We start from the raw sequence: 43,568 nt of genomic DNA, 5'->3' as shown, positions 1-43,568 counted from the left end.
ATCGTATTCTACGTGTGAAGTATTAATTGTAATACCACGTGCTTTTTCTTCTGGTGCAGAGTCAATTGCTGCGTAGTCTTTCGCTTCACCGCCGTAAGTTTTTGCACAAATTGTTGCAATTGCAGCAGTTAAAGTTGTTTTACCATGGTCAACGTGACCAATTGTACCCACGTTTACGTGTGGCTTATTACGTTCAAACTTAGCCTTAGCCATGAGAGCTTCCTTTTTAAATTACTCATGCAGGATCGCTACATGAGCATTTGGTTTTTAACTATGAATTAGTTTGGGCTTATAGTAATCGAAAGATTACTCGTCGTCACCTTTTTTACCGCCAGACTGGAATTTAGAAATGATGCCTTCAGCCACGTTACGTGGAGTTTCAGCATATTTAGCAAATTCCATAGAGTATGTCGCACGACCTTGAGACATAGAACGCATTTGAGTCGCGTAACCAAACATCTCAGCAAGTGGAACTTCAGCACGAATGGCTTTAGTACCGCCAGGAAGATCATCCATACCTTGAACCATACCACGACGACGGTTTAAGTCACCCATGATATCGCCCATGTAGTCTTCTGGAGTTTCTACTTCAACTTTCATGATCGGTTCAAGCAAGATAGGATCTGCTTTCATGAAACCATCACGGAATGCGTAAGAACCTGCCATTTTGAACGATAATTCGTCAGAGTCGACATCATGGTAAGAACCATCGAATAATGTCGCTTTGATACCCACAACAGGGTAACCAGCCAATACACCATTCTTCATACGTTCTTGAATACCTTTGTCAACCGCACCAAAGAATTCTTTAGGTACAACACCACCAACAACTTCTTCAGCGAACTCGTATTCTTTACCAGCTTCAGGATCAAGCGGTTCTAAACGTACGTATACGTGACCGAATTTACCTTTACCACCAGTTTGACGAACGAATTTACCTTCTTGTTCAACAGACTTTTTGATCGTCTCACGGTAAGCAACCATTGGTTTACCAATGTTCGCTTCAACACCGAATTCACGCTTCATACGGTCAACGATGATGTCAAGGTGAAGCTCACCCATACCTGCAATAATGGTTTGGCCAGATTCTTCGTCTGTGCGAACACGGAACGATGGATCTTCTTTCGCCAAACGACCTAAAGCGATTGACATTTTTTCTTGGTCAGCTTTAGTTTTTGGCTCAACAGCAAGTGCAATTACTGGCTCTGGGAATTCCATACGCTCTAATGTAATGATATTTTTCTCATCACATAAAGTATCACCAGTTGTTACGTCTTTAAGACCTACACATGCAGCGATATCGCCTGCACGGATTTCTTCAACGTCTTGACGGTCATTTGCATGCATTTGCACGATACGACCAATACGCTCACGTTTAGATTTAACAGGGTTATAAACAGAATCACCTTGTTTAAGAACACCCGAGTAAACACGTACGAAAGTCAAGTTACCTACGAATTTGTCGTTCATGATTTTGAACGCCAACGCAGAGAACGGCGCTTCGTCAGATGCTTCACGAATCGCTTTAGTTTCAGCTTTATCGTCAAGTACACCTTCGATCGCTTTAACTTCTGTAGGCGATGGTAAGAATTCAATTACAGCATCCAACATACGTTGAACACCTTTGTTTTTGAACGCTGTACCACAAAGCATTGGTTGAATTTGACAAGCCAAAGTTTGAACACGAAGACCATTTACGATTTGCTCTTTCGTCAAATCGCCATTGTTCAAGTATTCATCCATTAACTCTTCAGAAGCTTCAGCAGCAGCTTCAACCATGTTAGTACGCCATTCTTCAGCAGAAGCTAAAAGTTCAGCAGGAATCTCACCGTATTCGAACTTCATACCTTGTGAAGCTTCATCCCAAATGATCGCTTTCATTTCGATCAAGTCGATTACGCCTTGGAAGTCTTCTTCAGCACCAATTGGAATAACGACTGGTACAGGATGCGCACCAAGACGAGTCTTCATTTGTTCAACAACACGGAAGAAGTTTGCACCAGTACGGTCCATCTTGTTCACGAATGCTAAACGAGGTACTTGGTATTTGTTCGCTTGACGCCATACAGTTTCAGACTGAGGTTGAACACCACCTACAGCACAGTAAACCATACATGCACCATCAAGAACACGCATAGAACGTTCAACTTCGATTGTGAAGTCTACGTGTCCCGGAGTATCAATTACGTTGATACGGTGTTCAGGGAACTGCTTACTCATACCTGACCAGAATGTAGTTGTCGCAGCAGAAGTGATTGTAATACCACGTTCTTGCTCTTGCTCCATCCAGTCCATTGTTGCTGCACCATCATGTACTTCACCAATTTTGTGAGATACACCTGTGTAGAACAAGATACGTTCAGTCGTTGTAGTTTTACCCGCATCAATATGTGCAGAAATACCAATGTTACGATAACGAGAAATTGGGGTTTGACGAGCCATGATTTCTTGCATTCCTAAATTTTGTTGTTTAAAACAGGACGCATCAATAACTTATTGATGCGTACGGATACTCAATACGAATTTAAGGACAACTTAAATTCCCGCAAATCCCCCACTAGAGTAGAGGGCGATGTTAAATCGTGCTGCAATACGCATGAGTATTCTCCTGATTAGGGACTGTTTTAGCCGCTTAGAAGCGGTAGTGAGAGAAGGCTTTGTTGGCTTCAGCCATACGATGCACATCTTCACGTTTTTTGATCGCTGCGCCTTTACCTTCAGCTGCATCAAGCAACTCACCAGCAAGACGTAAAGCCATAGTTTTTTCAGAACGCTTAGCAGCAGCATCTACTAACCAACGCATAGCTAAGGCAGTACGACGGGATGGGCGCACTTCCATAGGTACTTGATAAGTAGCACCACCAACACGGCGTGCTTTTACTTCAACCATAGGACGAACTTTTTCAAGAGTAGTCTCGAAAAATTCAACTGGGTCTACTTTGTTTTTTTCTTGAACGCGATCTAAAGCACCGTAAACGATACTTTCTGCAATCGATTTTTTACCATCTTGCATTACGTGGTTCATGAATTTAGCGATTGTTTGGCTACTGAACTTCGGATCCGGAAGGATTTCACGAGCAGCGACTACGCGACGTCTTGGCATTTTAAACTACCTATAAATATGACACTTCAGGTTTATCCAGCATGAGCACAAAGTGTCGTGTGCTATTCACTGGCCTTACTACACGTCGCTTGAATTTCACAAAATAAATGCAGAAATCAGACAAGCGAGACGATAAAGGATTGCGGTCTACAGTCTAAAAACTAATTCTTAACGAATTATTTCTTAGGACGTTTAGTACCGTATTTTGAACGAGACTGGTTACGATCTTTAACACCAGCACAGTCCAAAGAACCACGAACGGTATGGTAACGTACACCCGGTAAGTCTTTAACACGACCACCACGGATAAGAACAACACTGTGCTCTTGTAGGTTATGACCTTCACCACCGATATAGCTTGAAACTTCAAAGCCTGAAGTTAAGCGAACACGGCAAACTTTACGCATTGCTGAGTTAGGTTTTTTAGGTGTAGTTGTATAAACACGTGTACAAACACCACGGCGTTGTGGACAAGCCTTTAACGCAGGAACTTTTGATTTTTCAACCAAAGTCGTACGACCCTTACGGATCAACTGATTTGTTGTTGCCATATGGCAATTCTCCCGTTAATAAAAAGCCTCAAAAAAGTACCACTTTTTGAGGGCATGCAATTGTAAGCCAAGAAGTAAAAATGGTCAACATTCAACATGGCGTCAAATATTGACCACTCCAATTTTCAACTCAAGTTTTTAATCACTCTAGTCCGTATTATTTCCTGATTTATCAATCGCTTCATCATTTGGTTTTTCTGTTTTTGCTGTCGCCGCCTTAGGTTTTGCAGGTGTACGCTTTTTTGTTACAGTTTTTGCTGTAACTTGATTTTTCGCTTCAGGCTGTGTTGCTGTCGGCGCCGTCTTTTTGGGAGCAGTACGACGAGGCTTGGCTGGTATTGGTTTCACGTCGGCCTTTTCTTGCACATGCGTATCTGCAAGTGACTGAATACCTTGCTGAACTTCTTGTTCAATTTCTAACTTTTGTTCAGTTGCTGGTGCTTTTACTTTCACTTCGACTTGTTTAATGCTGTCATTCTCAGTCGCTGTTTGTACTGATTCACCCATTGAACTCAGCTCTGCATGAGGCTTTTGATGATGCCCTTGCTCAAGAGTTTCATTTAACAATAAAGGGCTGGCTTGAGATAACAATTCTACAGACTTCTCATAAGCTTCTAATGCGCTTATTTGTGCATTCGAATGTTGTAATAAATAATTTTGTGCACCTGAAAAAACAACTTCAGCTTGATCAGTTGCATCTTCAACCAACTTCCAACTGTAAACTGCACTTATTCCCATGGTTGCCAATGGCGTTAAACGAGAAAGTAAACCCAAGTGTGGTAGGTTATTCATCCAATTTAATTTAAATGAACCATCATCATTGGCGATCCACTTTTTAAGTAACTCAGTATCATTACTAGAACCTAAAAGTTGTTGTAACTGAGTCACATTGTGGGTTTCCATCACGCTCGTCAATGTACGAATTGCCGCCATCAAAGCTTGTTTTTCTGCAACTGAGCCTAAATCAATTTGCTTGAAAATATATTCAACGACTGCTTGATCTTGAATATTTAACTCAAAACCATGTGCTCGACCTGTTTGATAAATACTTCTTAAAGCGAGTGCAAGAGAAGTTGGAACATCAATCAGAGCCCCTACCCCTCCCACAGCACCTGTTAATGTGCCTTGGATCGCAGCAATAATTTTATTTTGATTGGCAATTGCGGTGCTAATTCGTTTTGACCGAGCAGGATCTTTGGCCAATTCAGCTAAATTCTTTGCACCAACTTCTTTTAATAAGGCTTCTGCTGAACTCCACTCGGAAACAAAATCATTCAATTTATCAAAAAGATAATCTGATAATTTATCGTTCAAATCGGGAGAAATAAAGGCAGCAACATTGTTAATCTTTTTATAATGCCTCCCTAACAACTTACCTGTGACATTGGGTAAATGCTCACGCATCATTTGTTGAGGATTCTCATATTTTTTCGATTCAAATGCAGTTTTCTCTTTGGCAAAGCCTTGAATCACTTTTTCATCTTGAGGATTTTGCACCAACTTGCTTACCGAACCTGGTGCAACATGATTGATCATTTCAAAACCTGTTTCACCGAGCTTTTTCGCCATACCTAAAGCGTTAGAGATCAAACCACCACGTTGTTTATTATTCGTATCAGACATAATCTTTTGCTCACCCATTTATATTTCTTTACAAGATAATCGGTATTGTTGCACTGGTTATCCACTGTAATCTGTTTTGATTCGTTAAAGAAGTAAAAATTTAAACCATTTACTGTAGTTCTTTGTGACACAATTTGTCGCAGCAGCGTAAATACTCACTTTGCATTTGTATTTTTATTCACTAAGATAAATTTAGATTTTAGTTTTTTGAATTTATTTAAAATGATAGAAAATATTCGTACACAGATAAAACAAACTTCTGAACAAAAATATCAAGCAGAACTTTCACGCTTAAAAGCACAAGATAAGCATAAGAAACCTGCTGGATGGCAGCTTTCTGCTTATGCAGTACGTACCTTTATTTTAGGTGATGCTCAATTAGAAATCCAAAAGAAATTTTATGGTGATGATGCACTGGTTGATCGTGCATTGGTGACGTTGATGGGAAATCAAGGCCTGATGCTTGTAGGTGAGCCAGGTACTGCAAAATCAATGTTATCCGAGTTATTTAGTGCTGCAATTTCAGCAAACTCTCAACTCACCATCCAAGGTACAGCTGGTACAACAGAAGACCATATTAAATACTCATGGAATTATGCTTTGCTTTTATCGGAAGGCCCGACAGATAAATCCTTAATCCCCTCGCCTTTATTCCACGCCATGAAGAATGGACAACTGGCACGCTTTGAAGAAATCACCCGTTGTCCACCTGAAATTCAAGATGTACTGGTCTCTTTACTTTCTGAAAAGCAAATGATGATTCCTGAAATGGGACAAGACTTTAGTTTGCAGGCAATGCAAGGCTTTAACATTATTGCCACAGCCAACTTAAGAGATCGTGGCGTACATGAAATGTCTGCAGCCCTCAAACGTCGTTTTAACTTTGAAACAGTCAAGCCAATCCGTGATCGTCAGTTTGAGGTTGAATTGGTCGGATTACAGCTAAAACAACAACTTGCTGACTTATATAGTGAAGTCCAAGTTCGCCCTGAGGTGATCGAACTTTTAGTCACGGTATTTAATGAATTCAGAACGGGGCAAAGCTTACAAGGTGCAAGCTTAAAAACACCTGATGCAGTCATGTCTACAGCCGAAGCTGTCAATATTGCACATGCAGCGAGTCTACAAGCGATTTATTTAAGTGATGGCAAATTAAAAGCAGATCATATTGCGCAACAGTTGATTGGCGTGGTTTTTAAAGATAATCCTGATGACGCCAAACGCATGCGATATTATCTTGACACAGTCGCCAAAGAACGCGCACGAAAAGATGCTGATTGGAAAGCTTTTTTTGATGCAAGTCGTGAGTTCTGATCATGCAACAACAGGCTGAAAATGATGTATTTGATGAAATGCCCGCACGATTAAAGCAGGCATTTCAACTTAAACAAAAGTTAGCAGAACAAAATATTTATTTTGCACCGATTCGCCACCACAGCCCTGTTTGCGCCTATGCTTTAAAAAAATATATTGAGGAAATACAACCCACCCATATTTTGATTGAAGCACCAACCAGCTTTGAATTTTTAATCGAAAGCCTACAAGATATAGAAACGCAACCACCTATTGCGATCTTTGCGCAAGCCCAACCTCTACATCAATCATCAAGTACCAAAACATCTTCAAAACAAAAAACCAAGCAAGATGATGAGGATGAAACCGAAACACTACCCGAACTATTTTCAGCTTATTTTCCATTTTGTGAATATTCCCCAGAATGGGTTGCGATTCAACAGGCTAAGAACATTCAAGCAAATGTTAAATTTATTGACTTAGCTTGGGCAAAACAAAGCGCATTGAAAACTGAACAAGCTGATTTGGATTGGCAACAAAAAAGCCTCTTGTCTGAGCGTTATTTTGCACATAGTCAGTATATTCAAGAACTGGCGTTGAAAATGCATTGTCGAAATCATGATGAACTTTGGGATCATTTGTTCGAACTGCAACAGACTGAATCTTTAGCTAAAGCTGATATTTTTTTTGATGAGGTTTTTGCTTGGTGTTCTTTAGCACGATTAGACTATGAAAAAGATGTACTGTTGCAAGAAGCGTCATTACACCGTGAAGATGTCATGTGGAATTGTATTCAGGATACGATTCACCCTGACCATACAGTTTTAGTGGTTACTGGCGGTTTTCACACCCTTGCATTGGTTGAAAACTTAGCTAACCCTCAAACAGCTGAACGTTTTATTGTCAAAGATCAAAAACAAAACTGGCAAGAACAGGCATGGTTGATTCGTTATAGCTTTGATCGTTTGGATGCTTTAAATGGTTATGCATCTGGTATGCCTTCACCTGCTTATTATCAACAAATTTGGCAGAATTTAAATCAAAACAACACTCAAACATCTGAACAAATTCAGCTCAATTTTTTCCAATATTTAAACGAGCTTTGTCATTTTCTTGCGCAAGAACAAGCCTTGGAAGTCACTCCTTATATTGCCTTAAAAAATACGGCTGAGTTGGCTTGGCAATTGGCAATGCTTCGAGGACATTATCAACCAAGTCGTTATGACCTATTAGATGCCTTGCAAACAGCTTTAATTAAAGGCGAGATTGAAGATGGTCAGCATCATTTGTTGAGCTGTATTTTCAAATTTTTAAGTGGTCAACAACTAGGGAAAGTCGCAAGCCACCAACATAGCCCTGCACTTCTACAGAATACCTATCAACAAGTTAAAGATTTTCGTTTTAATCTGAATGATACAATTCTACGCAATCGTAAACTGGATATTTACCGTAAGCCATTACATCAAAACATCAGCCAATATCTACATTTACTGGCGTTTGTTGATTGTCACTTTGCACAGCGTCTTTCAGGACCCGATTTTGTGCATGGCGCAAGTTTAGACTTGTTGTTTGAAGAATGGCGTTATGCATGGACACCAAGTGTCGAAGCTCGTTTGATTGAACTGGCTGAAATGGGCAATCAGCTGGAACAGATTGCACTGCTCAAAATCATTAAATTACAACAAGACAATGAACAAAATGGTCTTGGTCAATCTGCATATGAAACAGCAAAGTTGTTGGCTTTAGCCTGTCGTTTGGGCTTAAAACAGCATATACAATTACTCAATCAACAACTGGATGGTTATCTTGAAACAGATCAAAATCTGGCTTCTGTGATTGGTGCTGCTCAACAACTTTATTATTTATGGCATGCTCGGAAGTTATTGAATCTACCCGAACATGCTGTCGCACATCGTTTAAATTTTGCTGTTTATCAAGCCTGCTTTCTATTGGATCAATTGTATGATACGCATGAAGAAAAAATTGAAAGCAATTTAAAAAACCTCAAAACCTTACATGAATTGATTTTAAATCTAAAACAGCATGCAATTCCGTTCAATCATCCAACACTCGATACACAATATTTAGATTTATTAGATTTGATGTACGCACAGATTGATCTCAACCAAATCAATCTGTTTCATCTCAATCAGCTTAAAGGTGCAATTCATGTTTTACAATTTTTAGATCATCGAATTGAACAAAATCAATTACAACAGCAGCTTAAACTTGCCTTTGCAATCGGCAGTGAATCTGAAGAATCAGTGCAATATTTACATGGAATGTTCTTCATCGCACCTGAAATTTTTGTGCAATCAAAAGTTGCAATTGATGCGTTATACCAACTGGTTACCCATTGGTCAGAAGAGACTTTTATCCAAATCCTCCCTGATATGCGTTATATCTTCAGTCAACTTACCCCCAAACAAAGTAGCAAAGTGTCTAAAATCATTGCTCAAATGACAGGATTGGGGGATGACGCGATTTTAGATCAAGTGCTCAGCCATATGGGTGAAAAAGATCTATTACAAGGCGTTCAGCTTAATCAACAATTACGTAGATTATTTGAATATGACCATTTAGATCAATGGCTACTAGCAAGCTCACACGATAGCTATTCTAAATTTCAAACAAATCAACATATTCAAGATGCTCAGATTCTAAGCCCCCATTCTACCTCTCAAGGAGCAGATAATGAGTAAATTGCTTCCTGATCAAAACAATATTGAAAATAAAGATAGAGACAATGCCCCATCAACAGCACTTGATCAAATGGATCAAGCTCGGCGTTGGCGTTTAATGTTAGGTCGTTATGCCGATCAAAGCTTATCCGCAGCAACTTTGTCTGCTGACCAATTAAAGCTTGAACGCAATCTAGATTATTTATATCAAAATGAATATAAGCGCCGTGGTGTCGAACAAGCGAAAAATAGACATGGCGGCTTAGAGGCTTCGCAATTGAATGCGATCAATTGGCTCAATCAGAGTCGAAAGCTTTTTCCAAAATCGACATTTGAACGCATGCAAAAACAAGCGATTGAACGTTATCAATTGACAGAATTACTCAAAAACCCAGAGCATGTACGACAACTTGAACCGAATCCTGCAATCGCAAAGGCATTACTGAGTATGCGAGGTCGTTTAAGCAATGAGATGAAAGATGCAATTCGAGAGTTGATTCAAAAAGTCGTAGAAGAGTTGCTACAAAAAGTCCGTTCGCAATTTTTACAAGCCTTACAAGGTCGTCGAAATCGTTTTAAACGTTCACATATCAAACAAGCACAGAATTTTGACTGGAAAAAAACCATTCAAGCCAACCTCAAAAACTATCAGCCTGAATTACAAAAACTGATTATTCAAACCCCTTATTTTAATGCACGTGTCCAGAAACATTTGCCTTGGGAAATTGTGTTATGTGTTGACCAAAGTGGCTCAATGCTTGATTCAGTCATGTATGCCGCTGTTTGTGCGAGTATTTTGGCAGCACTGCCTGCGGTCCAGATCAGCCTTGTGTTATTTGATACGCAAATTGTGGATTTGAGTCATTTAGCACACGACCCTGTCGAAGTTTTATTGACCATACAATTGGGCGGTGGAACCAATATCGGACAAGCCTTGCAATATTGTCAAAGCAAAATCAAACAACCGAATCGTAGTATTTTGGTTTTAATCAGTGACTTTGAAGAAGGTGCATCCGTTCAACACATGTTGAATATAACCAGTCAGCTCAACCAACAAGGCTGCAAACTTTTAGGTCTTGCTGCACTGGATCAAACTGCAAATCCTGTCTATGACATGAATATGGCACAAAAACTTCAACAACGTGGCATGCAAATCGCTGCCATGACACCAGAACATTTGGCGACATGGTTTGCAGAGGTGATGCAATGAGTTGGCAAATTTATACGCAATATGATGAAGATAGCCTCACCATGCACAGCAATGCAGGCTTATTAAGACGAGCACGCAAAGCGTTGGCAGAAGTTGAATTGCTATCACAAAGTACGACTGAGTTATTGTTTAAAGTTGAAGAATGCGAAGTTAAATTGCCCAGTGAAGGGATTACAAAAGCCTCTTGTAACTGTTCTGCACAAGGTAGCTGTAAGCATATTTTAAGCAGTATTTTATGGATTCAGGACAATACAGCTGTTTTTAGTGAATCCGTCAAACAAACTGAAAATATCGAGCAAACAACGACTCAACACAAACCCGAAGATCAAAATTCAAATATTTCAGCACCACAAGTTATTGAAAATACAAAAAATGCTTTAGATGTTGTTTTAGAATTTGATCATCTCAAAATACAAAAAAAAGCGGGAAAAGCTAATGTTCGTCTTGCTTATGAACTGGTGCAAAATTGGCAAACCAATCAAACGCTTTGTACAGTTGATATTCAAGCTGAAAAAATTAGTTTTCAAACGGATTTAAGTCCCAATAAAGTCCTACTCTACCCTACAACCGGTTTTGAAGGCATGCTTTCGGACATTCCTGATAAACAAAAAATAGCGGGGCATTTGGCTTGTATTGCTTATTTATGGCTTAAACATCGTCCTGAAACATGGCAATGGGCAATTGATACAACACAACACGAACAGCGTTCAGAACATCAACTTTCTTCTGATGATTTTGAATTTATTGAAGAATTAAAAGTCATTTGTCAAAACTTTATTCAACAAGGACTTTCGCACCTTGCTAAAGAATCTGTGATGGCATTACACATTTATAATATGCAAGCACGTGCGCAAAGTTTGCCACGACTTGGAAGTGTATTACGTACTTTACATGGCACGATGAAGCAGTTTTTAGAAAATAACGTCCAAGTTGAAGAACAACAAATCTTTAATCAAATTGCATATTTATACGCGTATTTAGTGGCATTGTCTGAAGTTCAACGCCTAGCCCCTGAACTGCAAACCAAAGCACTGACAAAATTACGTGGTTCAGTTCAGCGTGATTATCAACAGGAAACCGTTGAGCATTTGATTCCGCTAGGTTGTGAATGGTGGAGTACCGAAAGTGGTGCACATGGGTTAACCGTATGTTTTTGGGATAGCCAGCAAAATCAGCTCAAAGAAGTCACCCAAGCACGTGCCAATCATTTAGATCGTACTTTTGATATGCATAGCGCAGCTGCCACAGGAATTTGGGGAAGTTCTCTAAGTTATGTGTTACAACATCAACTTGAATTGATCGATGCGAAAGCCAGTTCTGAGACCTCATTCAGTGCAACTAGTGAGACTCGTTTTATACAGAAAGGTTTAGTCAGTGATCTTAAAAAAGCTGATCTCGATCAATTAAATATCGGCGTTTCTAAATGGCACGACTTACAAACGTTGATTACACCGCACTCTAGTTTAGAGCCACCCAAATCTCGTTATGTATTACTACGTCATAAAAGTATTTCAGCGCCTGATTTAAATGAATTTGAGCAAAGTTTTGAATATCGTGTGGTTGATGAGCAAGGTATCGCTGTTAAATTATCCTTACCCATTGAACCCGAGTATCGTGCACGTATCAAACATTTAACTCAGTTGATTCAAAACGATCAAATTGTCGCAAGTTTAGTCCGAATTGATACCACAACCAAAGCGATTCAATTGATTCCATGCAGTGTGTTTTTAGACACAGCAAAAGGCCTAAAAATATTTAGTTTGGACTATGATTATCCAATACAAAAGAAAAGTAGCTTAGCTGAATTAATCACAGGTCGTTTTGAAAAACTTTTAGCCGAAAAGAAACAGTGGAAAAACCATCAAAACTATTCCGCAATTGATGTTTTGGTCATCGAAATTCAGACACTTTTAGAGTTTTATGCCAATACAGGTCGCGCTGTGCTTGATCAGGTGGATTTAGATAAAATCCAAAATATTGCACAACAGTTTTCAGATTTAGGTCTTGATTTTGTTGCCCATAGTTTAAGGTTCAATCTTACTCAAAATAACCTAGCAATTCATTTACTCAAATGGCGACACGTTTTATTACAACTACAACGTTTAAATCAACGGATAATTTTAGAAGGTCAAACTATGTCGTGATAGATTATTTTCGACATTTAAATCTGTTTAAGTTTCTCTATAATTTTGATGAATAACCAAGTGAAATTTCAAATCTAATATTTAAGTCATGGCATTTTGTCACTTTAGGAAATCATTATGTTCAATCAATTATTTTCAAAAATTGAATCTCTATTTTCCAAATCAGAGAATAAAGAAACATCTAAAACAATAGAAACAAAAACGCAAGCAGGCGCTAACCAATATAATGAAGACTTTCAAAAAAAAGTCGAAGCACTCTATAAAATATTTTTACCCTTGACCGAAATTGAACAAGACTTACACAAGGAGGTTTTGGCGTTTATTGTTGAAGGTGACAACCCGAATGTGTTACTTAAATTAAATAACTTACCCGATGAAAAAGCACTCCTTCTTTTAGGAAAACCAGGTACATATGGCTGGTATTGGGGCAACATCCAACTCGATAAAAAGCAAAATAAGCTTGCGAATAACTCAGTACAAGCGCGCCGCCAATTTTATGGAAAATTATTTGAATATTTAGATGCTGCACAAATCATTCGCTTTGCAAAAGTTTTGGAAGCGGCAACACAACAAAGAAACTTTAAAAATGTGTATGAAAAAATTCCTGCATGGTTTATTTATCTGACGATCGATATTTACATTGTCATGTTTGAAAATAGAAAATTTAGTGAAGCAGATCCAGCCAAAGAGATTAAAAATAATTTATCACTTGAACAGTTTAGACAATTACTTGAATACGACCAAGAAGGATTGGGTGAAGAGTTATTAGCATATTTATTTGAGCGTAAACAGATAGATAGTTATCACCGTGCTGACTTCCATCGCATTTTGGAAATCAAAGATTGTCAGGAATATATAAGGGGTCGCCTTGACCAATTAAGGGAAGTCATTCCTACACTTTCAGTCGCTGGACAAGAAACTTTCTTGGAATATATTGCTGAAAAGAAAGATTTATTGATTCGAATCCCCGATTTAATCGTAAAACTGGCTGTGGGTAAATCTAAAACGATTCGTACATTAGCCACCAGCTTACTTGCTCAATTAGATCTCAATGATAATCAAAAATATTTAGGTGAATTCTTACGTGATGGGTCAAGTCAAGAGCGTGGGTTTTCAGCAGATTTATTGGCGCGTTTAGGTGCAGAGAATTTAACGATTTTAGAGCAGGCTTTAGCTCAAGAAAAACAAAAGTCTGTACAACAAAATCTACTCATGGCGATTCAAAGACTTCAATCCGTTGATTCAGCAGATCAAATACAACACTTTGATATTCCTGAAAGAGCCCCACTGATTGTAAGCAAAATTCCACAAAGCTTCACACAAGATGTTTTAGACAATTATAAAGAGTTGCTTGAAAAAGCAGAACAAGCCGTTGTAGATGAAATTGAATATAACAAAAACGAACCTCAGTACAAACGTAACTGGGCAAAAGATGGATTAAAACAACTGAAAGAAATCAAAGAAAGTACCCTTTTAGCGACTGTCGATGCGCTGAATGACGATAAACCGATGATCAAGTATCATCGTTATGAAAATATTATTACCTATAAAAATAAATATAAAAAATATCCTGAATTTTCCATCGTACATGCAGCACGTCTACTCAGTTACCAAAATCGAGATTGGATATATTGGGCCAATTTATTTGACATGCTCAACCCTGCGGAATATAGCAAATATGAATTACGAGATTTGGTTCAAGCCTTAGAAATTGCGAAATTTACTGAGCCAAAACGTAAAGTTGCTAAAGGCGTTTTAATGGGTTCTTCTTATTATTCAAGTCTAACTGAATATATCAATGATCCTGAAAAGATTTGGCCGTTCTTTGCTGAAAATACGGACTTTCTGACGGAAGCACTTGGGCTTTCGCCATCTTTGGAGAAAAATCAATATCAAGCATTTAATGCCTCAGATGCGATCTATGTTTTAAAGTGCTTCCCTACTATTCCAAGTCAATTTATTCCACGTTTACTCGAATTTGCTTTGGGTGAAAATAAACGTCTGCGTTTTGATGCACAGCAAGCATTGCAAAACATTCCAAATATTCAGCAACGGGCGATCGAAGCCCTTGAATCAGGCAAACAAGAAATTCGAATTACAGCAATCGAATGGCTTGCTCGTTTGCAACATCCAGAAGCCATTAAACCACTGAATGCACTATTGAAAAAAGAGAAAAAAGAAGTGGTTCGCGCAGCATTACTCACTGCACTGGAAAAATTAGGTGAAGATATTAGTGCTTATCTCAAACCTGCTGTTTTACTCAAAGAGGCAGAGCAAGGGTTAAAAGGTAAACTTTCTGCAAGCTTTACATGGTTCGATTTTAAAACCTTACCGAAAGCAACATGGCAAGATGGCAGCAATGTCGATCCTGACATTATTCAATGGTGGGTTGTTTTAGCCGAAAAACTTAAAGAACCCAAAGCCAATGAATTGTTACAACGTTACATCGGCTTGCTTGATGCAAAAAGTCAACAGCTCATCGCTAACCATCTATTACAAAGCTTTATTCACCAAGACACTTTAAGCCCAAGTTTAGATGAAGCGGCGGCTTATGCCACTAAAGAAGCACCCGCTCGATTTAACAATTATCGTGATATGTATAAACGTTATGGTGAAAAATACCCTGAATATTACGGAAGATATGGCACGATTAGTTTAGAAGAAGTCATTGAAGAAATTAAACGTGAACAATTGGCAATTTACTTAGGTTCTGCAATTAAGAGCAAAGGTATGCTGGCTTTGACTGTCCATGCACAAGGAGGTTTTGCCGTCAAACTCCTGCAAAACTACATGAAACAGCACTACACCCGCCGTTCACAAATTGAAGCCATGATCAGCGCATTATCACTCAGCAATGATCCGCTAATTATTCAGCTTTTGCTGTCTTTATCACGCCGTTACAGAACTGCATCCGTTCAAACTTTGGCAAATATTTTAGTTTCTGAAATTGCAGAACGGAATCAATGGAGTAGTGATGAACTGGCAGATCGTACTATTCCGACCGCAGGTTTGGATGAAAATGCTGTCCTGAATTTGCAATATGGTTCTCGCCAATTTACAGCAATTGTAGATGACAAAGATAAATTTATTCTGAGAAATGAAGAAGGTAAGGAAATCAAAGCGCTGCCTGCTGCACGTCAAAATGATGACGAAAGCTTAATTAAAGAAGCCAAAGCCTTATTCAGCACCAGTAAAAAAGAGTTTAAACAAGTTATTGATATGCAAACAGGTCGCTTATACGAAGCGATGTGTAGTGAACGCCAATGGAATGTTGCTGAATGGCAAGAATATATTTTTGAACATCCCATTATGAAACGTTTAATTCAGCGTTTGGTTTGGTTAGAAATCAAAACCAATGGTGAGAAAGTCAGCTTTAGACCGAGTGACGATGGTGCTTTACTCAATCTTGAAGATGATGAAATTGAACTGAGTGTTGATAGTAAAATTCAAATTTCACATGCCGTATTAGTTGGTGAAGATGAAGCCAAAGCTTGGATTACACATTTTAAAGACTATAAGCTGAAATTCTTGTTTGAACAGATGACACATCATGTGCCTAAGCTGGAAAATGACAATATCACTGAAATTAACGATCGCAAAGGCTGGTTAACCGATACCTTCACCTTACGTGGTGTAATGACCAAACTTGGTTACCAACGTGCCAGTATTGAAGATGGTGGATCATTTGATCGCTATACCAAGCCCTTTAAACAATTGGGAATTGATGTAGAAATCACTTTTAGTGGTAGCTATGTACCAGAGGAAAATATCCCTGCTGTACTCTATGAATTGGCATTTTCCAAAAAAGGCAGCCGCTCTTGGAACAGTCATGACCTGCCTTTAAAAGAAATTCCACCTATTTTACTGGCTGAAAGTTATGCCGATTATTTAAAAATAGCTGACTCAACCCATGGTTTTGACCCTGACTGGGAAAAGAAAACACCTTGGTAAAATCTTGTAAAGTGTCCGTCCTTTTTAGCCGTTGACTTGCAATAACCATCTATAATGCATAAGCGTTATGGATGGTTTTGCCTAATTTTAGCTAAAAAAATAGCTCAAATATGCGTTTTAAAATAAGCAATAAAACTAAGTATGACCATGCTTTACACTCAGTTTGATACAAATTTCAGTTGAATGAAAGTTGAGTGACGAATCAGTATCTTTCGCCATTGCGATAGAAAACTAAAAACGTTTAAATGACTCCATTGTATCCCTATTTATAAATAAAGGACTTTGCATGAACCGTCGTGTTGTAATTACGGGTATGGGTATTAATTCGTGTATCGGTAATTCCCTAGCAGATGTAACACATTCTTTGCAAAATGGTATTTCTGGAACTCGCCATAATCCTACTTATGAAGAATTGAATTTCAAAAGCCATGTCAGTGCGGCAGCTGAACAAGATTTTGATGGCATCGACCGTAAATTAAAACGCTTCATGGGCGTTTGTGCCATGTATGCCTACAATGCTGCCTTGGCTGCAGTTGAAAATGCAGGTTTAACACCTGAGCAAATCGGTGGCAATCCTCGTTATGGTATTGCAGGTGGTTCAGGTGGTAACTCAACAGCCTCTGTTGCTGAAATGGTCAAATTACTAGAAGAAAAAGGCGCACGTAAAATTGGTCCTTTCTTCGTCCCACGTAATATGTCAAATACGATTACGGCAAACGTTGGTGTTGCATTCAAAATGCAAGGTATCGCACATTCAATTACCAGTGCGTGTGCTACCTCTGCCGATGCGATTGGTTATGCATATAACCTGATTCAATTGGGTAAACAAGATTTAATGCTTGCGGGTGGTGGTGAAGAAGATCACTGGTCACAAAGCTTATTGTTTGATGCAATGGGTGCATTATGTTCAAAATACAATGACACACCTGAAACGGCATCACGTCCTTATTCAGCAGACCGTGATGGTTTTGTCATCGCTGGTGGTGGTGGTTTTGTGGTTCTTGAATCACTTGAACATGCTCAAGCACGTGGTGCAAATATCCTTGCTGAAGTTGTTGCATATGCAGCTAACTCTGACGGCGCAGACATGGTTGCACCATCAGGTGAAGGGGCAACACGCTGTATCTTGATGGCTTTAGAAGAAGCAAAACAACATGGTGTAGAGACGATCGATTATGTCAACACACATGGCACCTCAACTCCTGCGGGTGACATCACAGAGCTTAAAGCAATGGAACGTGCTTTCGGTGAAGGTAACGTCCCTGCGTTCAGCTCAACCAAGTCAATGACAGGTCACAGCTTAGGTGCAGCAGGCGTTCAAGAAGCAATCTATTCTGTATTAATGATGCAAAATGACTTTATTGCACCGAACATCAACGTCACTGAATTGGACGAAGGCGCAAAAGGTTTTGATATTGTACTTGAAAAACGTGACGCAAAATTGAATACTGTGATGAGTAACAGTTTCGGTTTTGGCGGTGTAAATGCTTGTCTTATTTTCAAAAAATGGGAAGGCTAAGCTGAGAAATATTGATCATTCAAAGATCATTTTGAATGATCAATTTCAAACACACTGCCCTTAAAAGGGTAAATTGATGGATGCTCCTTCTGAAGCTTTCCTTTGGGTAAAAGCTTTACATATTATCGCCGTAGTGTGTTGGTTCGCTGCTTTATTTTATTTACCACGTTTATATGTTTACCATGCAATGAGTGATGATGCGATTAGTCATCAACGCTTTGAAATTATGGAACGTAAGTTATATCGTGGGATTATGTGGCCTGCAATGATCGCAACGCTGATTACGGCACACTTCTTGGTCGATTGGGGCGATGCAAAGTATCATTACCATGAAGCTGTATGGTTTTATCTAAAAGTAGGTTTAGTTGGACTATTGGTGATTTATCACTTTGTTTGTGGCTATTATCGCAAAAAGCTGATTGGCAATGCCCATTATAAATCACATAAATTTTGGCGTGTTTTTAATGAAATGCCGACCTTAATTTTACTTGCTGTGATTATTTTAGTTGTGGTTAAACCAACCTTCTAATCCATGCATTAAAAAAACCTCCTAGATGGAGGTTTTTTTATGTCTTCAACTTTTTGAATAAAGATAAATACAACTATCCTGCTGTGACCGTTTATTGAGTTGTTGGCGGTTCTTAAATGGATTTTCTACACAAAGCTGATTTCTATTTCGAATAAAAACATAGCCCGCTTTACTTTTATTAGCGATTGCTACATCTAAATTTTGCTTTGAATTAATGATATTAAACACCTGAATTTTATTATCTAAAAGTCTTGGTTGTAAAATCTCTTGCGCCCAATCATAACCACCAACCTGATTCAGAATATTACCAATATTATTACGCAGCGCCCATTTCTTTTGTTTAGGTAATTCAATCTGATTAATTTTCACACTAAATTTTGAATACGGTAATTTTGAAACTTCGATATAAGGCTGATAATTTAAATAAGCTTGATTCATCGACTGATTAAAATCAAAGGCAAAAGGGGTATAAATTTTTCCCCATAATTTAGCCAAGCCTGCAGTCTGATCACTTGCTCGTTTTAGGCGATCATCTATATTTTTAAAAACATAATAATTATTACGCATTTCATAAGCAGCTTGTTTCTCAGAGCTTAACTGTTCAGCATTCAATTGAGGCAATTGAATTTGTTTAGATTGGTGCTGTGCCAAAATATTGAGCACATCAATCGCTTGATTGACCTGAACAATAATCAAAGCTTTATCCACACTATTTAAATTATGATTTAAGCGATCAAGTTTTAGATGAATATATGCCAATACATTATCCGTACTTCCCTTCAAATATAGATTGGCAAGAAATAATATATGCGTATCGAAATATAAAGTATAAGGTGAATTTGCTGTTGGTGTTTGAATCAATGCCTGATAATTCGGTTGATGAATCAATTGTTGATAACGATCTAATAAAAATTGTTTTTGACCAAGCAAAGCATTTATAGCTGTTTTATTTTCATTCCAGAAAGATGTTTCAGTATAATCTGCCGAATTCAAATGATCTTGAATTTCAGCAATCAGCTTTTTATCTTCTTTACTCCAGAAAATTTTATAATCAATTTGTTGGGCTGTTATTGCTGAGAAATTTTGACTATTTTTCTGCGCATCTGGATTGGCTAAATACAACTTCCAATCTAAATCATAGCGCTCTTTTCCTAATACTGACGGATTAACATCTGCTAATGCATCAAATCCATTGGCATAAAAAAATGCCGTTTGTTGTATATTGGGATCATATGCTGGAACAAGTTTTAAAATATTTACAACTTCTTGATTTAACTTAACCTCTTTTTGTAACCATACAACATAAGCGCCGCCAAAAATAAAACAAAAGACCAGCATTCCCAAAACAATTTTTTTTAACACATTGTCATCCTAATCATTTTATATTTTTCAATTTTGTATAAAGCACACAATATAGCACAATTGAAAGCGTTGCTTTAATCGCTCTAGCCGGTAAAACGATTGCGAATCTTCTTATTCAACGGTGTTGAATAATACCTCTCAATCGCCCAACTCAGAATAAAAACACCAATAAAATAAATAGGTAATAACATTAATTTTTCGATGGGCAAGCTTGCTTTAGGCAAATAAACAACCTTAAACAAACCTAAAATAATCAAATGAAATAAGTACATTTCATAACTACGCTGACCAATCCATAGCATAGCTTTTGAGAAAATAGAGGCTGATTCAGTGCGTGGATTCTGTGCAAAACAGAAAATCAAAATCGCAGATAATATTGCAAAAAGACTAATCCCCCAAATGCTCACTTCTTTAATTGGTGCATACAAATACAATGTAATCATTAAAATAGAAACTATGGGAATGACCAATTTAGGGAACTGGATTTTCTCATGCAGATTCTGAGCAATCAAAGCGGTTAAGCAACCGATTGCAATTCCATCAAAACTGGAAAAATAATGGTATAGATAAGCGCCACTTGCTTCCCCAAAGTGTAAGGCACGAAAATACGGTGCATAAACAATGATAGCGAGCAGAAATGCAATCAAACCTTTGCCTCGACCAAGTGTTAAACACAGAATCGGAAAGGCCAAATAGAAGACTTCCTCAACAGACAATGACCATAAAACCCCAAGTGCATAATTAACCCAGCCATTTTCAATGATCAATATATTCATCCAAAATGTAAAAGCAGAAAAAACAGTTAATCCATAAGAGACTTCAATACCATTCGGTGCTTGATTCATAAATGGTTTAAGCCCGATTGCACCTAGTATTGTGACCATAGCAATCAGTAATACTAAGCACGGCATAATTCGAGCAACACGGCGAATATAAAAATCTTTGAGATTGATTTGAGCTAGAGAATGACTGCGTTGTAATGTATGTTGTGTGATTAAGAAACCTGAAATAACAAAGAACATGGTCACACCATAATTGCCATTGCGAGCAATTAAACTACTTAGACTTTCACCAAAGATTGATATACCCAAAACGGTGTCATGTAATTGATAAGGAATATTAAAATGATGGATCAAAACCAAAAGGATCAAAATTCCACGCAGTACATCAATTTTATTATTTCTCATAGCACGCTTATTCATTTTGGATGCTGCTATTAAAATAGATTTTTATATTTATTTCACTATGAATTCAGTATTTTAATTTGATCATATTGTTAAATCGTATTCAGGAGATGCCCTAAAGTTCATCTCCTGATTATTGGAATCATTACAGCTTTTGATTACGTTTTTTCATACGAGGTTTATATAAAACTTGATAGGTAATCGCTAAAATAATCAACCATAACGGACTAATCATTAACGCTTTTAAAGTATCAGGCTCTAAACTCAAAATCACCAGTGTAAACGCTAAAAAGACCAAAACAACATAAGACATCCAAACACCACCTGGCATTTTAAATGTCGATTTTTCATGTAGTTGAGGTGTCAATTTTCTGTAGCGGATATAGCAAACCATGATAATACTCCAAATGCTAATAAATAAAATCACGCATAAAGAACTTGCCAAAGTAAAAGCTTCAACCGTATTTGGAACAAAGTATTGTAATGCAGCACCTGCCATAATAAAGCCACATGAAAATAGCAAACCTTTCGCAGGAACCGCACGTTTAGAAAGCTCTGCTAATTTCTCAGGCGCTTGCCCTTCTTTAGCCAAACCGAACAACATACGACTGGTTGAGAACACACCACTATTCATTGACGACATTACCGAAGATAACACCACCAAATTCATGATAACCGCAGCACCACCGATTCCTGCATGTAAGAATAACGAAACGAATGGGCTTTGATCTGCTGGAATTTCTGTCCACGGTGTAACTGACATCACAATAAACAATGCCAATACATAGAACAAAATGATACGTGTAGGGATCGCATTCACCGCTTTCGGTAAATTCTTTTCAGGGTCTTTGGTTTCAGCAGCCATCGTACCGATCAACTCTACCCCAACAAAGGCAAATAAAGCGATTTGGAAACCAGCTAAGAACCCAGTGACACCTTTAGGGAACATTCCACCATGCGACCAGACATTACTAAAGCTTGCAACTGAACCACTTGGTGCTTGGAAATGACTAAAGACCATATAGCCACCAATTAAAATCAAGCCAATAATGGCCAAAATTTTAATCAACGCAAACCAGAACTCAATTTCACCAAACAATTTAACCGTTAATAAGTTAATGCCTAAGACCAATAACACACAGGCGGCACTGATCAGTGCTTGTCCTGTCGGTGTAAAGGCCATCCCTTCTGGAAGCCAAAAATTGAGATAGTTAATAATAGCAGCTAAGTCAGCAATACCGACCAGAATCCAGCCGAGCCAATATGACCAACCAATATAGTAACCAGCAGCAGGACCGATCAGGTCATGTGCCATATCGATAAAAGATTTGTAGTGGAGATTTGAAAGTAAAATTTCGCCCAATGCACGCATGAGGAAAAAGAACATCGCACCGATAATCATGTAAATGATTAAAATAGAAGGACCTGCGAGGGAGATTGTTTTCCCAGATCCCATAAATAAACCTGTACCAATCGCACCACCAATTGCAATCAGCTGCAAATGACGATTCGATAATTTTCTTTGCAGCTCATGTGGCGACGATTGTGCGTCATCTGAATGGCTTGAAGTTGTCATAAAAATATCCTTTTTGACATTTTCTTGGAGGTCAAACTCGCTTTTGGCGTCAGAACATCCTCGTTCTATCGTTCTTCCTGTTACCATCTGAACCACACTGCTTAAAAGTGGTTCAGTCTTAATTCACAACAGCTGTTGTGAATACTGTTGTTATTTCTGTGCAGCTGTTACTGCAATTTCAATCAACCAATCTGGATTCACTAAATCAGCTTGAATTGTCGCACGTGAAGGCGCTACGCAACCTTTTAACCAATCTACCCAAACAGCATTAAAAGTTTGGAAGTCTGCAAGGTTTTTAATATAAACATGCGCAGATAATAAGCGTGATTTATCAGTCTCAGCCAATGCCAATAATTGATCAATCGTCGCCAAAATGTCTTGAGTTTGTCCTGTGATATCAGCATCGGTATTTTTAGGTACTTGACCAGACAAATACACGACTTTGTTAAATACAGTCACAGCACTCATCACTTCTGTGCTATTGATTTTCTGTATATCAGTATGTTGTAAATCATTTGACATGAGGATTTCCTTGTCGTTGATAATCATTTTGATTATTTGGTTTGATTAATTGGTTTGCGTGATAAATTGAACACGCGCAGTCACACCACACATCAACTCATAACCCACTGTTCCTGAGCTTGCGGCAACGTCATCAATTGGAAGCACAGCACCGTTGGATGACGTACCCCAAAGCACCACTTCACTTCCAACGTCTGCTTCAGGAATATCGGTTAAATCTACGGCCAACATATCCATGCTGACGCGTCCAATCGTGCGAGTACGAACCTCATCGACCAAGACTGGTGCATCCATAGAAATTCGTTGATAACCATCTGCATAACCGCATGCCACGATGCCAATTTTCATTGCATGTGTTGCCTTAAACTTTGAACCATAACCTACAGTTTCATCAGCTTCTAAGTTTTGAATAGCAATAATTTCGCTGCGTAAGCTCATGCTTGGTTTGAGATTCCAATCATGGATTGAATGGGTTGGATAATCAGGAGAGCTACCATATAGCATGATGCCACTGCGGATATAATCGGAATGTAACGCTTTGGAATATCTTAAAATTGCAGCACTATTGCACAGTGAACGTTCACCAGCTAAATCTTTGATGGTTTCTTCAAAAAGTGTATGCTGATATTCGATTCCAGACTGACCAAAACGATCTCCATCCGCATCAGAAAAATGCATCATATGCGTCACGGATTTGACCGTTTTACATTGTTTTAATGTGTGCCATACATTTGAATAAAGATGGGGTTTAAAACCTAAACGATTCATTCCCGTATTCATTTTCAAAAACACATCAAATTGTGCCATGCCTTGATAATGTTCAAGCCACTGCACTTGATGCTCATTGTGAATACTAAAACTAAGCTGATAGCGTTCGCAATCAACCAAATCTTCAGCTGAAAAAATCCCTTCTAGCAATAAGATCGGGCCAGTCCAACCTAAGTCACGAATACGTTTTGCTTCTGCAATATCTAATAATGCAAATCCATCGGCAGACTTAAATGCATCATAAACTCGCTCAAGGCCATGCCCATAAGCATTGGCTTTTACCACAGCAAACACTTTGCTATCAGGCATGAATTGTCGAGCAACATTTAAATTATGCTGCAATGCATCCTGATGAATGATTGCAGTAATTGGTCTAGGCATTACATTCGTCCTTGAATCTTAAACGTCTATCTTGTTGGATATTTTTGAATGAATCGATATTTCACAGCTGATTAAGTTTATGCAGCATGTGGATAGCGCTGAATAGATAAGCCTTCTGTACTAATATCCGTTTCATGATTAAGGACTAAATCACTAATCAATTTTCCTGAACCGCAAGCCATTGTCCAACCTAATGTGCCATGCCCAGTATTGAGGAATAAATTCTTAAAGCGTGTTGCGCCAATAATTGGTGTGCTGTCTGGGGTCATTGGTCGTAAACCTGTCCAGAAAGACGCTTGTGCCAAATCACCACCCGGGAATAAATCTTGAGTGACCATTTCCAAAGTGCCACGACGGTCTGAATTTAAACCGTGGTTAAATCCACTGAGTTCCGCCATACCCCCTACACGAATACGCTGGTCAAAACGTGTAATCGCAATTTTATAAGTTTCATCGAGTACAGTCGATTGCGGTGCATATGCTGCGTCAACAATTGGAATGGTGAGTGAATAACCTTTCACTGGATAAACAGGTAAATTCAATTCAAGCGGTTTTAAGAAATCACGTGAATAACTACCAAAAGCCAGTACATAACGATCCGCTGTTAAAACTTCGCCATTCACCAACACGCCTTTGATTTCATCACCTTCAGTAATCAGCTTTTCAACATTTTGATTGAATTTGAAATCTACGCCTAAATCTTTTGCTAAATTCGCTAAGGCATTGGTAAATAGATAGCAATCACCTGTTTCATCATTTGGAAGATGTAAACCGCCGACCAATTTATCTTTGGCATGTTCTAAAGCAGGTTCAACTTTAGCTAAATCATCTTTCAACAATAACTCATGCGGTACGCCACATTCTTTAAGTACAGCAATATCACGTTGCACCATTTCAAGTTGAGCTTCGTTACGGAAAACTTGTAATGTTCCTTTTGAACGGTTTTCGTAGCTAATACCTGTATCTTTTCTTAGTTCACGCAAACAATCACGGCTATATTCAGCAACACGTGTCATACGTTCTTTATTAATTGCATAACTTTCAGAGTTACAGTTTTTCAGCATTTGTGCCATCCACTGTAACTGCCACATGCTACCATCAATATTAATGGCAAGAGGTGCATGATGTTGGAACATCCACTTCACAGCTTTGAATGGAATACCCGGGGCAGCCCACGGCGTCGAATATCCAGGTGAAATCTGACCTGCATTACCAAAACTGGTTTCTTCTGCGGGTCCTGCTTGACGATCTAAAACTGTAACTTGTGCTCCCTGCTGCGCGAGGTAATATGCACTTGCTACGCCAATGACACCACTACCTAATACGATTACACGCATTTCTCATCCTTTACGCATTTACTAGTTTATTTCACTAGTATATTTTCGGTTCAATAGTTTATTTCACTATTTTTACGGCTATAATTTAGGTGTTTTAATTTTTTGTCGTGAAAAAGGATTAAAAAGAGGAAATTATTGATGCATAAATTAGACCGTATCGATCGGATGATTTTAGATATTCTACAAAATGAAGGTCGAATTGCCATCAGTGAGCTTGCCTCAAGGGTCAGCTTATCGACAACACCGTGTTCTGAGCGTGTGAAACGACTAGAACGAGATGGTGTGATTATGGGCTATCACGCTCGGCTCAACCCTAAGCATCTAGATCGAAACTTATTGGTCTTCCTTGAAATCAGTCTTTCAGCAAAATCGGGTGATGTTTTTGAACAGGTTGCTAAGGATTTAATGGAAATTTCAGAAGTACAAGAGTGTCATTTGATTTCAGGAGATTTTGATTATTTAGTCAAAGCACGCTTAAAAGAAATGAGTGCTTACCGCCGACTGTTAGGTGATTTGTTGAAAAAGTTACCTTCCTCGGCTTCTTCACATAGCTATATTGTCATGGAAGAAATTAAAGAATCTTTGTATTTAGATGTTCATTAAGACTTGATCTTGACATCGTCCCAGCCTCATATTTGAATAGCAGAAAATTAACAAACTAAACGCTGGAAGTTCAAAATAAATGTTCAATAAACTCATGTCAAATCTTGGTATGCAAGGCGTTCAAGTCAATACTTGTATATACACGGCAACACCACAAGCGGGTCAAGTGATCAATGGGGAAGTGATCTTTAAAGGGGCTACATCTAACAAGAATATCAATGGTATCTTTTTAAAATTAATGACCACTGCTGAAGTTGAATCTGATGATTCTGAATACAATACAGCTTTAACTATTGCACAATGGCATATCAGTGGCGCTTTTGAACTGCAAGCAAACCAATCGCACAACCTTCCCTTCTCAATCCAATTGCCTTTTGAAACACCAATCACTCAAGTGCCTTGTCGCTTAAATAAAACTCGTGTGTGGTTACATACCCATTTAGATGTCGATTGGGGACTTGATGCGACAGATAAAGACTATTTGCAGATTTTACCGACACCGACTATGCAAGCTTTTATTCAAGCCATGCAACAATGTGGCTTTCATTTGGCAACTGTAGATGTAGAAAAAGGTCAGCTGCGTGGGCATGGTTTTCACTCAACCATTGGTTGTTACCAAGAGTTAGAGTTTAAACCAACAACATTTTTCAATGGAATCAATGAAGTTGAAGTTTCATTTGTTGCAGAACAACATCAAACACATGTACTACTGGAAGTTGATCGCAAGTTTAGAGGCGATGGTTTTAAAAGTTTAACCATTCCCCATCAACATGCCACTCCAGCAACTTTGGTTAATGAAATCCGAAGAATGCTTGGAATCTAAAAATAGAAGCCACTTTTCAACTTGAATGATATTCAAAAGTGGCGCAATCAATCCGCTTAGATGTACCAGTTTAGAAAATCAAATCAATTTCAATAAATCTGAGAATGTCTGAATTCTTGCTTTGGGTTGTGCTTGATCCAATTCTTGCGTAGAACCATAACCATATTCCACTGCAATGGTTTCTATTCCATTATTTCGCGCACCAAAAATATCATGCTCACGGTCTCCGACCATTAAACACTCCTCAGGATTTAATTGCTCTTTTTTCAGAATATAAGCAATCAAATCTCCTTTATTGGTCCGCTCACCATTCAATTCACTACCATATGGATATTCAAAATATTTCAATAAATCAAAATGATCGAGAATTTGACGTGCATAAACTTCTGGCTTAGCCGTGGCTAAAAATAAGCGATATCCTTTATTTTTTAGTGCTGCCAAAGTTTCAGCAATATCTTCAAAAACATGATTTTCAAATAAGCCTGTAACGGCAAAACGCTCACGATAACCAAGTAAAGCTTGGTCTGCTAACACATCATTCACATCTACATTGAGAATTTTAGCCAATGAGGCTTTTAAAGGTGGGCCAATAATCCAATCAATATTTTCAGATTCTGGAATAGGGTGTTCTACTTTAGCCAAACCATAGCGTGCAGAAGTGGTAATACCAACTTTAGGGTCCGTTAATGTCCCATCCAAATCAATCAAAATATTTTTAATCACAACTTCACCTTGCATTTAAGTAGATCGATCTCTATAAAAAATACTATCGAGAGTTTGTCTAAAGTTGCCTATACTAACGCAAATTTGTGAATTAAGGACATCATCGTGCGCCCTACAGTACTTTGTTTTTCAGGTCTTGACCCTTCTGGTGGAGCAGGGTTACAAGCGGATATTGAAGCGATTGGTCAAAGTGGTGCGCATGCTGCAATTGCTTGTACAGCCTTAACCATTCAAAACTCTCAACAAGTTTTTGGTTTTGAAGCAACCTCAAAACAATTACTTCTCGCTCAGGCCAATGCGGTCGTCGGTGATTTACCGATTAAAGTGGTTAAATCTGGCATGTTAGGCACCACGGATAATATTGCTGCTCTAGCCGAATTTTTACGTGAACATCCTGATTATTTGTATGTGCTTGACCCTGTTTTAGTGGCCAATAGTGGTGGTTCATTGGGAGATCAACAGACCTTAGTTCAGGCTTTTGTTGAATTGATTCCTTTAGCGACCATACTCACACCAAACACAGTTGAACTACGTGCTTTAACAGGTGAAACCGACATTGAAAAAGCCACTGCAAAGCTTTTTGCTATGGGTGCTCAAGCGGTTTTAGTGAAAGGCGGTCATGAAGATACACCAGACTATATTCGCAATGCTCTTTATGTGAATGGGCAAATGCTGACTGAATCGAAATGCCCTCGCTTAGCTGGTGAATATCATGGTTCAGGTTGTTCTTTAGCCAGTTTTATTGCAGGTCGTCTAGCTGTTGGAGATAACCTAAAAACCGCTGTTCAACATGCTGAAACATGGCTATTTGGCGTATTAAAAAATGCTGAAACACCTGTTGAAGGTGGACAAAAAATTCCAAAGCGGTTTTAAGTCGGAATCTAGAGTTTGATGACAATTAATTGATTGATTGATTGATTGATTGATTGATTGATTGATTGTCATCAAAATTTTAAATTTATACAATCTCATGTTTAAATTCCCCCAATTTAGATAGACTCCGTCATCTGCCCATTATTTTAAAACACTTCTTCTGTCTTTCACTTTCTGTAAGGTTGAAAATTAACTCATCAACATAAATATTAATATTCTTTGAAAAATAGCTATTTAATTTAACTTGACACTTTTCTATTGCACCTGTTGGTGGTTCATTGAGCATAACAACTGTATTTATTCGCTCAATAAATGGTTTTCCATTTTTTACAGATAGAATAGTCGTGATATCTGTACTCCCTTGTGATGAAAAACTGGAAACTATTTTGAACCTTTTGGAATCAACTTTGTTAATCGCTGCATTGTCATAATAAGAAATTTCAGGATATTTCCTATTATTTACATATAAATGATATACGGATTCTCCATAACTATTTTCATCTTCACGAATACAGATTTTATTTTTATTTGATTTAATACAGTTAGGCAAATTTTGGGCATAAGCATTTGATAGTGAGGAAAGTATGATTGGTATTACTAATAGAATCATAAAAATATTATTTTTTATTTTTACATTCATCATATTTCATAACCTTTTTTAAATTATTCCAATATTCAACTCTTTCGCTTCTACCATTACCACCACCATTTACCCATAAACTTATTTTATTTATATCATCTTTATCTGCTTGCAAATTAATATCTGCTGCTTGACCATTTCTTAAAACAACACCATGATTCCAATACCATCCACCACTATCCATTGCTAAAAATAAATTAGAAGCAACTAGTTCAGGATATTTTTTCGTACGATCTAATAATTGTTCTAGTTTAATATCTTTAGGAAAAATTCCTCCGTATAGATTGGTGTTATCTATAACAAAATCAAAATATCTTTTGTAGTTTTTTCTCCATGTTAATTGCATGAATCCACGCCCTTTGTATCTCGCACCATCCCCCTTTTCTGTATTTCCATTTAGTTTAGCTTGGGCATGTTTTCCTGGATCTAAATAGTCGCCACTAGCATACTCACTAGTAGTTCTAAATCGATCTGATTCCCAATAAGTTTGAGCTAAAAAGTGTATTTTTCGAATGCATGTGTTTATGTTGTATTTTTTCATAGTACTATTAAATACATCCAATAATGCTTGATGGCTTTTATCACCAACAACTGGGCATTTTGGATGATTTAAAATAGAACTAGTTCCTTTTAAATCACGTTCTGTATTTCTCATACCTTTTATAATTTCAAAAAATTCAGCTAATGTTAAATCACGATCGCAATAACATAATACTTCTTCTTTTTTATCTTCCACCAAACTATTATTAAATTTTTTTTGAATATCAAGTGGGCGTAAACTTGATAGCGCAGAACCTCTATAATTCTCTCCCTGACTATCTCCGACCACATGGTCTTGTTGTGGTAAAATTTTTGCACCACAAGTAAGTAAATCACCTGCATATGCAACAGCTTTACCATCAAAAATAATATGATCATGACTTTTAATAATCTTAGACCAACACTGACATTGTGGGCAGTAATGCCCATCACCTGCTCTTAAAAAGAGATTTCCATTTTGGGAGCTCCGTTGTTGGGTGGATTTAATCCTCCCTCCATGCGTGGTGAGGGCATTATGAATTGCAAAACCTTTCATTTAATATGCTCCTGAACGTAGTTTAGAAAACCTTCAGGAATTTGCTGATCTTTAAAAATTCTTAAAGCCACAACATTATTCGGGCTTTCAACAATCTCATCACCATTCTCTAAACGACTTCCAACCAATGCAACAGGCTTACCATCAAGAACGCAAGATTTTCCTGCGCCTGAAATAATTCTAGAACTCGTCCCATCAGCATAGATAACATCATCACCAACACGTGCGACAGATAAACCTTCAATTTTGCACTGGTCGAAAGATGCCTTGACTAAGCCACCATTTTTTGACTTCGCACCATTAACAGCTAAGTAATAGGTGCCGTGAGGTTTATGATCGAAATACAATTGTTCAGCTTTTAGTGTCTGTTCAATATCTTCTTGAGACATCTGTTGTAATTGTTCAATTGGTAATTCATGTAAAAATTTAGGAGTGGTCATATTGTTCATTCTTTATTTTGTTATAGAATGCAAACCATATCACATAAAAATCACAAATAAAAACTTAAGACACTTTTAAGATTAATGTTATAATAATAAAAATTACATTATATATTACAAACTAAAAGATATTCAGGGCTTTATTCTTATCTATTAGACTCCAATTTCAACAAAATATCCTTATTCTCCAACCCGCCTGCAAAACCTACTAACTTACCATTTGCACCCACCACACGATGACACGGCGCAATAATCGAAATTGGATTTTTGCCATTCGCTGCTCCCACTGCACGAACTGCTTTTACATTGCCAATCTGCTCTGCAATATCTTTATAACTACGCGTTTCGCCAAAAGGAATACTCAATAAAGCCTGCCAAACTTTTTGTTGAAATTCAGTCCCTTCAAAATCCAAAGTTAACTCAAACTTTTGACGTTGTCCTGCAAAATATTCATTAAGCTGCTTTTGTGTTTCCAACAAAATTGGATGTTGTCGATCTTCAATTAATTCTGCTAAACGAACCCGTTTTGGATTTTCATTTTCCCAAAGTACAGCAACCAAAGCGTTCTCATTTGCCACCAGTTTTAACCAACCTACTGGCGAACTCATTTCCATAAAAGAAAGTTGCATCTTTCTACCTTATATTCAATTTTTAATCAGGTTAACTCAGCTAACATATAATTTCATTAAAATTAAAGTTGAAATAATCAACGCAGACCAAGAGTCGATTGCAAAACACCACTAAGAAATAATTCATAGGCATATAAATATAAGAATTTTGGACATAAAAAATCCAAGCTTATCCATTAAATAAACTTGGATTCGAAATAAAAATACGGATTAAGAAGATGATAATTTCATCAAAATTAAACCTGAAATAATCAACACAGCTGCAACCATACGCATTGCTGTAGCAGGTTCACCTAAAATAAAAATCCCGACAAGAAATGAACCCACTGCCCCTATTCCTGTCCAAATCGTATAGGCGGTTCCCAAAGGCAAAGTTTTCATTGCATATGCCAAAAGACCAAAGCTTAAGATCATGAAAAGTATAGTAATAATGCTCGGTGTCAGTTTTGTAAAACCTTCAGACACTTTCATACTATATGCCCAAACGATTTCAAAAATACCTGCAAAAATAAGTACAATCCAAGCCATGACGACCTCCAAATTTGAATGAAAATCAGGCCGTCCTGAGGATTTTTATTGGTGCGTTTTTAGCTTAAAAACACCAATGGAGGTCGTTCCTCCTTATTGTGAATAAAATTATACTGAAAATAGTTTTATATTGGTGCGAAATTTACATTTAATGACCCAAAATGCACCTATGAAAAATAAGGGCTTTAAAGCATCACTTTAAAGCCCTATTTACAGCATGATTAGCAAAGATGAGAAACTAACTTTCAGCTTCTAGCGTTTAAACATTAAAATTTAAAGCGAATCCCAGCACCATATAACCAGCCTTTTTCAGAATCGCTTTCCATTTGCCAAGCTGTTGCATCATTTCCTTTTGAATATTCATAAGCAATATCTAAATAAGGCATGACTTTTTTACTAATTTCATAACGAGTTTCTAAACCCGCAGTGACATTGCTTAACCCTGACTTTTTGGCATATTTAGAATCATCGCTAAATACAATATCTAAATCTAAATAAGGTTTAACAATCAACTTTTGTGTAAGCAATAAATCACGTTCAGTTTCCAAGCTAAATCCTGCATACTTGTCTTCGCCTGCATAGAAATAGGCATCCGTTTCAAAGAAATACGGCGCCATACCATGCAAACCGATCACACTATCCACTTTTTCCTCAGTATCTTTGCGATGCTGATCTAATTCAACTTTTTCTACACGATATCGTGCACCTATTTGCGCATCCCAAAAGTCTGAAATCATACGGCTATAGAGTGCTTTGACATCATATTCAGCATCATGTGACTCATGCTTATCTAAATGTGCTTTGATGAAGATCTTATTTTCATCTGTACCTATCCGTGTTTCAAACTCAGATTTTAAAGCACCTTCGCCATCTTCATTGACTAACCATTTATTATCCAAAGTTGTGACTGCATACACTTGCGCACCATGTTCTGTACGATGGTCATGTCCTTGATGGTTTTCAGCCATCTTCTTTGTTTGAGAATGTTTAGTTTGGGAATGTTCAGTTTGATCATCTTGGGTCTGAGCATGTTGATGCTGAGAATGATCCATGTTTACAGAATGCATAGGCTGTATTGAATTTTCAGCTTTGTTTACATCTTCATTCGATACAGTTGGCACAGTCTGATGCATCATTTTCGAATGATCCATCGATTGCATATCATCATGGTTCATTTTGGAATGATCCATTTCAGACATATCATTGTTTTGTTCAGATAGCTGTTGTGGTGAAGTATCTGTATGACCTTCATGGGCAAAAGCCACTCCACAGATTAACAACAATGAACTCGCTAACAGTGTTTTGGGAAACGTTTGAGGAAATAAATTAGTGATACGCATGTTCATCTCCTTTTGGTTCAATGGTTGAACTCACTGGATTAGCATGATCTTGTTTTTGAATCGTTGTGGTAGAGGTTTTTCCATCCGTCACATTTGCCACAATCAACTTATTCATCATGCCTGCGCTCATGTGATACAACAAATGACAATGGATTGCCCATTCTCCCAACTCATCTGCGGTGAGCAAAGCAGTAACCGTTTTTGCAGGTGGCACGACAATGGTATGTTTGTTCGGCATATCTACAGCAGCTTGACCATTTTCCAACTGCATAAACATGCCGTGTAAATGCATTGGATGCGCCATCATGCTGTCATTGATAAATTTGATTCGGATACGCTCACCATATTTCACTCTGAGCGGTTCCGCATCACTGAATTTTTTTCCATTGATGGTCCACAGATAGCGCTCCATGGTTCCGCCCAAACGAATCACCAATTCACTGGTCGCTTCACGTGTATCCGCTTGCGGTGTTAATGATTTTAAATCACTATATTGCAGCGCTTTATCACCTACTGGCGTAGATGCATTTGCCCAACCTTCAACCACTTCATCCTTTTTAGTCGGTGTAACTTGTTGATGCTGTGAGTGATCCATGCCTTGCATAGCTTCATGATTCATTTTTGAATGATCCATACTTTGCATAGCTCCATGATCCATTTTTGAATGATCCATTTTTGAATGATCCATGCCTTGCATAGCTTCATGGTTCATTTTTGAATGATCCATGCCTTGCATAGCTCCATGGTTCATTTTTGAATGATCCATGCCTTGCATAGCTCCATGATCCATGCCTTGCATAGCTTCGTGGTTCATTTTTGAATGATCTACATTTGAATCATTACCGCCATGGCCCATATCAGCCATATTGAGTAAAGCACGTGGTCGAGCTTGAGGCATTTGTACTGTAGCCACAGTAGGCGCAAGTTCATTTTGCAAAGTTCCTATTGCAAAACCAGAACGATCGATTGACTCAGCTTCAATCTGATAATGTGCAGTTTTTGGCTCGACGATCACATCATAAGTTTCAGCTGTTCCGATACGAAATTCATCAACATTTACAGGTTTGACTGGCTGACCATCTGCACTCACCACCGTCATTTTTAAATTGGGAATACGCACGTCAAAGAAAGACATGGCTGAAGCATTGATAAAACGTAAACGTACTTTTTCATTGGCTTTAAACAGCCCTGTCCAATTTTGCTCAGGCGTTTTACCATTCACGAGAAAGGTGTAACCTGTTACATCAGATAAGTCTGTTTTAAGCATACGCATCTGATTCCACATTTTGCGATCAGACCACGTAGCGCCTAAGCCATCACGTTTAACTTGCTTCCAAACATCGCCCAAAGTTTCACGTTGATTTTGATAGTATTCAGCTGAAATTTTTAGATTTTTTTGAATCTCATCGCTTTTTTGCTCATGAAAATCTGACAACATCACCACGTAATCACGCTCAGCCTTTTCATGTGTCGCCAATGGTTTTTTATCTTTTGGATAGATGACTAAAGCACCATATAAACCATCTTGTTCCTGACCTTTTGAATGCGCATGGTACCAATAAGTTCCACTTTGGCGAACCTTGAATTTATAAGTAAAGTCCTGATTAGGTTTAATCCCATTAAACCCATTAAAGCCAGGCACACCATCCATAATCCCAGGTAAAAGTAACCCATGCCAATGTATTGATGAATCCTGTTTTTTTAAATTGTTATGTACATGAATAACGGCTTCATCACCTTCTTCAAATTCAAGCAGTGGCGCAGGAAATTTTCCATTCACCGTAATCCGTTGTAAGGGCTTACCTGTCACATTGACAGTCCCTTCATCAATCGTTAAATGATACTCTTTTACTGCTGCAAATCCCCATGATGAGGAAAATATACAGACAGCGACAATGGCGCTTTTCGATAATTTTATAGACATGACTTAATCCTATAATTTTAAAAAATTTTAAAAATTAATAATTTAAAAAATAAGAATTAAGCTTTGGGAGGACGTAAAATTTCTTGCCAATGCCCAGCAAGATGTTGAGCTTGATAAAAACTTTGTAGAGAATTTAAGTGCTGTGTATGTTCTGGTGAACTGATCTGAGGAATGTCTGTATTAAACCAAACAATAGAAGACTGGCATGCAAATAAAGCACAATCCTGACATTCAGAATGCTGTACTTGTTTAGATTGAATCAGCTGTTTATGACAATCCGTTAGATTTTGCTTTTGCACATCTGTTTGAACATCTGAATATGCATGTTGATTTTCTAATTGCATCTGCATATCAGCACAATGTGCTTTCATGTCTTGAACAGACATAACTTGCATCATTTGCTGGTGTGCTACATCGGTCTGATTCATTTGTTCATGTTGCATTTGCATGCTTATATGCAAAGTTTTTACCGATGCAACAGACACACTACTCCACCCTATGGTAAAAACCATAAGACAAACAAACCAAGCCTGTTTGTAGAGTTGAGTTAACATAGAAACCAAATAAAATCGATCATAGATATAGATTAAGCATATAGAATTATTGGATGTGTAGCAAATATACTTAACAAAACATCAATAAATCAGTTGTTTAATGATTAAGCTTTTAATTTATCTAAAACTTGATCAAAATAAATACGCCATTTAACTTTATTTATCACCAAAAAATAATATAAAAAGAGCTCATTTGAGCTCTTTTTACACACAACTTGTCTATTTTACAAACTATTGATATTCAATTGATTATTTTAAACCCAATTTATCCATGTGGTTATCAACACAGTTATCCATAGAGTTATCATCAAAGTTATCCACAGATTAACGGATCAGAAAGTGGAAATAATTAAGTATTTCTACTGCCTACTTTTGCAAGTTCTGAACGCATTTCATCAATCACAACTTGATAATCAGGTTTGCCAAAAATAGCAGAACCAGCAACAAACATATCTGCACCAGCCTCAGCAATCTCACGGATATTTGTAGGTGAAACACCACCATCTACTTCTAAACGAATATCTCGGCCTGATGCATCAATGATTTGGCGTGCTTGACGTAATTTATCTAAAGTCATTGGAATAAATGTTTGACCACCAAAACCTGGGTTAACACTCATCAATAGCACTTGATCAACTTTATCCAAAACGTAGTCTAAATAATGTAATGGTGTTGCAGGGTTAAACACTAAACCTGCTTTTGCACCACCAGATTTAATCAACTGTAAAGAACGATCAATATGATGTGTCGCTTCAGGATGGAAAGTAATAATATCCGCGCCTGCTTCTAAAAAGTCACCAATCATACGGTCTACAGGTGAAACCATGAGATGCACATCGATCGGCGCCTTAATTCCATATTTTTTCAATGCCTTACATATGCCTGCACCAAAAGTTAAGTTTGGAACATAGTGATTGTCCATCACATCAAAATGGACAACATCAGCACCTGCTTCCAATACTTTTTCAACATCTTCACCTAAACGAGCAAAGTCAGCAGAAAGAATTGAAGGTGCAATCAAATATGGCTTTGACATGAATCAACCTAGCGTAAATTTGGATTTTGCATAGTATAACAAACTTAAAACGCTGAATTGTTTCAAAAACCAACAGTTTTACCAATCTTGATCATTTAAAAATGAAGACTTGAATGATCAAGGATTGGGGTATATATGAAAAGAATCTAAAGTATTGAGAATTTTCAATCCTATACAGTTTTATTGATGTTTGGATTGTTGCTGCTTTTCAAAATCACGAACCATTTGAATACGCTCTTCAGTCGCAGGATGTGAAGATAAAGCATCCAAAACCGCTAAATGCGTATTTTCTTCAGTCTGCTCTTTTTGTGCTTTGCTTGGATCCGTCTTTTTATCCGAATCTGACTTTCGAGTAGAATCTTCTGCTTTTTCTTCGGCTGCGACTTCATCATTTAAACGTTGTAAAAAGTTCGCAAAATGCGCCACTTCTATATGTTTACGATCCATCAATTTTAAAGCATATAGATCAGCTTCTTTTTCAAATTTACGTGAATAATTCGCACCAATCATCGCTGCGGGTAGAGAAGTTAATAAATCTGAACTGTCGCCTGTCATTGCAATATACAACACACTCATGCCCAGACTAGAAAGCCCTTGTTGTAAGCTATGTCGCTCAACCAAATGCCCTTGTTCATGCGCTAAAACGCCCAAAATCTCTTGATCACTATGTGCTAATTCAATCAATTCATCGGTAATAATAATCGTATTATTAGGAAGTGCGACCGCATTTGCACCTAAATGATCACCTTCTCGGAAAATTAATTTCGCAGGATGACCTTCTGCAATTGTAGCTAAATATTGCGCTTTAATCTGATCTCGTTGCCCTTGAGCAAGATGGCTTGGTTTCGTCATATTTTCAATCACATATTCTTCAACTTCATCGCCAATTTTATCCAAAGTATTTGCTGGTAATTTAAATGCAACATAATGAGAAGCTGCGGGTATTCCCCATTGAATTAAAGCAAAGCAAAATGCCACCACAAAAACCAAACTAAAAATGATCAAACTAGGAGAACGTTCTAATTTCCAAACCGAATGCTGCACCCCTTTTGTCCCATAATTGAACCACTCAGGTAATGGAGCTTGAAATTCAATCCGTGCATCATCTTTGAGTTCAATCACGGGGTGTAATTTCCCTAAAGCACCAATCAGCACCATATCATCATACAAATAACGCCGTTGCTGTTGTAACTGCTCACCATAACGAATCAGAATTTCAGATGGTGATGATGCAGAAATACGTGCTTGTTGCGGCCTAGACACCACACCATCATAGAAAATTACGTCAATAGATTGCGACATATATCATCCAATTCAGCTCATGGGTTTAAGTTATAAAGAAATATCGAGATCAAAAATGTCGCTAATTTCTTCCGCAAGCGCACTATGGTCTTGTTGAGCAAGATTCATCATTTGATCAGGATCATCATGTAAAACCAGGCTCATCGATTCAACTTGATATTTGTGAATACGAATCGCAGCCCAAGCCGACAATAAACCGATACTCAAAATTTTTGCAATCCAGTTCGATGCAATAATCCATGCATAGCGCCATTGATTACAATCTGTTTTAAATTGACTATGTCCAACCGTTGTATTATTCCAAGTGGTAATAAAAATACGAGCCGCACTCAGTGGATAAATAAAGAGTCCTGCAATCGCATAAATAGCAAATACACCAATCATCACCATCTGTGGCGAAAACCCTGCAATCGCACCAACAATTGAAAAATATATAATTCCAAATCCAATCATCACCCCAATAGACATAAAGATTGGAATATAAACTGCACTCATATACGCAGGCCAATCCGCATGTAACTTGAACTCTAATTGTCCAGCATATAGATGACTAATATAATATTTTTTATACAACCAAATTGCTACAGGGGCGAAAATACCCAAAGAAAAAAAATAAATAGCAATACTTAGAAAAAAGACTTTGTAGGATTCTTTGGTTGTTCCATCGAAATAAAAACGACTATTTCCAAACTTACTATTTCTGGCGGTAAAACGCATCGTGGCACGAATCAGCCAAGGCACGGCCATATAAAGTAAAACAAAACCAACCAATGTTGCGATTCCAGAGTATTGCGATGAAATACTAAACGCAGCATAAATACCCAATGCAATAAGACGGCCAATTAAGATTTTTGTCGGTATACCTGTAAAATCAAAGCGTCTACGGAAAAATTCAGTATTGCCATAGAAATAACGTAAACGACGTACTTTTGCCCATGGTGCATACAGACTTAAAGTAACAATGGTCAGTAAAATATTGACGATCCAAATACCAAAATATTCCATTGCATCGCCATGAAATTTAAAACGGCGAATGCTTGGATATTGTTGCTCCGTTGGCGTTTCTATTGGCGGCGGTGTTGTATTTAAGTTTAAAGTTGAACTTTCAGGAAAATCTGACATTGTTTGGTTCTGCATCATTCTTCTCTTATTGCCAAATATTATTTGATTTTTAATTCAAAAAGTTGTCTAACTCAGTGTATATTTTTTAACAGTATAATGAAATAGTTTGTTGTTTGTAGCAGTTTATCCGTAGATAGACTGCTACACTTCATTCAAAAAGATCTACTCAAAAAACCATATTTTTTAGGTATTTTTAGCATTTACCAATCTTCGATCTACTTTTAAACAATCGAATTCTTTAAAAAACTACTTCTGCAATTGGATCGCATGAAATTGTAAATGATCATCGATGAAACTTTGTATAAAATAATAACCATGATCATAACCCTTTTGAAATCTTAAACTCAGTTTTTGCCCCACTTGCTCACAAGCCTGTTGGTATTTTTCAGGGTTTAATTGACTATAAAATTGATCATCTGTGCCTTGATCGATCAGTACCTCATCAAACAAAGGTCCTTTGGTTAAAAGCAATTGTGTTGCATCATGCTTGGCCCATTCAATACGATCTTGACCAAGATAATTTGAAAATGCTTTTTCACCCCAAGGACATTCACAAGGCGCACAAATTGGCGCAAATGCAGACACTGACTTGAATTTCTCAGGATATTTCCAAGCCAAGGTCAATGCGCCATGCCCTCCCATACTGTGGCCAAATACACCGATCGCTTCAGCTTGTATCGGTAATTCTTGAATAAGTAAAGGATATAGCTCCTCGACGATATAGCTTTCCATCTGAAAATGTTCAGCCCAAGGCGCTTGAGTCGCGTTTAAATAAAAACCAGCACCTTGGCCTAAATCCCACGAATCGCCTTGAGCAACAGCGTCACCTCGTGGCGAAGTATCAGGAGCAATTAGAATCAAACCTAATTGTGCAGCTAAACGTTGCGCATGTGCTTTAATAATAAAGGTTTCTTCTGTACAAGTTAGACCTGCCAAATAATATAGAGCAGGACATTTTTGTCCATTTAAAGCTTGTGGGGGAATAAAAACAGCAAACTTAGTCGGGCCTTTTAACGTTTGAGATTGAGTTTGATAAATTCTTTGCTCACCATCAAAACAGATATTTTTATTGAGTAGTTCCACCTTAAAATCCCCTATGTTTTCATATTTAAAACCAGCACAACACACAACTTAAGGCGTTGTTGTTAAAAGTGGTTTCTGTTGAGTATCCAACGCTATGCTTTTACTTTGGGTCGCATTAACCACAGCTTGTTGTGGAAATAAATGTTGCTCTAATTGTGGCAGCATCATTTCCATATTTTTACCAATCACCCATTGTGGTTCAGAAGGTTCAAAACCTTGTGCATTTTCCCACTTAGCGACTGTTTCAGTGGCCTCTTTAAATGCCGCTTTTAAGGTCGTTTGTTCGCGCATCGCTTGGTCAAAAAAAGCTCGTCCAAAGTAAGTATAATCAGCTTCATTCGAACAGCCAAAAGAGGCACGATCTGCCGCAGATGCAGTGATAATCAAAGTGTCAGGAGATTGCAAAGCTGAAATAAAACTACCTGAATAACAAGCAGAAATCACTATCACCTTCCAACGGATTCCAGACTTGTCTAAACTTTCTCGAAGCCATTTAGGATCGACATCATCTAAATCAATCGGCTCATTTTCCATTTCAAATTGATTAGGCAAACCATGTGATGTCATATATAAAAACAACACATCACTTTCACGGTTCATCTGTTGACCGATACGGCGTAAAGCGAGATCTATACTGGTTTTTGAGGCAATCGGTGTTTCATTGATACTTGCTGGATTGTTCACCAATTCGATAGAACGTCCAAAAGTACCAAAACGAGTATCAAATTGTTCTTTAATTCGATCGATTTCAAACTTAAAAACATCTTGATAACTTGCACCTGCAACGCCTAAGAAATACCAATGCGTTTTTGCAAATTCTCCAAATTGAACTTGCTCTAAAGCTTTATTGAGTAGTTGGCCTTGGCCATAAAATGCTTTTTCACTCAAACTGGGTGGAACTTCTTCCACTTTCCAAATCGGTTGCTCTTTAATTGAAACTTGCCATGTAAATAATGTTGCTACGGTCGCAAACATGATCAAAGCACGTTCCCACCACGGCCAGTGTAATTCTCTTGAAATCACCCAAACCACTGCAAGGCTTTGCCAAATAAACAAGGCAAAAAATAGCAATGGAATCACATCATAAAAAACATAGGGTAAAAGATCTTGATTGCCTAAATATTGCAATAGGCATTGAAACAACATGATGTGTGTATCGAGAACCAACCACAACAATGCAGGAACAAGCATCAAACGGGGATTGTTGGTCCGCTGAGACAGGAAAATACCCACAATAAGTGCGATAAAAGGCCACAGTGCATAACTGACCAAACCTTGTTTATTAAATACGCCACCATCGCCTGCCACTAACCAACTGAATAATGTGTTGGCGCAGCCTCCCAATAATCCCCAAAAGATCAGTTGGAGAATAGAGGGACGAACAATTTGTAAGGACTTTCGAGATCCTAAAAATAACCAAACCCCTGCACGTTGGTTACTTTTTAAATCATGCCAGAAGTTAATTGACGGTTTAAGATCTATCATAAAGATTCTTTAAAGGCGGTGGCTTAAATCAGCATAACTAGTTTATGCTCGGCTAAAATTTTATCAATGCTTCATTTAACTATATATCAATAATTCGACTATTATTGAAACAGTTACCAAATTACTCAATAACCTTATTGCTAAAATAAGCATCAAACCGACAAGCATCACCTTGCCACTGATGATCAGGTTGCTGATCATTTAAAAAGACTGCAAGTCTTGGACGTTTTACCACAACACGTTTGGCGATTTGTTGCGCTAAGACTAAAAGATGATCGCCTAAATCCATCTCGCCATCTTCGGGTAAAAGCATATGTAGTAATTGCATTTGCTTTTTCACTTGCGCTTGTTTTTTAACTGCTTGTTGGTTTTGATCACGTTGTGGAAACATCGGGTCTAAATAAACCACGTCTACCTTTTTTTCTTCAAGAATAGCTTGATTGAGATATTCACTTGAATCAGCAAAAATCAATTGAATACGACTGACCACTTTAGATAAAAATGGATCGTTTTCAGCCTGAACTTTTGAGTCTTCCAATAAGGTAAATAAAATCGGATGACGCTCGATTAAACTGACGTCTGCACCCAAATATGCCATCAGTAACGTGTCATGTCCCAAACCCGCTGTTGCATCAATCAATAACGGCTTTTCAGAAATATTACATGCCCGAGCAATCATTTCAGACTTGATACTGGCACGTTTCAACCGTGGAATCTCGGCTTTCCAGTCAGGCTGCATTTTCATGCCATTGGCAGATAAACTCAAACCTGATGAGTCTACACATAAAGCAAGTTCAGGGTTTAACCTTAAAAAACGTGCATTCAGTTTCTCAGTGATTTCAATATTTACGCTCACTCCTCGTGAAGAAAGCACAGTTTGATAAGACTGTGCTTTCTCTACAAATGTGGATTCTGCAAATAAGCGAATATCGCTTACCATAATCTCCAACCTGTTAATGCAAATAGTAAAATCAACAATCCAGATGCTATACGATACCAAGCAAAGACCATAAAGTCTCGTTTAGCCACATAAGCCACCAAAACACGAATTAAAATCAAAGCAGAAACAAAGGAAACGATGATTCCTGTTGCCAAAACAGCCCAATCCTGGTTGGTTTTAAATACATCATAACTTTGATAAAGATCAAGTAAACCTGCCCCTATGATGACTGGAATACCAAGGAAAAAAGAAAACTCAGTTGCTGCTTTGCGTGAAACACCAAGCATCATCGCGCCAATAATGGTTGCACCTGAACGAGATGTCCCTGGAATCAATGATAAAATCTGGATGAGGCCAATATATGCAGCTTCTTTAATCGAAATATTATCAACTTCCATAGCGTTGACTTTTGGAGGATTCTTTTCAACCCACCATATAATCAAACCACCGACAATCAAACCAATTGCAACCGTAATATCATTAAATAATAGGTCTTTAACCGCTTGTCCAAATGAAAGCCCAACAATAATAATGGGAATCGAGGCAACAATAATGCTAATCCCCAGATGTCGACCTTTTTTCTCACCTGTGAACAAACCAGTCGCTGCGCCCCACAGTTTTCCCCAATATTCATAAATAACTGCGGCAATCGCCCCCATTTGGATTGCGATAACAAATACATCACTTTTTTCTTTGGTCCAAAAGTTCATTAAT

At 37.8% G+C, this 43,568-nt stretch carries 36 protein-coding genes and 1 pseudogene; 10 read left to right on the top strand and 27 right to left on the bottom strand.

Annotated features, from left to right (window positions below; genetic code table 11):
• From D7V20_RS12010 to D7V20_RS11990, 5 genes are all read right to left on the bottom strand, one after another.
• Nucleotides 1-213, bottom strand: a 213-nt coding sequence (locus D7V20_RS12010; RefSeq protein ID WP_227515670.1) for a GTP-binding protein, incomplete at its 3' end; no start/stop codon positions are given.
• 93 nt (nt 214-306) lie between these two features.
• On the bottom strand, nt 307-2,442 hold the full coding sequence (fusA, locus tag D7V20_RS12005) for an elongation factor G (RefSeq protein ID WP_120384490.1): 2,136 nt from the start codon (nt 2,440-2,442) through the stop codon (nt 307-309).
• A gap of 190 nt (nt 2,443-2,632) precedes the next feature.
• Nucleotides 2,633-3,103, bottom strand: a complete 471-nt coding sequence (gene rpsG, locus D7V20_RS12000) for a 30S ribosomal protein S7 (RefSeq protein WP_004655203.1) — start codon at nt 3,101-3,103, stop codon at nt 2,633-2,635.
• 176 nt (nt 3,104-3,279) lie between these two features.
• Nucleotides 3,280-3,654, bottom strand: coding sequence for a 30S ribosomal protein S12 (gene rpsL / locus D7V20_RS11995; protein ID WP_002050319.1), 375 nt, complete (start codon nt 3,652-3,654; stop codon nt 3,280-3,282).
• A 147-nt stretch (nt 3,655-3,801) separates the two neighbouring features.
• Nucleotides 3,802-5,277 carry an EcsC family protein gene (locus D7V20_RS11990; RefSeq protein WP_120384495.1) on the bottom strand — a complete coding sequence of 492 codons (1,476 nt, stop codon included), beginning with the start codon at nt 5,275-5,277 and terminating at the stop codon, nt 3,802-3,804.
• Between the two features lie 222 nt (nt 5,278-5,499).
• Here D7V20_RS11990 and D7V20_RS11985 point away from each other — a divergent pair, with 222 nt between their 5' ends.
• From D7V20_RS11985 to hemJ, 7 genes are all read left to right on the top strand, one after another.
• The gene (locus D7V20_RS11985; protein ID WP_120384489.1) at nt 5,500-6,591 is read left to right on the top strand and encodes an AAA family ATPase; all 1,092 of its coding nucleotides are present in this window, start codon (nt 5,500-5,502) and stop codon (nt 6,589-6,591) included.
• 2 nt (nt 6,592-6,593) lie between these two features.
• Entirely contained in the window at nt 6,594-9,272 is a 2,679-nt protein-coding gene (locus D7V20_RS11980) for a DUF5682 family protein (RefSeq protein ID WP_120384488.1), read from the top strand.
• On the top strand, nt 9,265-10,461 hold the full coding sequence (locus D7V20_RS11975; protein ID WP_120384487.1) for a VWA domain-containing protein: 1,197 nt from the start codon (nt 9,265-9,267) through the stop codon (nt 10,459-10,461). Before D7V20_RS11980 ends, D7V20_RS11975 begins: the two co-directional genes overlap by 8 nt.
• A complete protein-coding gene (locus D7V20_RS11970; RefSeq protein WP_120384486.1) occupies nt 10,458-12,605 on the top strand; it encodes a hypothetical protein in 2,148 nt (715 codons plus the stop codon). Before D7V20_RS11975 ends, D7V20_RS11970 begins: the two co-directional genes overlap by 4 nt.
• A gap of 117 nt (nt 12,606-12,722) precedes the next feature.
• The gene (locus D7V20_RS11965; protein ID WP_120384485.1) at nt 12,723-16,556 is read left to right on the top strand and encodes a DUF4132 domain-containing protein; all 3,834 of its coding nucleotides are present in this window, start codon (nt 12,723-12,725) and stop codon (nt 16,554-16,556) included.
• A 286-nt stretch (nt 16,557-16,842) separates the two neighbouring features.
• Nucleotides 16,843-18,075 carry a beta-ketoacyl synthase N-terminal-like domain-containing protein gene (locus D7V20_RS11960; RefSeq protein ID WP_120384484.1) on the top strand — a complete coding sequence of 411 codons (1,233 nt, stop codon included), beginning with the start codon at nt 16,843-16,845 and terminating at the stop codon, nt 18,073-18,075.
• A 76-nt stretch (nt 18,076-18,151) separates the two neighbouring features.
• Nucleotides 18,152-18,604, top strand: coding sequence for a protoporphyrinogen oxidase HemJ (gene hemJ / locus D7V20_RS11955; protein ID WP_120384483.1), 453 nt, complete (start codon nt 18,152-18,154; stop codon nt 18,602-18,604).
• 45 nt (nt 18,605-18,649) lie between these two features.
• On the opposite strand, the gene D7V20_RS11950 is transcribed toward hemJ, so the two are convergent.
• The 6 genes from D7V20_RS11950 to D7V20_RS11925 form a co-directional block, all read right to left on the bottom strand.
• Complete coding sequence (locus D7V20_RS11950) at nt 18,650-19,966, bottom strand: hypothetical protein (RefSeq protein ID WP_120384482.1); 1,317 nt, start codon at nt 19,964-19,966, stop codon at nt 18,650-18,652.
• 83 nt (nt 19,967-20,049) lie between these two features.
• Nucleotides 20,050-21,153 carry an acyltransferase family protein gene (locus tag D7V20_RS11945; RefSeq protein WP_120384494.1) on the bottom strand — a complete coding sequence of 368 codons (1,104 nt, stop codon included), beginning with the start codon at nt 21,151-21,153 and terminating at the stop codon, nt 20,050-20,052.
• Nucleotides 21,154-21,295: 142 nt separating this feature from the next.
• Nucleotides 21,296-22,726 (bottom strand): amino acid permease, encoded by a 1,431-nt coding sequence (locus D7V20_RS11940; protein ID WP_120384481.1) that lies wholly within the window; start codon nt 22,724-22,726, stop codon nt 21,296-21,298.
• Between the two features lie 150 nt (nt 22,727-22,876).
• Nucleotides 22,877-23,248 carry a RidA family protein gene (locus tag D7V20_RS11935; RefSeq protein WP_213072512.1) on the bottom strand — a complete coding sequence of 124 codons (372 nt, stop codon included), beginning with the start codon at nt 23,246-23,248 and terminating at the stop codon, nt 22,877-22,879.
• A gap of 45 nt (nt 23,249-23,293) precedes the next feature.
• A complete protein-coding gene (gene alr / locus D7V20_RS11930) occupies nt 23,294-24,397 on the bottom strand; it encodes an alanine racemase (RefSeq protein ID WP_120384480.1) in 1,104 nt (367 codons plus the stop codon).
• Nucleotides 24,398-24,474: 77 nt separating this feature from the next.
• On the bottom strand, nt 24,475-25,734 hold the full coding sequence (locus D7V20_RS11925) for a D-amino acid dehydrogenase (protein WP_120384479.1): 1,260 nt from the start codon (nt 25,732-25,734) through the stop codon (nt 24,475-24,477).
• Nucleotides 25,735-25,872: 138 nt separating this feature from the next.
• Here D7V20_RS11925 and D7V20_RS11920 point away from each other — a divergent pair, with 138 nt between their 5' ends.
• Entirely contained in the window at nt 25,873-26,337 is a 465-nt protein-coding gene (locus tag D7V20_RS11920) for an Lrp/AsnC ligand binding domain-containing protein (RefSeq protein ID WP_010115212.1), read from the top strand.
• 79 nt (nt 26,338-26,416) lie between these two features.
• The gene (locus D7V20_RS11915; RefSeq protein WP_120384478.1) at nt 26,417-27,160 is read left to right on the top strand and encodes a sporulation protein; all 744 of its coding nucleotides are present in this window, start codon (nt 26,417-26,419) and stop codon (nt 27,158-27,160) included.
• A gap of 78 nt (nt 27,161-27,238) precedes the next feature.
• Here the strand turns inward: D7V20_RS11915 and D7V20_RS11910 are convergent, their stop codons facing one another.
• Nucleotides 27,239-27,883 carry an HAD-IA family hydrolase gene (locus D7V20_RS11910; RefSeq protein WP_120384492.1) on the bottom strand — a complete coding sequence of 215 codons (645 nt, stop codon included), beginning with the start codon at nt 27,881-27,883 and terminating at the stop codon, nt 27,239-27,241.
• Nucleotides 27,884-27,988: 105 nt separating this feature from the next.
• On the opposite strand from D7V20_RS11910, the gene D7V20_RS11905 reads away from it, so the two are divergent.
• Entirely contained in the window at nt 27,989-28,756 is a 768-nt protein-coding gene (locus D7V20_RS11905) for a hydroxymethylpyrimidine/phosphomethylpyrimidine kinase (RefSeq protein WP_120384477.1), read from the top strand.
• Between the two features lie 130 nt (nt 28,757-28,886).
• On the opposite strand, the gene D7V20_RS11900 is transcribed toward D7V20_RS11905, so the two are convergent.
• The 15 genes and pseudogenes from D7V20_RS11900 to D7V20_RS11830 form a co-directional block, all read right to left on the bottom strand.
• Nucleotides 28,887-29,399 carry a hypothetical protein gene (locus tag D7V20_RS11900; RefSeq protein ID WP_147395797.1) on the bottom strand — a complete coding sequence of 171 codons (513 nt, stop codon included), beginning with the start codon at nt 29,397-29,399 and terminating at the stop codon, nt 28,887-28,889.
• A gap of 763 nt (nt 29,400-30,162) precedes the next feature.
• Nucleotides 30,163-30,471 (bottom strand): annotated as a pseudogene (locus D7V20_RS11895) (PAAR domain-containing protein); the annotation flags it as partial.
• Nucleotides 30,468-30,911: a PAAR domain-containing protein gene (locus tag D7V20_RS11890; RefSeq protein ID WP_171407812.1), complete on the bottom strand. Its 444-nt coding sequence runs from the start codon at nt 30,909-30,911 to the stop codon at nt 30,468-30,470. The pseudogene D7V20_RS11895 and the gene D7V20_RS11890, both read right to left, overlap by 4 nt.
• A gap of 146 nt (nt 30,912-31,057) precedes the next feature.
• Nucleotides 31,058-31,540: a methylated-DNA--[protein]-cysteine S-methyltransferase gene (locus tag D7V20_RS11885; RefSeq protein WP_120384474.1), complete on the bottom strand. Its 483-nt coding sequence runs from the start codon at nt 31,538-31,540 to the stop codon at nt 31,058-31,060.
• 210 nt (nt 31,541-31,750) lie between these two features.
• A complete protein-coding gene (sugE, locus tag D7V20_RS11880; RefSeq protein WP_120384473.1) occupies nt 31,751-32,068 on the bottom strand; it encodes a quaternary ammonium compound efflux SMR transporter SugE in 318 nt (105 codons plus the stop codon).
• A gap of 266 nt (nt 32,069-32,334) precedes the next feature.
• Nucleotides 32,335-33,408 carry a copper resistance protein B gene (locus D7V20_RS11875; protein ID WP_120384472.1) on the bottom strand — a complete coding sequence of 358 codons (1,074 nt, stop codon included), beginning with the start codon at nt 33,406-33,408 and terminating at the stop codon, nt 32,335-32,337.
• On the bottom strand, nt 33,395-35,332 hold the full coding sequence (locus tag D7V20_RS11870) for a multicopper oxidase domain-containing protein (RefSeq protein WP_120384471.1): 1,938 nt from the start codon (nt 35,330-35,332) through the stop codon (nt 33,395-33,397). The genes D7V20_RS11875 and D7V20_RS11870 overlap by 14 nt, the downstream gene beginning before the upstream one ends.
• Before the next feature lie 56 nt (nt 35,333-35,388).
• Nucleotides 35,389-35,886, bottom strand: coding sequence for a hypothetical protein (locus D7V20_RS11865; RefSeq protein WP_235831635.1), 498 nt, complete (start codon nt 35,884-35,886; stop codon nt 35,389-35,391).
• A gap of 349 nt (nt 35,887-36,235) precedes the next feature.
• Nucleotides 36,236-36,922 (bottom strand): ribulose-phosphate 3-epimerase, encoded by a 687-nt coding sequence (rpe, locus tag D7V20_RS11860; RefSeq protein WP_120384470.1) that lies wholly within the window; start codon nt 36,920-36,922, stop codon nt 36,236-36,238.
• 180 nt (nt 36,923-37,102) lie between these two features.
• Nucleotides 37,103-38,224, bottom strand: coding sequence for a M48 family metallopeptidase (locus D7V20_RS11855; protein ID WP_120384469.1), 1,122 nt, complete (start codon nt 38,222-38,224; stop codon nt 37,103-37,105).
• A gap of 30 nt (nt 38,225-38,254) precedes the next feature.
• A complete protein-coding gene (locus D7V20_RS11850) occupies nt 38,255-39,361 on the bottom strand; it encodes a YjgN family protein (protein ID WP_120384468.1) in 1,107 nt (368 codons plus the stop codon).
• A gap of 231 nt (nt 39,362-39,592) precedes the next feature.
• A complete protein-coding gene (gene fghA, locus D7V20_RS11845) occupies nt 39,593-40,429 on the bottom strand; it encodes an S-formylglutathione hydrolase (protein WP_120384467.1) in 837 nt (278 codons plus the stop codon).
• A 48-nt stretch (nt 40,430-40,477) separates the two neighbouring features.
• On the bottom strand, nt 40,478-41,914 hold the full coding sequence (locus D7V20_RS11840; protein WP_120384466.1) for a C13 family peptidase: 1,437 nt from the start codon (nt 41,912-41,914) through the stop codon (nt 40,478-40,480).
• 121 nt (nt 41,915-42,035) lie between these two features.
• Nucleotides 42,036-42,854, bottom strand: coding sequence for a class I SAM-dependent methyltransferase (locus tag D7V20_RS11835; RefSeq protein WP_120384465.1), 819 nt, complete (start codon nt 42,852-42,854; stop codon nt 42,036-42,038).
• Nucleotides 42,848-43,568, bottom strand: a 721-nt coding sequence (locus D7V20_RS11830) for an undecaprenyl-diphosphate phosphatase (protein ID WP_120384464.1), incomplete at its 5' end; no start/stop codon positions are given. The genes D7V20_RS11835 and D7V20_RS11830, both read right to left, overlap by 7 nt.

Origin of the sequence: Acinetobacter rongchengensis, assembly GCF_003611475.1 — a bacterium.
GTDB classification, from domain to species: Bacteria; Pseudomonadota; Gammaproteobacteria; order Pseudomonadales; family Moraxellaceae; genus Acinetobacter; species Acinetobacter rongchengensis.
This window is presented reverse-complemented; position numbering and strand designations above follow the sequence as displayed.

Bases quoted from the DNA above. Each gene is read 5' to 3' on its own strand.
- fusA (WP_120384490.1), bottom strand. From the start codon at position 2,442: ATGGCTCGTCAAACCCCAATTTCTCGTTATCGTAACATTGGTATTTCT.
- rpsG (WP_004655203.1), bottom strand. From the start codon at position 3,103: ATGCCAAGACGTCGCGTAGTCGCTGCTCGTGAAATCCTTCCGGATCCG.
- rpsL (WP_002050319.1), bottom strand. From the start codon at position 3,654: ATGGCAACAACAAATCAGTTGATCCGTAAGGGTCGTACGACTTTGGTT.
- D7V20_RS11990 (WP_120384495.1), bottom strand. From the start codon at position 5,277: ATGTCTGATACGAATAATAAACAACGTGGTGGTTTGATCTCTAACGCT.
- D7V20_RS11985 (WP_120384489.1), top strand. From the start codon at position 5,500: ATGATAGAAAATATTCGTACACAGATAAAACAAACTTCTGAACAAAAA.
- D7V20_RS11980 (WP_120384488.1), top strand. From the start codon at position 6,594: ATGCAACAACAGGCTGAAAATGATGTATTTGATGAAATGCCCGCACGA.
- D7V20_RS11975 (WP_120384487.1), top strand. From the start codon at position 9,265: ATGAGTAAATTGCTTCCTGATCAAAACAATATTGAAAATAAAGATAGA.
- D7V20_RS11970 (WP_120384486.1), top strand. From the start codon at position 10,458: ATGAGTTGGCAAATTTATACGCAATATGATGAAGATAGCCTCACCATG.
- D7V20_RS11965 (WP_120384485.1), top strand. From the start codon at position 12,723: ATGTTCAATCAATTATTTTCAAAAATTGAATCTCTATTTTCCAAATCA.
- D7V20_RS11960 (WP_120384484.1), top strand. From the start codon at position 16,843: ATGAACCGTCGTGTTGTAATTACGGGTATGGGTATTAATTCGTGTATC.
- hemJ (WP_120384483.1), top strand. From the start codon at position 18,152: ATGGATGCTCCTTCTGAAGCTTTCCTTTGGGTAAAAGCTTTACATATT.
- D7V20_RS11945 (WP_120384494.1), bottom strand. From the start codon at position 21,153: ATGAGAAATAATAAAATTGATGTACTGCGTGGAATTTTGATCCTTTTG.
- D7V20_RS11940 (WP_120384481.1), bottom strand. From the start codon at position 22,726: ATGACAACTTCAAGCCATTCAGATGACGCACAATCGTCGCCACATGAG.
- D7V20_RS11935 (WP_213072512.1), bottom strand. From the start codon at position 23,248: ATGTCAAATGATTTACAACATACTGATATACAGAAAATCAATAGCACA.
- alr (WP_120384480.1), bottom strand. From the start codon at position 24,397: ATGCCTAGACCAATTACTGCAATCATTCATCAGGATGCATTGCAGCAT.
- D7V20_RS11925 (WP_120384479.1), bottom strand. From the start codon at position 25,734: ATGCGTGTAATCGTATTAGGTAGTGGTGTCATTGGCGTAGCAAGTGCA.
- D7V20_RS11920 (WP_010115212.1), top strand. From the start codon at position 25,873: ATGCATAAATTAGACCGTATCGATCGGATGATTTTAGATATTCTACAA.
- D7V20_RS11915 (WP_120384478.1), top strand. From the start codon at position 26,417: ATGTTCAATAAACTCATGTCAAATCTTGGTATGCAAGGCGTTCAAGTC.
- D7V20_RS11900 (WP_147395797.1), bottom strand. From the start codon at position 29,399: ATGATGAATGTAAAAATAAAAAATAATATTTTTATGATTCTATTAGTA.
- D7V20_RS11890 (WP_171407812.1), bottom strand. From the start codon at position 30,911: ATGACCACTCCTAAATTTTTACATGAATTACCAATTGAACAATTACAA.
- D7V20_RS11885 (WP_120384474.1), bottom strand. From the start codon at position 31,540: ATGCAACTTTCTTTTATGGAAATGAGTTCGCCAGTAGGTTGGTTAAAA.
- sugE (WP_120384473.1), bottom strand. From the start codon at position 32,068: ATGGCTTGGATTGTACTTATTTTTGCAGGTATTTTTGAAATCGTTTGG.
- D7V20_RS11875 (WP_120384472.1), bottom strand. From the start codon at position 33,408: ATGCGTATCACTAATTTATTTCCTCAAACGTTTCCCAAAACACTGTTA.
- D7V20_RS11870 (WP_120384471.1), bottom strand. From the start codon at position 35,332: ATGTCTATAAAATTATCGAAAAGCGCCATTGTCGCTGTCTGTATATTT.
- D7V20_RS11865 (WP_235831635.1), bottom strand. From the start codon at position 35,886: ATGTTAACTCAACTCTACAAACAGGCTTGGTTTGTTTGTCTTATGGTT.
- rpe (WP_120384470.1), bottom strand. From the start codon at position 36,922: ATGTCAAAGCCATATTTGATTGCACCTTCAATTCTTTCTGCTGACTTT.
- D7V20_RS11855 (WP_120384469.1), bottom strand. From the start codon at position 38,224: ATGTCGCAATCTATTGACGTAATTTTCTATGATGGTGTGGTGTCTAGG.
- D7V20_RS11850 (WP_120384468.1), bottom strand. From the start codon at position 39,361: ATGCAGAACCAAACAATGTCAGATTTTCCTGAAAGTTCAACTTTAAAC.
- D7V20_RS11840 (WP_120384466.1), bottom strand. From the start codon at position 41,914: ATGATAGATCTTAAACCGTCAATTAACTTCTGGCATGATTTAAAAAGT.
- D7V20_RS11835 (WP_120384465.1), bottom strand. From the start codon at position 42,854: ATGGTAAGCGATATTCGCTTATTTGCAGAATCCACATTTGTAGAGAAA.